The organism is Aliiroseovarius sp. CAU 1755 (genome assembly GCF_054482655.1).
Window position 1 is genome coordinate 512,503 of the sequence record NZ_JBTLRH010000002.1, and the last position, 56,518, is coordinate 569,020.

55 protein-coding genes and 1 pseudogene (2 of these 56 running past the window's edge) are annotated in these 56,518 nt (G+C 58.9%); 23 read left to right on the forward strand and 33 right to left on the reverse strand.

Features of this window, described 5'->3' with window-relative positions:
• Together ACXYMP_RS09590 and ACXYMP_RS09595 are read right to left on the reverse strand one after the other, a co-directional pair.
• Positions 1-235 carry the beginning of an ABC transporter permease gene (locus ACXYMP_RS09590; RefSeq protein WP_298565271.1) on the reverse strand. Its footprint begins 887 nt before the window's first position, so 235 of the gene's 1,122 nt are visible here — the first part of the coding sequence; it begins with the start codon at positions 233-235; its stop codon lies off the left edge, out of view.
• A 90-nt stretch (positions 236-325) separates the two neighbouring features.
• Positions 326-1,276: a sugar ABC transporter substrate-binding protein gene (locus ACXYMP_RS09595; RefSeq protein ID WP_298565269.1), complete on the reverse strand. Its 951-nt coding sequence runs from the start codon at positions 1,274-1,276 to the stop codon at positions 326-328.
• A gap of 186 nt (positions 1,277-1,462) precedes the next feature.
• Here ACXYMP_RS09595 and ACXYMP_RS09600 point away from each other — a divergent pair, with 186 nt between their 5' ends.
• A complete protein-coding gene (locus tag ACXYMP_RS09600) occupies positions 1,463-2,467 on the forward strand; it encodes a LacI family DNA-binding transcriptional regulator (RefSeq protein WP_458905909.1) in 1,005 nt (334 codons plus the stop codon).
• On the opposite strand, the gene ACXYMP_RS09605 is transcribed toward ACXYMP_RS09600, so the two are convergent.
• Genes ACXYMP_RS09605 through ACXYMP_RS09615 form a run of 3 tightly spaced genes read right to left on the reverse strand, consistent with a single transcriptional unit; the run spans position 2,464 to position 5,626 of the window.
• On the reverse strand, positions 2,464-3,597 hold the full coding sequence (locus ACXYMP_RS09605; RefSeq protein ID WP_298565264.1) for a Gfo/Idh/MocA family protein: 1,134 nt from the start codon (positions 3,595-3,597) through the stop codon (positions 2,464-2,466). The two genes, ACXYMP_RS09600 and ACXYMP_RS09605, sit on opposite strands and share 4 nt — an antisense overlap.
• 12 nt (positions 3,598-3,609) lie before the next feature.
• Positions 3,610-4,503 (reverse strand): TIM barrel protein, encoded by an 894-nt coding sequence (locus ACXYMP_RS09610; RefSeq protein ID WP_458905912.1) that lies wholly within the window; start codon positions 4,501-4,503, stop codon positions 3,610-3,612.
• 19 nt (positions 4,504-4,522) lie between these two features.
• Positions 4,523-5,626: a Gfo/Idh/MocA family protein gene (locus tag ACXYMP_RS09615; RefSeq protein WP_298565258.1), complete on the reverse strand. Its 1,104-nt coding sequence runs from the start codon at positions 5,624-5,626 to the stop codon at positions 4,523-4,525.
• A gap of 123 nt (positions 5,627-5,749) precedes the next feature.
• On the opposite strand from ACXYMP_RS09615, the gene iolD reads away from it, so the two are divergent.
• From iolD to ACXYMP_RS09650, 7 genes are all read left to right on the forward strand, one after another.
• Positions 5,750-7,618 carry a 3D-(3,5/4)-trihydroxycyclohexane-1,2-dione acylhydrolase (decyclizing) gene (gene iolD / locus ACXYMP_RS09620; protein ID WP_458905914.1) on the forward strand — a complete coding sequence of 623 codons (1,869 nt, stop codon included), beginning with the start codon at positions 5,750-5,752 and terminating at the stop codon, positions 7,616-7,618.
• Positions 7,618-8,457 carry a phytanoyl-CoA dioxygenase family protein gene (locus tag ACXYMP_RS09625; protein ID WP_298565252.1) on the forward strand — a complete coding sequence of 280 codons (840 nt, stop codon included), beginning with the start codon at positions 7,618-7,620 and terminating at the stop codon, positions 8,455-8,457. Before iolD ends, ACXYMP_RS09625 begins: the two co-directional genes overlap by 1 nt.
• Positions 8,454-9,431, forward strand: a complete 978-nt coding sequence (gene iolC, locus ACXYMP_RS09630; protein ID WP_458905916.1) for a 5-dehydro-2-deoxygluconokinase — start codon at positions 8,454-8,456, stop codon at positions 9,429-9,431. Before ACXYMP_RS09625 ends, iolC begins: the two co-directional genes overlap by 4 nt.
• 11 nt (positions 9,432-9,442) lie before the next feature.
• The gene (locus ACXYMP_RS09635; protein WP_298565246.1) at positions 9,443-10,285 is read left to right on the forward strand and encodes a 5-deoxy-glucuronate isomerase; all 843 of its coding nucleotides are present in this window, start codon (positions 9,443-9,445) and stop codon (positions 10,283-10,285) included.
• Positions 10,282-11,112, forward strand: a complete 831-nt coding sequence (locus ACXYMP_RS09640) for a class II fructose-bisphosphate aldolase (protein WP_458905919.1) — start codon at positions 10,282-10,284, stop codon at positions 11,110-11,112. The genes ACXYMP_RS09635 and ACXYMP_RS09640 overlap by 4 nt, the downstream gene beginning before the upstream one ends.
• A 1-nt stretch (position 11,113) precedes the next feature.
• A complete protein-coding gene (gene iolG / locus ACXYMP_RS09645; RefSeq protein WP_458905921.1) occupies positions 11,114-12,103 on the forward strand; it encodes an inositol 2-dehydrogenase in 990 nt (329 codons plus the stop codon).
• Positions 12,104-12,313: 210 nt separating this feature from the next.
• The gene (locus ACXYMP_RS09650; protein ID WP_458905923.1) at positions 12,314-14,311 is read left to right on the forward strand and encodes a CocE/NonD family hydrolase; all 1,998 of its coding nucleotides are present in this window, start codon (positions 12,314-12,316) and stop codon (positions 14,309-14,311) included.
• Between the two features lie 259 nt (positions 14,312-14,570).
• Here ACXYMP_RS09650 and ACXYMP_RS09655 read toward each other — a convergent pair whose 3' ends face one another.
• On the reverse strand, positions 14,571-14,795 hold the full coding sequence (locus tag ACXYMP_RS09655) for an alpha/beta-hydrolase family protein (protein ID WP_298565234.1): 225 nt from the start codon (positions 14,793-14,795) through the stop codon (positions 14,571-14,573).
• 315 nt (positions 14,796-15,110) lie between these two features.
• Here ACXYMP_RS09655 and ACXYMP_RS09660 point away from each other — a divergent pair, with 315 nt between their 5' ends.
• The 11 genes from ACXYMP_RS09660 to ACXYMP_RS09710 all read left to right on the forward strand — a co-directional run bounded on the left by ACXYMP_RS09660 (position 15,111) and on the right by ACXYMP_RS09710 (position 23,278).
• Positions 15,111-16,625, forward strand: a complete 1,515-nt coding sequence (locus tag ACXYMP_RS09660) for a sensor histidine kinase (RefSeq protein ID WP_458905926.1) — start codon at positions 15,111-15,113, stop codon at positions 16,623-16,625.
• Positions 16,622-17,230, forward strand: a complete 609-nt coding sequence (locus ACXYMP_RS09665) for a response regulator transcription factor (protein ID WP_298565230.1) — start codon at positions 16,622-16,624, stop codon at positions 17,228-17,230. The genes ACXYMP_RS09660 and ACXYMP_RS09665 overlap by 4 nt, the downstream gene beginning before the upstream one ends.
• Positions 17,231-17,321: 91 nt before the next feature.
• Positions 17,322-17,804: a GlcG/HbpS family heme-binding protein gene (locus ACXYMP_RS09670; RefSeq protein WP_298565227.1), complete on the forward strand. Its 483-nt coding sequence runs from the start codon at positions 17,322-17,324 to the stop codon at positions 17,802-17,804.
• A 57-nt stretch (positions 17,805-17,861) separates the two neighbouring features.
• Entirely contained in the window at positions 17,862-18,527 is a 666-nt protein-coding gene (locus ACXYMP_RS09675) for an ankyrin repeat domain-containing protein (protein ID WP_458905929.1), read from the forward strand.
• A 177-nt stretch (positions 18,528-18,704) separates the two neighbouring features.
• Entirely contained in the window at positions 18,705-19,592 is an 888-nt protein-coding gene (locus ACXYMP_RS09680) for a LysR family transcriptional regulator (protein WP_458905931.1), read from the forward strand.
• Positions 19,593-19,700: 108 nt separating this feature from the next.
• The gene (wrbA, locus tag ACXYMP_RS09685; protein WP_458905933.1) at positions 19,701-20,324 is read left to right on the forward strand and encodes an NAD(P)H:quinone oxidoreductase; all 624 of its coding nucleotides are present in this window, start codon (positions 19,701-19,703) and stop codon (positions 20,322-20,324) included.
• The gene (locus ACXYMP_RS09690; protein WP_458905935.1) at positions 20,324-20,962 is read left to right on the forward strand and encodes a DsbA family oxidoreductase; all 639 of its coding nucleotides are present in this window, start codon (positions 20,324-20,326) and stop codon (positions 20,960-20,962) included. The genes wrbA and ACXYMP_RS09690 overlap by 1 nt, the downstream gene beginning before the upstream one ends.
• A gap of 12 nt (positions 20,963-20,974) precedes the next feature.
• The gene (locus tag ACXYMP_RS09695) at positions 20,975-21,124 is read left to right on the forward strand and encodes a hypothetical protein (RefSeq protein ID WP_298565213.1); all 150 of its coding nucleotides are present in this window, start codon (positions 20,975-20,977) and stop codon (positions 21,122-21,124) included.
• A gap of 22 nt (positions 21,125-21,146) precedes the next feature.
• On the forward strand, positions 21,147-22,046 hold the full coding sequence (locus tag ACXYMP_RS09700; protein WP_458905938.1) for an EamA family transporter: 900 nt from the start codon (positions 21,147-21,149) through the stop codon (positions 22,044-22,046).
• 26 nt (positions 22,047-22,072) lie between these two features.
• The gene (locus ACXYMP_RS09705; protein WP_458905940.1) at positions 22,073-22,771 is read left to right on the forward strand and encodes a DUF4386 domain-containing protein; all 699 of its coding nucleotides are present in this window, start codon (positions 22,073-22,075) and stop codon (positions 22,769-22,771) included.
• A 66-nt stretch (positions 22,772-22,837) separates the two neighbouring features.
• Positions 22,838-23,278, forward strand: a complete 441-nt coding sequence (locus ACXYMP_RS09710; RefSeq protein WP_458905942.1) for a VOC family protein — start codon at positions 22,838-22,840, stop codon at positions 23,276-23,278.
• A 591-nt stretch (positions 23,279-23,869) separates the two neighbouring features.
• On the opposite strand, the gene ACXYMP_RS09715 is transcribed toward ACXYMP_RS09710, so the two are convergent.
• The 23 genes from ACXYMP_RS09715 to ACXYMP_RS09825 form a co-directional block, all read right to left on the reverse strand.
• Complete coding sequence (locus ACXYMP_RS09715; protein WP_458905944.1) at positions 23,870-24,313, reverse strand: GAF domain-containing protein; 444 nt, start codon at positions 24,311-24,313, stop codon at positions 23,870-23,872.
• Complete coding sequence (locus ACXYMP_RS09720) at positions 24,310-25,902, reverse strand: ABC transporter substrate-binding protein (RefSeq protein WP_458905946.1); 1,593 nt, start codon at positions 25,900-25,902, stop codon at positions 24,310-24,312. Before ACXYMP_RS09720 ends, ACXYMP_RS09715 begins: the two co-directional genes overlap by 4 nt.
• 661 nt (positions 25,903-26,563) lie before the next feature.
• Positions 26,564-27,250 (reverse strand): phosphate regulon transcriptional regulator PhoB, encoded by a 687-nt coding sequence (gene phoB, locus ACXYMP_RS09725; RefSeq protein WP_458905948.1) that lies wholly within the window; start codon positions 27,248-27,250, stop codon positions 26,564-26,566.
• Between the two features lie 3 nt (positions 27,251-27,253).
• Positions 27,254-27,961, reverse strand: coding sequence for a phosphate signaling complex protein PhoU (phoU, locus tag ACXYMP_RS09730; protein WP_458905950.1), 708 nt, complete (start codon positions 27,959-27,961; stop codon positions 27,254-27,256).
• Between the two features lie 3 nt (positions 27,962-27,964).
• Positions 27,965-28,762: a phosphate ABC transporter ATP-binding protein PstB gene (gene pstB / locus ACXYMP_RS09735; RefSeq protein WP_458905952.1), complete on the reverse strand. Its 798-nt coding sequence runs from the start codon at positions 28,760-28,762 to the stop codon at positions 27,965-27,967.
• Between the two features lie 12 nt (positions 28,763-28,774).
• The gene (gene pstA, locus ACXYMP_RS09740) at positions 28,775-30,103 is read right to left on the reverse strand and encodes a phosphate ABC transporter permease PstA (RefSeq protein WP_458905954.1); all 1,329 of its coding nucleotides are present in this window, start codon (positions 30,101-30,103) and stop codon (positions 28,775-28,777) included.
• Positions 30,100-31,326: a phosphate ABC transporter permease subunit PstC gene (gene pstC, locus ACXYMP_RS09745; protein ID WP_458905956.1), complete on the reverse strand. Its 1,227-nt coding sequence runs from the start codon at positions 31,324-31,326 to the stop codon at positions 30,100-30,102. Before pstC ends, pstA begins: the two co-directional genes overlap by 4 nt.
• 58 nt (positions 31,327-31,384) lie before the next feature.
• Positions 31,385-32,422, reverse strand: coding sequence for a substrate-binding domain-containing protein (locus ACXYMP_RS09750; RefSeq protein WP_458905958.1), 1,038 nt, complete (start codon positions 32,420-32,422; stop codon positions 31,385-31,387).
• 146 nt (positions 32,423-32,568) lie between these two features.
• Positions 32,569-33,627 carry a sensor histidine kinase gene (locus tag ACXYMP_RS09755; protein WP_458906504.1) on the reverse strand — a complete coding sequence of 353 codons (1,059 nt, stop codon included), beginning with the start codon at positions 33,625-33,627 and terminating at the stop codon, positions 32,569-32,571.
• A gap of 494 nt (positions 33,628-34,121) precedes the next feature.
• A complete protein-coding gene (locus ACXYMP_RS09760) occupies positions 34,122-34,817 on the reverse strand; it encodes an RraA family protein (RefSeq protein ID WP_298565178.1) in 696 nt (231 codons plus the stop codon).
• Entirely contained in the window at positions 34,818-35,510 is a 693-nt protein-coding gene (locus tag ACXYMP_RS09765; RefSeq protein WP_458905960.1) for an alpha/beta fold hydrolase, read from the reverse strand.
• Positions 35,507-36,631 (reverse strand): cobalamin-independent methionine synthase II family protein, encoded by a 1,125-nt coding sequence (locus ACXYMP_RS09770; RefSeq protein ID WP_458905961.1) that lies wholly within the window; start codon positions 36,629-36,631, stop codon positions 35,507-35,509. Before ACXYMP_RS09770 ends, ACXYMP_RS09765 begins: the two co-directional genes overlap by 4 nt.
• Before the next feature lie 20 nt (positions 36,632-36,651).
• Positions 36,652-37,614 carry a cupin domain-containing protein gene (locus ACXYMP_RS09775; protein ID WP_458905962.1) on the reverse strand — a complete coding sequence of 321 codons (963 nt, stop codon included), beginning with the start codon at positions 37,612-37,614 and terminating at the stop codon, positions 36,652-36,654.
• 150 nt (positions 37,615-37,764) lie between these two features.
• Positions 37,765-38,739, reverse strand: coding sequence for a nuclear transport factor 2 family protein (locus tag ACXYMP_RS09780; RefSeq protein ID WP_458905963.1), 975 nt, complete (start codon positions 38,737-38,739; stop codon positions 37,765-37,767).
• The gene (locus ACXYMP_RS09785) at positions 38,736-39,752 is read right to left on the reverse strand and encodes a LacI family DNA-binding transcriptional regulator (protein WP_458905964.1); all 1,017 of its coding nucleotides are present in this window, start codon (positions 39,750-39,752) and stop codon (positions 38,736-38,738) included. The genes ACXYMP_RS09780 and ACXYMP_RS09785 overlap by 4 nt, the downstream gene beginning before the upstream one ends.
• Positions 39,749-40,516 (reverse strand): SDR family NAD(P)-dependent oxidoreductase, encoded by a 768-nt coding sequence (locus tag ACXYMP_RS09790; RefSeq protein ID WP_458905965.1) that lies wholly within the window; start codon positions 40,514-40,516, stop codon positions 39,749-39,751. Before ACXYMP_RS09790 ends, ACXYMP_RS09785 begins: the two co-directional genes overlap by 4 nt.
• Complete coding sequence (locus tag ACXYMP_RS09795; protein WP_458905966.1) at positions 40,513-41,565, reverse strand: ester cyclase; 1,053 nt, start codon at positions 41,563-41,565, stop codon at positions 40,513-40,515. Before ACXYMP_RS09795 ends, ACXYMP_RS09790 begins: the two co-directional genes overlap by 4 nt.
• Before the next feature lie 6 nt (positions 41,566-41,571).
• The gene (hisD, locus tag ACXYMP_RS09800; RefSeq protein WP_458905967.1) at positions 41,572-42,903 is read right to left on the reverse strand and encodes a histidinol dehydrogenase; all 1,332 of its coding nucleotides are present in this window, start codon (positions 42,901-42,903) and stop codon (positions 41,572-41,574) included.
• Position 42,904: 1 nt separating this feature from the next.
• Entirely contained in the window at positions 42,905-43,444 is a 540-nt protein-coding gene (locus tag ACXYMP_RS09805; RefSeq protein WP_458905969.1) for an ester cyclase, read from the reverse strand.
• A complete protein-coding gene (locus ACXYMP_RS09810; protein WP_298565152.1) occupies positions 43,441-44,595 on the reverse strand; it encodes a carbohydrate ABC transporter permease in 1,155 nt (384 codons plus the stop codon). The genes ACXYMP_RS09805 and ACXYMP_RS09810 overlap by 4 nt, the downstream gene beginning before the upstream one ends.
• A gap of 1 nt (position 44,596) precedes the next feature.
• Entirely contained in the window at positions 44,597-45,619 is a 1,023-nt protein-coding gene (locus tag ACXYMP_RS09815; protein ID WP_298565149.1) for a carbohydrate ABC transporter permease, read from the reverse strand.
• 78 nt (positions 45,620-45,697) lie between these two features.
• Positions 45,698-46,903, reverse strand: coding sequence for an ABC transporter substrate-binding protein (locus ACXYMP_RS09820; protein ID WP_458905972.1), 1,206 nt, complete (start codon positions 46,901-46,903; stop codon positions 45,698-45,700).
• Between the two features lie 82 nt (positions 46,904-46,985).
• Positions 46,986-48,041, reverse strand: a complete 1,056-nt coding sequence (locus ACXYMP_RS09825) for an ABC transporter ATP-binding protein (RefSeq protein ID WP_298565143.1) — start codon at positions 48,039-48,041, stop codon at positions 46,986-46,988.
• A 125-nt stretch (positions 48,042-48,166) separates the two neighbouring features.
• Here ACXYMP_RS09825 and ACXYMP_RS09830 point away from each other — a divergent pair, with 125 nt between their 5' ends.
• Positions 48,167-49,165: a nuclear transport factor 2 family protein gene (locus ACXYMP_RS09830; protein WP_458905974.1), complete on the forward strand. Its 999-nt coding sequence runs from the start codon at positions 48,167-48,169 to the stop codon at positions 49,163-49,165.
• Positions 49,165-50,037 carry an amidohydrolase family protein gene (locus tag ACXYMP_RS09835; RefSeq protein WP_458905976.1) on the forward strand — a complete coding sequence of 291 codons (873 nt, stop codon included), beginning with the start codon at positions 49,165-49,167 and terminating at the stop codon, positions 50,035-50,037. The genes ACXYMP_RS09830 and ACXYMP_RS09835 overlap by 1 nt, the downstream gene beginning before the upstream one ends.
• 177 nt (positions 50,038-50,214) lie before the next feature.
• On the opposite strand, the gene ACXYMP_RS09840 is transcribed toward ACXYMP_RS09835, so the two are convergent.
• From ACXYMP_RS09840 to ACXYMP_RS09850, 3 genes are all read right to left on the reverse strand, one after another.
• On the reverse strand, positions 50,215-51,558 hold the full coding sequence (locus ACXYMP_RS09840) for a sensor histidine kinase (RefSeq protein ID WP_458905978.1): 1,344 nt from the start codon (positions 51,556-51,558) through the stop codon (positions 50,215-50,217).
• Positions 51,555-52,220 (reverse strand): response regulator transcription factor, encoded by a 666-nt coding sequence (locus ACXYMP_RS09845; protein WP_458905980.1) that lies wholly within the window; start codon positions 52,218-52,220, stop codon positions 51,555-51,557. Before ACXYMP_RS09845 ends, ACXYMP_RS09840 begins: the two co-directional genes overlap by 4 nt.
• Before the next feature lie 566 nt (positions 52,221-52,786).
• Positions 52,787-53,842: a PqqD family peptide modification chaperone gene (locus tag ACXYMP_RS09850; protein ID WP_458905982.1), complete on the reverse strand. Its 1,056-nt coding sequence runs from the start codon at positions 53,840-53,842 to the stop codon at positions 52,787-52,789.
• A gap of 352 nt (positions 53,843-54,194) precedes the next feature.
• On the opposite strand from ACXYMP_RS09850, the gene ACXYMP_RS09855 reads away from it, so the two are divergent.
• Both ACXYMP_RS09855 and ACXYMP_RS09860 read left to right on the forward strand, forming a co-directional pair.
• Positions 54,195-54,455 (forward strand): hypothetical protein, encoded by a 261-nt coding sequence (locus ACXYMP_RS09855; RefSeq protein ID WP_458905984.1) that lies wholly within the window; start codon positions 54,195-54,197, stop codon positions 54,453-54,455.
• Positions 54,456-55,275: 820 nt separating this feature from the next.
• Positions 55,276-55,563: pseudogene (locus tag ACXYMP_RS09860) on the forward strand (DNA methyltransferase); the annotation flags it as partial.
• 770 nt (positions 55,564-56,333) lie between these two features.
• Here ACXYMP_RS09860 and ACXYMP_RS09865 read toward each other — a convergent pair.
• Positions 56,334-56,518 carry the final stretch of a carbohydrate kinase family protein gene (locus ACXYMP_RS09865; protein WP_458905986.1) on the reverse strand. The gene runs 742 nt beyond the window's last position, so only the last 185 of its 927 coding nucleotides appear in the window; its start codon lies off the right edge, out of view; the stop codon is at positions 56,334-56,336.

The following is a 56,518-nucleotide window of genomic DNA, read 5'->3' on the forward strand; positions in this document are numbered from 1 at the left end:
TCATCAACAGGCACGCCCCCACGGCGATGATCATGAATTGCGCCGACACGATCGACCAGTTCATGATCCCTTGGCTGTTGAACATGCCACTATCGAAGGCGAACAGCAGAAAGAAGGTGAACACGGCAATTGTGCCGACGATGCCGCCCAGCTCGGGGCGGATCATGGCTTCGCGGAATCTGGAACGGGTCTTGATCCGTTCGTCGACAACCGATGGAATTGGTGCGTTGGACATGGTGGCCTCATACGTCCTTGGTCAGGACATGATGTTTCAAGAGACAAAAAGGGCGGCCAAAATGCTCTGGCCGCCCGTGTGGACAGAAGATTAGCGGTATTCGCCCGCGTATTCCTCGATCTTGGTCAGCCCGTCCGCGGTCACGAAACCGGGGCCCGAGTTGATGTTGTTGCCCGGCAGCACGCCATACCGGTGATAGTTGGTCATCACCACGACCGGCAGATAGGCCTGCAGGAAGGGCTGTTGGTCGATGCCCCATTGGATCACACCAGACTTGATGCCTTTGACAATTTCTCCGCCCAGATCGAACGTGCCGAAATAGATGTCACCGGCCATGCCGTTTTCTTCTAACGCCAGCAATGTCGGGTCCGCCGAGGTCGGTCCGAGCGTCAGCACCGCGTCAGTGTCCGGGTTGGCCGACAGATAGGCCAGCACACGGTTCTTGATCTCGGCGGGGTCTTGCCCGGCGTCGATCATCTGGTCGCCCAGTTCGATGCCCAGACCGTCAGCAAAGCCCTGACACCGTTCTTGCGACGACGGTTGCACGATGTAGTGGTTCACACACAGAAAGCTGCCCACACCGTCACCTTTTGCACGAACACCAGCCGCAAGACCTGCGTCGTATTCCGGCTGGCCGACATACATCAGGGCGCCGACTTCGCGGGCCTGATCAGGGGTGCCCGTGTTCATGATGATCACGTCCACGCCACTGTCGACAGCCGCTTTGATCGGGCCGCTGAGCACGTCGTAGTCGGCCAGAGTCGTAATAATCCCGTTCGGACCGGACGCTGCGGCCTGTTCGATGATCCGCGCCATATCGGCCAGATCACCTGTTGGCGGGTTACGGTATTCGACATCGACGCCCATTTGCTCACCAGCCAAGGCGATGCCGTTCTTGATCGTGTTCCACCAGCTGTCACTGTCCGGCGCGTGGCTGACCAGAATGTATTTCTCTCCGTCCGCGTAGGCGCTTGTGGCAGCCATCAGTGGCGCTGCGGCAACGGCAGAAGCCAGCACCAGTTTTTTCATCAGTGAAGTCATGTTTTCCTCCCAGAAGTTCACCGTCTTTAGGCGAAAGGGCGGTCCTCCCCGCCTCTCCGACTCAAGGTAAAGCACATCTGGCGCATTTTTGCAACCGGTTGCAAAAAGGGTTGGGGTATTTCATGCTGCACCTGTCTGGAAAACCAGATAAAAGGTTCGAAACAAGAATTTCCTGGGATGCAATGCATGGCCGTCACGTTGAAAGAGGTTGCAGAACGCGCCGGGGTTTCCCGCTCGGCGGTGTCACGCACCTTCACCAACGGGGCGTCGGTGTCCGACAAGATGCGGCGCAAGGTCGAAAAGGCCGCGCGCGAGCTGGGCTACAGCCCGAATGCGCTGGCGTCGTCGCTGACAACCGGGCGCACAAAGCTGATTGGCTTGGTGTCCAACAACTTTCACAACCCGATCTTTCTGCAGGTGTTCGACCTGTTCACACGGGGCCTGCAGGACCGCGGGCTGCGCCCCCTGCTGGTCAATCTGACCGACGAGGTCGACCCGGAACAATCGGTCCGCATGCTGCGCCAATACTCGGTCGATGGGGTGGTCGTTGCCTCGTCCACCCTTCCTCCGGGCTTCGCCAAGGCATTTCGTGATGCAGGCGTGCCGGTGGTGCATTCCTTTGGCAGGTATTCGTCCGCGCCGCAGGTGCATGTGGTTGGCATCGACAACTTCGAATGTGGTCGCATGGCGGCACGCTGCCTGGTCGACCGTGGCTATGATCACGTGGCCTTTCTGGGCGGGCCGGAAAGTGCGACATCGACGCAAGACCGGCTGTCCGGTTTCATGACGGAAATGTCGACCCATCCGGGTATCCGCACCAGCTTTTCCTATGCCGATGCCTATTCCTTTGACGCAGGTCGGCGCGAGATGTTGCGGCTTCTGAAAGACACGCCAGCACAGGCCTATTTCTGCGGTGACGATGTTTTGTCAATCGGGGCGCTGTCTGCCGTGATCGACAGCGGCCTGTCGGTCCCTGACGACATCGGCATCATCGGTCTGAACGACATGGAAATGGCCCAATGGGAGAACATCAACCTGACCACGATCCATCAACCGATCCGTCAGATTGTGACCTCCTCCATCGAACTGATGGTCGCGATGCTGGACGAACCCGACCGGTATCCCGAGGCGCGGATTTTCCCGTGTTCTGTGGTTGAACGGGGCACCCTGCGCCCCGTCCTCAAATCCTAGCGAAACATTGGTGGACGCGCGTCCAGCCACGCGCCGTCAGCCTTCGCCGAGGCCACAGCCGCATGCACGGCCGCCATTGACCGCACGCCGTCGGACGCATTGGGCAGCCCATCGCGGGTTTCGCCCCGGATCGCATCAGCCAGATCGCAATAGATGTTTGCCACAGCCAGCGGGAAGCCTTCGGGATGGGCGATTGCCACGCGCGACAGGCGTTGCGCCTCTTCATGCAATCCACCCTCGCCTTTTTCGATGATCTGAGTGCGGCCCCCGACAGGTGTATAAATCAACTGGTTGGGCTGCTCCGACGCCCAGCGCAGACCACCAGTTTCGCCAAACACCTGAATATCAAACCCATGCTGACGCCCGATCGCAACCGACGACGTCCACAGCCGCCCAACCGTGCCACCAGCCATGCGGAAATTGACCATCGCGTCATCTTCCAATTCGCGGCTGGCAATGGTCGAGGCGAAATCGGCCGACAGTCTTTCGACCTCATCGTCACAAATGAACCCGGCCATGTGCATTGCGTGGATGCCGCAATCGGCAAACTGCCCGGACACGCCCGCCATCGCCGGATCATAGCGCCAGCGCACCCTCGGATTGTCCGCGTCAGTCGCGTCGCCGTGATGACCGTGGCTGAAATTCGTAACGACCAGACGCACCTTGCCGAGCTCGCCTGCACGCACCATCGCGCGCGCTTGGCGGACCATCGGATAGGCGGAGTAGCAGTAGTTCACGGCGCAGATTTTCCCGGTCGCCTGGGCCACGCGGACGATCTCTTCGCCCTCGTCCACGCTCATGGTCATCGGCTTTTCGCACAGCACGTTGAACCCACCCTCAAGAAAGGCTTTTGTGATCTCGAAATGCGTCGCGTTGGGCGTTGCCACAGTGACCAGATCAACGCGGTCTTCGCGGTCTTTCTCACCCGCCAGCATTTCCTGCCAGTTGCCATATGCGCGGTCCGCAGCCACGCCCAGACGTTGCGCATAATCGCGCCCCACATCGGGGCGATGATCCAACGCACCGGCGGCAAGTTCAAACAGCCCATCCGCCTGCGCACCAAGGCGATGCGCCGGTCCAATCTGGCTGCCTTCACCGCCGCCAATCATGCCCCATTTCAGTTTTGCCATGAGATGATTTCCTCAACTAAAGCCAATAGATTCAAGGTATTCGCGATTGATCCGCGCATCACCCACCGGGTCGGGATCAAGCGTTGGGTCGCAGTCCTGTTCGACCGTGCACCAACCTTGGAACCCAGCATCCAGCAACACTTGCCGCACCGCTGGGAAGTCTACGTCGCCGTCGCCCAGATTGCAGAAAATCCCCTGCCCGCAGGCGTCATAGAACCCGGTGCGCTTCTCGATCACGTCGGCTTTCACATTTGGATCAATATCCTTGAAGTGCATATACGAGATGCGATCCATGTGGCGTTTCATGAACGCCACCGGGTCAAAACCGGCATAAGAATGGTGCCCTGTGTCGAAGCAGATCTTCAGGATCTTCTCATCCACTTCATCCAGCAGCCGTTCCAGCTCTGGTTCGAAATCCATGAAGCCTGCGGCATGGGCGTGGATGCCGACCGTCAGCCCATATTCCTCGGCCCCAATCCGCGCGCTTTCTGCGATGCGGTCGCGATAGGCTGTCCATTCAGCCTTGTCCATCTGTTCGGCCATGTCAGCGCGACCCGCCGTCGGCGCACGGCGTGGCGATATTGAATCGATCAGCACAAGATGCTCCGCCCCATGCGCCTTCAATGCGCGCGCGGTGCGGTGCGTTGCGTCTAGCACGTCTTCCCAAGCGTCAGGGTCGTGATAGGCGCGGAATACCACGCCGCCGATCAGCTCCAGTTCATGCTTCACCAACGCCTCGCCAAGCACGGCAGGGTCTTCGGGCATGAAGCCCACAGGCCCCAGTTCAATGCCCTTATAACCCGCTGCAGCGCAGTCCTTGAGGACCGATTGCCAGCTGGGATTGCGCGGGTCTTGCGCAAATTCTACGCCCCAGGAACAGGGCGCATTGCCAATTCTGATTGTCATCCAAGTGCCTTTCTGATGCTCAGAACGTTTCGATATCTTGCCAAGCCTCATCGCGGGACGAGGTCATGGCGGCCGCGATCACGCGGTTCACCTCCATCCCATCACGGAATGTTGGCCAAACGGGTTTTCCGGTTTCAATCGCGGCAAGAAAATCGCGTGCCTCGATGATGATCTGGTCTTGGTAACCAGTGCCATGTCCCGGCCCCTGACAGAACGGAAGGTAGTCTGGATGCGCCGGGCCGGCCAGGATCTTGGTAAAGCCGCGCGTGGCTTCAGGCCCCTCCATCCGATACAGCCAGATCGCATTCTGATCTTCCTGGTCAAAGCGGATCGCGCCCTTGGTGCCCGTGATTTCATAGGCATAACCCATCTTGCGCCCCGTCGCGATGCGGCTGAAATACATCTGACCCATCGCGCCGTTTTCAAACCGGCACATCATCTGGGCGTGGTCGTCATTCGTAACGTCCCCGCCGGGTCGGGTGGCATGCACCGTTTCGACGGTTGCCATCACGCGCGTGATCGGCCCCAACAAGGCGAGCGCCGCGTTGATCATGTGTGGGGCAAGGTCGCCCATTGTTCCGTTCGCCTCGCCCGTGGTGCGCCACGTCGCGGGCGCTTCGGGGTCGGCATAGAAATCTTCGGTGTGTTCGCCGCGAAACCAAGTGACGTCGCCAATCTCTCCGTCCGCAATCAGTTGGCGCGCGAACTGGCTGGCCGGGGTGCGAATATAGTTGAAACCAACCATATTGGCCGCACCCGACGCTTCGGCGGCAGCGACCATGGCACGGCTGTCATCCAACGAGGCGCCCAGAGGCTTTTCACAGAACACCGGCTTGCCCAGAGCAAAGGCGGCTTCCGCGACAGTGCGGTGGGTTTCTTGTGGTGTGGCAATCACGATCGCCTCGACATTCGGGTCATTGACCAGCGCGCGCCAATCATCGGTGGCGCGCGCGAAGCCATAGGCCGCGCGGTATCGTTCAGCGCTTTCAAGGGTCGAGGCGCAGACCATTTCCAGCCGAGGCCGCAGCCCGGTATCAAACACCGCGCCAACCGCGGACATGGCGACAGCGTGGGCTTTGCCCATATAGCCACCACCAAGGATGCCGATCCCGATCTGGGTCATGATGCTGCCTTCCATTTTGAAATACAGTTTGCAACCGGTTGCAAAACTTGTATCTTGGGAATCGAAATCTCGCAAGCTGCATTCGGCACAGGGTCGAATTTTCCCGGAAAGGTTCGCGTTGACATGACACCGACACAAGACACCATCCGCTTGACCACGGCGCAGGCGATTATCCGTTGGCTTTCCAACCAGTTCATCGAGGTTGACGGGCAGGAAATGCGTCTGTGTGGCGGCGGTTTCGGCATCTTCGGGCATGGCAATGTCACCTGCTTGGGCGAGGCGTTGCACGGGGTGCAAGACGACCTGCCGCTGTATCGTGGGCAAAATGAACAAAGCATGGGATTCGCCGCCGCCGGGTATGCAAAGCAATGGCTGCGCCAACGGTTCATGTTCTGCACGGCAAGTGCCGGGCCGGGCACGTCGAACCTATTGACCAGTGCGGCTTTGGCCCATGCGAACCGGTTGCCCATGCTGCTATTGTGCGGGGACACGTTCCTGACCCGCCTGCCCGACCCGGTCTTGCAGCAGATGGAGAACTTCAACGACCCGACCTTTGGCGTGAATGACGCCTTCAAACCTGTGGTGCGGTATTGGGACCGGATCACGCACCCGGCGCAGGTGGTCCAGTCGCTGCCAGCCGCGATTGCCACGATGCTGGACCCGGCCGATTGCGGCCCGGCCTTTTTGGGGCTGCCGCAGGATGTGCAGGGTTGGACTTATGATTACCCGACAGTGTTTTTTGAAAAGAAAGTCCACCGCATCCGCCGCCAATCCCCGGATGCGGATGAGGTCGCAGATGCGACCGCAACGCTCGCGGGTGCGAAACGCCCGATGATCATCGCCGGCGGAGGCGTGCAATATTCGCGTGCGGTGGCGGAATTGACCGCGTTTGCCGAAGCCCACCAAATCCCTGTCGTTGAAACCATCGCGGGCCGCGCGAACATGCTGGCGACCCACCCGTTGAACATTGGCCCAATCGGTGTCACCGGATCGGACAGCGCCAATGCGATTGCCGAAACGGCGGATGTGATCGTCGCTGTTGGCACGCGGCTTCAGGATTTCACCACCGGGTCGTGGACAGCCTTTGCTAAGGACGCGCAATTCATATCGGTGAATGCCGCCCGCCACGACGCGGCCAAGCATATGTCCCTGCCAGTGGTAGGCGACGCAAAACTGTCGCTGACCGCCTTGACCGATGCTTTGGACTACGCCGCCCCTACCGCTTGGGTCACTACTGCGCAGGACAAGCGGCGGGCGTGGGATGATTATGTGGCCGCCAATGTGTCCCACGGCAACCGCCCGAATTCTTATGCGCAGGCCATCGGTGTTGTGAACGATCTGTGCGATCCGCGCGACCGCGTGGTGGCCGCAGCGGGCGGATTGCCTGCCGAAGTTACCGCCAACTGGCGCACGCTGGACATCGGCACGGTGGATGTCGAATTCGGGTTTTCCTGCATGGGATACGAAATATCTGGCGCATGGGGCGCGCGCATCGCGCAATCAGAACAAGAGCCCGACAAGGACACGATCGTCTTCATCGGTGACGGGTCTTACTTGATGATGAACTCGGACATCTATTCGTCGGTCCTGAGCCGGAAAAAGCTGATCATCCTTGTGCTGGACAACGGTGGCTTTGCGGTGATCAACAAGCTGCAAAACAACACCGGCAACGAAAGCTTCAACAACCTGATCGCCGATTGCCCGACCATCCCTGCGCCTTTTGGCGTCGACTTCGAAGCACATGCAGCATCACAAGGGGCGATTGCCGAAACCGTGTCGAACCCCAGTGAGTTGGGCGAAGCTTTCAGTCGCGCGAAGGCGTCGGACCGCACCCATGTCATCGTCATGAAGGTCGATGCCTACGAAGGCTGGACCACCGAAGGTCACGCGTGGTGGGAGGTCGGCACGCCCCATATCACCGACAGCGACCGCGTTCGCGCCGCACATGAGGACTGGGAAAGCAGCCGCTCCAAACAGCGCAAGGGCGTGTGATGAAACGCTACACCGCTCAGACAGCCAACCCCGCCGAAATTGTTCAGGAACTGCTACATGGCGGCGGGGCCGTCGGTATTTCAGGCCTGTTCACGCCCGAAGAAATCGCCGAGGCGCGCGCCATTGTCATGGCCCACTCGGAAAGTGCCGCCGAGAAGGTAACGCATTTTCAGGGGGCCGCTGAAGACGCTGGCAAACTGGACCTGCAACGCCGGGTTTGGAACTTGTTGGCAAAGGGGGCGGTCTTTTCGCGCATGGCGTCGCATCCGGTCTTGATGGATGTCCTGCGCGCCTTTCTGGGCACTGAATTCATCATGGGATCGATCGCGGCCAACCGCATTTTGCCGGGTGGTCCCGGGCAGGAACCGCATGTGGATTACCCCTATTGGGACTTTCACAAACCCGAAACCCATCCGGTTGGCCTGAACGGGTCGTTTCCCATGAATGCGCAGGTTTCAGTTCTGCTTGATCCGTTCACCGAAGAAAGCGGCGCGACCGGCTATGTGCCCGGATCGCAACGGGAATTGCGATACCCAACCGCCGAAGATCGTTTCTACGACAAGTGTGAACGCATGACCGGACAGCCCGGCGACGTGGCGCTGTTTTACGGCGTCACTTGGCATTGCGCGATGCCGAACAAGGCGGATCACGACCGCAGCGCCATCCTGATCCAATACCTGCCGAAATGGGTAAAGCCGATGGAGGACATGCCCGCCGCGCTGCCGCAGGATTTCCTGGATCAGGCCAGCCCGGATATGCGCCAGCTTTTGGGATTGAACTATCCCTATCCCGAAGTGCTTGATGCCGCGCGCGCCGGAAATACGGAGGGGCGGTCGTGATCCTGAATGGCATCTCGAAACGCAATTTTCTGGTGATCGGGCGGGTCGGCATGGACCTTTCCCCCGACCCGCCCGGCACGCGCACGCGGAATGCACAAAACATGATGGTCGCGATGGGCGGCAGCAGCGCCAATATCGCGGCGGGGCTGGTGAAACTCGGCTGTCAGGCTGCTTTGGTCACCCGCGTGTCGGACGACGCTGTGGGTTGGTATTGCGAAGGGCAGTTGGACGCATACGGCGTCGACCGCACCCATGTCAGCCGCATCCAAGGCGAAGAGCGCACCTCGCTTGCCGTCTATGAAACCCGCGTCGAAGAGCATCAAAGCGTTATCTACCGCAACAATGCTGCCGATTTTCAAATGTCCATCGAGGATGTCGAGGCGGTCGATTATGCAAGCTTCGGCGCGTTGATTACCGCAGGCACCGTGTTTGCGGCAGAGCCGTCCCGCACGGCCACATTCCGGGCGTTCGAACTGGCCAAGGCCGCCGGTTTGCCGATCATCTTTGATGTGGATTACCGCCCCTATAGCTGGTCCTCACCGAGGGTTGCCGAAGAGGTTCTGTCACGCGCTGGCGCCCTATCAGACGTGATCGTTGGCAATGACGAAGAATTCGGCTTCATGGCCGGAGACATCGCGCACGGGTTAGACAAGGCGCGTGACCTGGCCGGGTCGTCTGCCACGATTGTCGTGTATAAAATGGGCGCTGAAGGTGCGATCACACTGGCTGATGGAGCAGAAATTCGCACCGGCATCTTTCCCACCAAGGCCGTGAAACCCACCGGTGCTGGCGACAGTTTCATGGCGGGCTTTCTGGCCGCTCTGGCGGACGGGCAAGCACTGCGCGACGCCATTCTGCGCGGGTCCGCCTGCGCCTCCATCGTCGTGGCCAAGCCCGGCTGCGCCCCCGCAATGCCCAATACAGCCGAGCTTGAGGCGTATCTCGCCTCGCATCCCGGCCCCACCGACTGCTGAAAGGATATCCAATGCATATCGCGCCCCATGACAATCAAAACAAGCCCATCGTCGATGTCGATCATGACCTTGTGCCGTTGAACTACTTCAACATCGTCAAGCTGAAGAAGGGCGAGGTCTTCGACTACGCCGTGCCGGGATATGAGACCTGCATCGTGCCTGCGACGGGCACCGTTGACGTAGATGTCGACGGCGCGGCCTATCCGGCACTGGGCAACCGGACGGTCGACGTTTGGGACGGCGAGCCTGAAGGCGTCTATGTTCCCACCGGGGCACATGCGCGCATCACCTGTGTCACCGACGCCACCGAGGTCTTCATCGCCGGGGCGAAATTCGACAAGGTGTTGGAGCCGTTCGACGTGCGGGGTGACGCGATTGATTTGGTGCAATACGGGTCTGACGACACCAAAACGCATCGTAAAATCAAACACATACTGGGTGCAAACCACCACGATCAAGTCGGTCGACTGCTGGTTAGCGAGCTGTACACAGTCGGCCAAGGCGGCTGGTCTGGCTTTCCGTCACACAAACATGACACCGATCGCCTGCCCGACGAAACCCGTCATGACGAAACCTATAACTTCCGGTTCCGCCCTGACTATGGCTCCGGCGTTCAGATGTTGCAGCGCGAAGATAACGAACCGGGCGATGCCTATCACATCATGAACCGCTCAACCGTTCTGATCGACAAGGGATACCACCCCTGCGCCGTTCTGCCGGGTTATGAGATGTATTATTTCACCATCCTTGGGGGGCTTTCGCAGCGGTCGTTGAAACAGTATTTCCAACCGACCCACGCCGCCCAATTGCACACGATCCCTGGCATCATGGACATGGTGGCAAAGTTCAAATGACCCTTGCGACCTTGTCAGACGTGATTCAGCCCGCGTTGAAGCACGGATATGCCGTGGCCGGGCTGGTCACGCTGGGCTGGGAAGATATGCGCGCCTTCGTTGCAGCCGCCGAGGCAGAGGAAGTGCCCGTGATCTTGCAAGCTGGACCATCGTGCCGCGAACACACACCGCTTCCCATACTCGGCCGTATGTTTCGCCACTTGGCAGAAAACGCGACCGTGCCAGTCGTGGCCCATCTGGACCATGGCTACACGGCTGAGGATTGCCGGATCGCGATCGACAGCGGTTTCACCTCGGTGATGTTTGACGGCTCGCGCAAACCGCTGACCGAGAACATCGGACAGACCGCTGCCATCGTCCAGATGGCCCATCAGGCTGGCGTATCCTGCGAGGGTGAGATCGGTTTTGTCGGCTACTCGGGCGGCGAAACCTCGGCCGGGACAGACCCGGAAGAGGCGGCGCAGTTCGCCCGTGACACCGGCGTGGATGCCATGGCGATTTCGGTCGGCAACGTGCATTTGCAGCAGGACAAAGAAGGCGGTCTGGACATGGATCGCATTCGCGCCATCGAGGCCGTCACCAGCGTCCCATTGGTGATCCATGGTGGGTCTGGCGTGCCGGTGGCGCAACGCACGGCGCTTGCCCGAACTTCCAGCATCTGTAAATTCAACATCGGCACAGAACTGCGCATGGTCTTTGGGCAAGCCCTTCGTCATGCTGTGAACGCCGATCCCACTCGTTTCGACCGGGTGCAGATCCTGAAAGAAACGCATGACCCGGTGGTGGCTGCCACGCGCCGGGTGCTACAAGCCTTCAAAGGAGCTTGAGATGCTGAAAGTTGGACTTTTGGGCTGCGGCCGCATCGGGCAAGTGCATGCGCGATCCATCGGCCAAATCGACGGCGTGCGCGTCTCGGCGGTGGCCGATGCTTTCGCCGAGCCTGCTCAATCGCTGGCCGCACAAACTGGCGCGCAGGTGTTGGACAGCCAAGCCCTGATCGACAGTGCCGAGGTTGACGCGGTCGTCATCGGCACCCCGACGGACACCCATTACGACCTGATCCACGCCGCCGCTCGGGCCGGCAAGGCCATTTTCTGCGAAAAGCCCGTCGATATGTCCGCCGATCGCATCCGTGATTGCATCAAGGTGGTCGAGACATCCGGCGTCCCCTTCATGACCGCTTTCAACCGTCGTTTTGACCCGAACTTCGCAAATGTTCAGACGCGCATTGCCGGAGGCGAAATCGGCGCGGTCGAGATCGTGACCATTCAGTCGCGCGACCCGTCGCCGCCCCCGATCAGCTATATCAAAAGCTCGGGCGGGCTGTTTCGTGACATGATGATCCACGACTTGGACATGGCGCGATTTTTGTTGGGCGAGGAACCCGTCAGCGTTTACGCGGTTGGGTCGGCCTTGGTTGATTCAGAAATCGGGCGGGCCGGGGATGTCGATACAGCCGCCGTGACGCTGACCACTGCCAGTGGCAAGATTTGCCAGATTACAAATTCGCGTCGCGCGACCTATGGCTATGACCAACGGATCGAGGTGCATGGGTCGAAGGGCATGATCCGCGCCGAAAACATATTGGAAAACACGGTCGAGATCGCGTCGGAGGCGGGCTTTCGCAAAGCGCCCGCGCAACATTTCTTCTTGGAACGCTACGAGGCGGCCTACCGCGCCGAGATGCTGCACTTCGTGCGCGGCGTTTTGGATAGCAAACCGCTTTTTCCAGGGATCATCGACGGCCTGCGGGCTCAATTGCTGGCGGACGCTGCGACAAGTTCGCTGGCGCAGGGAACGCCTCTGTCCGTGGCGTAATCCGCGCGTTTGTCGCAAATATCAGCTTCTATCCCAGAGGCGGACACCTCGGGCAACTCGGACTTGGCTGTCTTTTCAGTCTCTAGCTCTGTGGGCACGGCGCAAACTTCCCTGTGAGTGGAGCCGCGCCAACAATTCATCGGTCGACAACCTGCGCCACGCGGCACAGGATAGCCTTTGATGAAGCAGGCAAAGTGAAAGGTATTCGCAATGGCCACCGAAATACTCGAGCATGTTTGGATCACCCTGTCAGACGGCTGCCGTCTGGGCGCACGCATCTGGCTGCCCGAAGGCGCGCGCGATACACCCGTTCCAGCGGTTCTGGAATACATCCCCTATCGCAAACGCGACGGAACCCGCGTGCGGGACGAGCCGATGCACGGCTATTTTGCAGAACATGGTTATGCCTCGGTGCGGGTCGATATGCGCGGGTCGGGCGACTCCGATGGTCACATGGCAGACGAATATCTGCCGCAAGAACAGGACGACGCGCTGGAGGTTCTGTCCTGGATCGCCGCGCAGGAGTGGTGCAGCGGCAATATCGGCATGATGGGCAAAAGCTGGGGCGGCTTCAACTGCCTGCAAGTCGCCGCCCGCCGCCCACCGGAACTGAAGGCCGTGATCCCGGTCTATTTCACCGACGACCGGTTCCGCGACGACATTCACTTCATGGGCGGCTGCCTTTTGAACGACAACCAGTGGTGGGGGTCAATCATGCTGGCTTATCAGGCCCGCCCGCTGGACCCCGAGATTGTCGGCGATTGCTGGCGCGAAGATTGGCTGAAACGCATCGACGACCTGCCCTTCTTCCCCGTCCTTTGGGCCGAACATCAACGCTATGACGCCTATTGGAAACATGGCTCGGTGCAGGAAGATTACGCTGCCATCACCTGCCCCGTTCTGGCCTTCGGGGGTTGGGCTGACAGCTATACCAACTCGGTCCCGCGGATGTTGGAGAACCTCTCGGTCCCCTGTCGTGGCATCATCGGCCCATGGGGCCATGTCTATCCCCATGACGGCATCCCCGGCCCCGCGATGGGCTGGCTGCAAGAGGCCGTGCGCTGGTGGGATCACTGGCTCAAGGGCATCGACACCGGCGTGATGGATGAGCCCAAGCTGCGCGCCTATGTGAACGACGCCACCCTGCCCGATGGCAGCCGCCCCATGCAACCCGGCCGTTGGGTCGGTGAGGTGGAATGGCCCTCAAACGAGGTCACGCCAATGCCCCTGTGGCTGACCAAATCGGGGCTTGCGGGGAAACCCGGCGCGGGCGAGCTCTCGATCCGCTCGCCGCAAAGCCACGGCAAGGCAGCGGGCGAATGGATGGCCGCCGGTGTGCCCGGTGAAATGCCCACCGACCAACGGCTTGACGATGGCGGGTCGCTGAATTTCGACACCGAGATCCTGACAGACGAGGTCGAGGTTCTGGGCCGCCCCCATCTTGACCTGACGCTGACATCAGACAGCCCAGTTGCGCAAATCGCGGTGCGCCTGTGCGACATTCTGCCAACGGGCGAGGTCTTGCGCGTCAGCTATCAGGTCCTGAACCTGACCCATCGCGACGGGCACGACCACCCGCAACCGCTGGAGCCCGGCAAGCCCACCAAGGTCCGTGTCGCGCTGAATATGTGCGGCCACCGGTTCGCCAAGGGGCACAGGATCCGCGTCTCGGTCGGCACCGCCTATTGGCCCATCGTCTGGCCCGCGCCCTATGCCGCGACCCTGACCGTCGCGCTGGAAGATGCCTGCCTGTCCCTGCCCCGCCGCGCAGGTGGCGACGTGCACCAGATGACCTTCCCTGACCCCGCGCACGGGCCGCTTACACCTGTCACCCAGCTTGATCCCGGCTCCATCGCCCGCACCAGTCTGCAGGATCACATGACGGGCGAAACGGTCTATATCACCGATGGCGTCGGCGGCGTGTTCGGCGAAGGTGTTCTGCGCTTTGACGATATCGGCACCCATACCGCCCACTCCCTTCGGCGCGAGCTGCGCATCCGGGACGACGACCCGCTGTCAGCCCGCTCGGTCATCGAGCAGAGTTATGACACCGTCCGCGACGGCTGGAACATCCGCACCGAAACCCGGCTTGAACTGACCTCGACCAAGACTGAATTCCACCTCGACGGCACATTGCGCGTGCTGGAAAACGGCGACGAACTGCGCAATCGCACATGGCACAAGGTCATCCCCCGCGATCTGATCTGAGCATCTCAATCGGTGGCAGGGTGCGCAACGCCTCTGGCGCCGAACGCGCACGGGCAACGGCATGCCGTCGACAGCGAATATTGAGACCAGGCAGCAGAAATTGGACAAGGCAGATTGCGAAAGGGAGGGTTCAAGGTTTTCAAAGCAAAGGGCCGCATTCCCAAGCGCGACATACACGTCGAACCAGCAGCGCCAAACCCGACAGTGATCGGAAATTAGTCCCCACATCCTTGACGCAAACCGCCGTCACAATGAGCCGCTAATCTTGCACTGTCCGCTTCGCTCCAATTGTCCGGGTCTGTGACCGCGACCCGCGGTCGGACATAGTCAGGGCCAAAATAGGCGTGACCATGTCCATCGGGTGCAGAGTTTGCAGCGCCATTTCAACGGCAAGTTGGAACTGGGTGACGACGGGCATGAATTTCATACCGGGCGAGACATCAACCGCAGCAAGCTCTCTCATCCATTCCGGCGCGCGGAACATTGATGCTGGTTCTTAAAAGGCAATCTTCCACCTACCCAAAAAGCGGCGCAGGATTTGTCCGTTCGCACAGACGAGGCTGTCCGCTTCATCAACACCGTCTCTGCATTGGACGGACCATTGCAGATTAATTTCTGAAGTTGCGTTTCGTGAACCAGCGGCAATTCAGAAATGTTGATCGGGGTGTTTGCTCGCGCATACCTCGCGTCGGCCAGAGTGGCTTGCGGCACACGATCCTTGCTTGGCGAATCGGGTTGGCGTTGAGCAGACCGTAGAAATACGGATTGGTGATTGCGGCTTCACCTGCGAGAAGTAGGCATGACCGCTTCAAATTCACATAACATCTCACGTTACCTGTGGCTCTGGGCACTTGCCGTTGCCGTGGTGCTTGGTGGGTTGGCGTTTCTTGAACGGCAAAGTCTGGTTCGCGAACTGACTGTCAAAAGCGCGACGCTTCACCGCTTGGCCTCACAACGCGCAGATCAGCATGATGCCCATCTGACGTCGCTGTCAGCGATTTTTGTGGCAGGCGGGGTCGAGCGTCAGGACTTGTTCCTGGATGTGGCCGCAACAATCATGCGCTTTTATTCCCGCATCACATCGGTGAATGTGATCCCGTTTGATCCATCCGAGCCCGCGATGCAAACACAGCCCGGACTTACGACCGAGGATGCAGCGCAGGTCGTTCAACTGGCCCGCAACTCGACAGGTGCGTTGGGGATTGGGCAAGTGCCGACGATGCCCGGCAACTACATGGTTGTGAAGCGCACGCCCAACACAGATGCGGCTCGTTATGGATTGGCGCTGATCATCAATGCCCGCGCGCTGGTCGAGACTGACGACCCCTTTTGGCAACGCCCGTCCGTATCGCTTCGCCTTTTGACACCGGACGGGCAGAAGGCGCTTGTTGGTCAGGCTTCACCCGACTCGGTGGGGTTCACAAAGCCACTGGGAAGTGCGTCCCAACCTTTGATCCTTGAAACCGCCCTGACAATCGGTGTGGCAGACGTCTTGCCGCTGGGCAAAGCGCTGGCTGCCATCTCGCTCGCGACAGCTCTGTTTGTTCTTGCGGCATTTGGCGTCAGGCAACGGGCACGCAGAACGGATGCAGAAAGTCGCGCAAAGCTCAGCGCACAGGAGACGCGTCTGGCGCACGCGTCGCGGGTGAATGCGATGGGAGAGATGGCCAGCGGGATGGCGCATGAATTGGCACAACCGTTAACGGCCATTCTGAGCCAAGCCCAGGCCGGTCGCCATTTGGTCCGGCGGGGCGACGCTGAACGCCTGGGCTCGGTACTGGACGAAACAGTGACACAGGCGCAGCGCGCCGCCGACATTCTTGACCGGCTAAGGCGTTGGAGCAAACCCAACCGTGCAGCTTCAGAACCCTGCGCGCTTCAGGATGCCGTTCATAGTGTGCAGCGTCTTTTGGCATCGGACGCCACGGCCAAAGGGGCCACAATTACGCTGTCTCTGTCCGAAGCACCGCTTCTGATTGATGCCGATCCGGTCGAGTTGGAACAGGTTGTCTTCAATCTGGTTCGCAACGCACTTGATGCCTCGGATGCGGCGCACGTCACGATCAAAGCTGATATCGATGGTAGCACTGCGATATTGGACGTCATCGACAACGGGCCGGGCGTGCCCGAAGCGATAAGAACACGCATCTTTGAACCGTTTGTCACCGGAAAATCAGACGGAACGGGCCTTGGGCTGGCGCTGTGCCAACGCTTGGTCGAGGAAATGGGCGGCGAAATTGAACTGGTATCCGAAGCGGTCGAGACGACGTTTCGGTTGTCCCTGCCGCTTTCACCACAGAAAGCCTCGTCATGAAAAAGCACGTCTATCTGGTCGATGATGATGAGGCCATCCGCAAGGCGCTGACCCTTCTGCTTGAAACGGTCGGCTTGGACGTGCGCAGCTTTGCGTCGCCCGAAACGTTCTTGAACCAAGCGCCCGGGCTGACACCGGGATGCTTGATCCTTGACATCCGGATGCCCGCAATCTCGGGGTTGAAGCTGCAAGAGAAACTGACCGAACAAGGCATGACATGGCCCACTGTCGTGATCAGTGGTCACGGTGATATCAAAGCGTGCAGACGAGCGTTTCGTAATGGTGCGATAGACTTCCTCAGCAAGCCGGTTGACGAGCAGGACCTGATCGACGCCATCCAAAAGGGCCATGCAGAACTTGAAGCACGGCAGCAAGCCTTGGAAGAACATGCCGAAGCGATTGCGCTGATCACCCAGCTTTCTGTTCGTGAGCAAGAAGTCTTGGGCATGATTGCCAAAGGGCTGACGACAAAGCAGATCGCAGACGCGCTTGGCCTGTCGCCGCGCACGGTCGAAAGCCATCGTGCCGCGATTGCAGCCAAGGCAGGCACGTCCTCTGCGGCGGAACTCACGCGATTCTGGCTGGATGCGCAGGTAGACCCGTAGAACTACGGATATCCTTGGGGTGGCTACGAATATCGCGGTCGACCCGTTGTCCCTAGACAAGGTGCATCAGTCACACAAAGGGAGATATCCAATGATCCGTACACTTACACTTGCCGCCGCTCTTCTCACACCTGCTGCTGCGTTTGCGCAGGACTTGCCATCCGCACCCTACCTGCCGCTCAACATGGCCACCCAAGCGGCACAGGCTGCTGTCGATGCGTGTGCCGCCGAAGGTCACAACGTCAGCGTTGCGATTGTCGCCCGCAGCGGCGTGACCAAGGTCATTCTGCGTGCCGACAACGCAGGCCCCCACTCCGTCGGGTCAAGCACGGGCAAAGCATTTACGTCCGCCAGCATGGGCCGCGACACTGCCGGCTTGGCCGGTTTCATCGGTGGAAACCCTGAAAACGACGGCCTGCGCGATATGGACAGCCGTTTGGTCATTCAAGCCGGTGGTTTGCCGATCAAGATCGGTGGTGCCTTGGTGGGTGGCATCGGTGTCGGTGGCGCACCATCAGGCGCGATTGACGAGACTTGCGCGCGCGCAGGCCTTGATACCATTGGCGCCGAATAAACCAAACATGACCTGCCCCTGTTCGGGGCGGGTCACCGCATGTGAAAGGTCAATCAAATGCTTCGTTTCCTGATCATAGCCGCCACGTTTGCTTTCACTGGCGTGGCCCATGCACAGACAGCACCCTCAACCTCAGACATAGCGTCTTACACCGGGCTTCATCTAGCAGCCCACGAAGGGCACCTGGACGATGTCAACCGGTTGATCGCATCAGGTGCAGATGTAGATGCACGAGATCGCGCGGGCCGAACGCCCGCCCATGTCGCCGCCTTCGCCTCGCATGACGACGTTGTCGCTGCTCTCGCCAAGGGTGGTGCGGATATGAATGCGCTGGAAGACCGTGTCTACGATGTTCTGACCATTGCCGCTGTCGCGAACGATCCTGAACTGGTGTCGTTGGCCATGCAGGTTGGCAATCGGCCGGACCTCGTCACCAGCGTCTACGACGGAACGGCCTTGATAGCTGCGGCGCATCTGGGCCACCACGACGTCGTCGCCCGACTGGTCGCCGGCGGCGCACCGCTGGACCACGTCAACAATCTTGGGTGGACCGCGTTGATCGAGGCTGTGGTACTGGGGGATGGCGGACCAGATCACGTGCGGACGGTCGAAGTTCTAGTAGAGGCAGGCGCTGACAAATCCATTGGTGATCGCGACGGTGTAACGCCACTTCAGCACGCAACGGCGCGTGGTTATGCAGACATGGTCACGCTTCTAAGGTGACAGTTGATCCATTGCGAAAAATCTAACGAATTGACGCAAAACCAGATACATCGAGCGTGTTTTGCCACGCCAATGCCAAAAGGTCAGGCCGTTCGCATTGCCCGAAAAATTGTGCTATTTGATCAGATGCGCGGCTGATCTTGGGTCGCGGACAAACCTGACCGAGTATCCGCCGAGATGGACAAGCTTTCTGTCATGCACGCCTTTCGCCGCATCGTTGAACGCGGCAGTTTTGCGCGGGCGGCGGAAGATCTGGGCGTTTCTCCGGCCCTCTTGAGCCGAGAGATCAAGTTGCTCGAGGAAAGTCTGGGCAGCACGCTGCTGACGCGGACGACACGATCCATGTCGCTGACGGATGCTGGGCAGATCTACTACGACGAAGCGTCCGGCATCCTCGACAACGTGGCCCGGGTCGAAAACCGCATCCGCGACGGTGCCGGGGCGGTGCGCGGTCATCTTAAGGTGAACGCCTCCAGTTCCTTTGGCCAGACAGTTATCGCGCCTTTGCTACCGGGTTTTCTCGACGCCTATCCTGAGCTCAGGTTGACGCTTTCTCTGGATGATCGCGTGGTGGATATGGTCGAGGGTGGGTTCGACGTCTCGATCCGCATCCGGGCCACAATGCCGGATTCGGCACTGGTCGCGCGCAAGGTCGGCACCATGCGCCAGCGGATATTCGCAGCACCCGCGTATCTGGAAAAAGCCGGTGTTCCGAGCAAGCCAGAGGACATCGTGCATCATCGGGTGGTCGGTTTCTTGCTTGCAGATCACCTGACCACTTGGACCTTGCACGGACCTTCTGACACCATCACGCTTGATCTTGATCCACCTGTCCGCGTCGGCAACAGCCTTGTCTTGCGCGACCTGTTGATCGCGGGCCAAGGCCTCGGCACACTTCCGGATTTCGTCTCGAACGAGCCCGTGGCGCGCGGCGAACTTGTGCGCGTGTTGCCAGACTACGAACTTCCATCACCCGAGATTTTTGCTGTGACAGCGTCGCGGTTGGGGATGGACGCCAAGGTGACGGCCTTTCTTGACCATCTGCGCGCGGTCCTGCATGGCTGACATTCTTCAACCAGCGTAAAGAATGAAGTGAGAACCGGCCGGTTAATCCCGTCCACCCCATCCCCCATCCTCTTAGGCATCGAAACGCCAACACCCTGAGAGGATCCAATGACCCGCATTCTTGTTCTTTACTACTCCAGCTATGGCCATGTCCGCGCGCTTGCCGAAGCCGAAGCCGAAGGGGCGCGCAGCATCGCTGGCACCCATGTCGATCTGAAACGTGTGCCTGAAACGGTGCCTGAGACCGTGCGCCAGAACGCTGGATTTATCGACGACGACACCCAGATCGCGACGCCCGCTGATCTGGAAAGCTATGACGCCATCATCTTCGGCACGCCTACCCTGTTTGGGATGATGGCTGGTCAGATGAAGAGCTTTCTTGATCAGGCCGGTGGCCTTTGGGCACGCAACGCGCTGGTCGGCAAGGTGGCTGGTGTTTTCACCTCGACCGGCTCGCAGCATGGCGGGCATGAGGCGACGCTTCTGTCCACCCAGATCCCGCTTCAGCATTTCGGAATGCTGATTGCCGGGATGCCCTACACCTTCGCCGGTCAGACCACCGCCGATGGCATCGTGGGCGGCGCACCTTATGGGGCAGGCACCATTGCCGGGGCAGATGGATCGCGCACGCCCGCCGAGACCGACCTTGCAGGCGCGCGCTTCCAAGGTGCGCATGTGGCCCGGATTGCCACGCGCCTGGCTGGCGCAAATCTACATGAGGAGGCCGCGTGATGGCCTCGCTCACCATAGATTTTTTCCACGACGTTGTGTGCTGCTGGTGCTTCAATATCTCGTCGCGAATGCGCAGCTTGGCCGCCGAGTTTGACCTCGACATCCGGCATCGGACCTTTGTCCTGCAAGCAAGCCGCTCTGAAATGGCGTCGCGCTGGGGAAACCCGGAAGACGCACGCGAAACCATTCTTGGGCACTGGGTGAATTGCCGCCGGGTCAGTGACCAGCCTGAGTTGGTCGACATCGTCGCCATGCGGTCCGCCCCGTTCGACTACCCACACGGATTGACCGCTGCACTGGGGTGCAAGGCGGCGGAACGGCTCGGCGGGCAAGCTGCCCACTGGGACATGTTCGACCGGCTGCAACGTGCCCATCTGACCGAGGCACGTGATGTTGCCGACCCCCAGACCGTGTTGGCCGTGGCACGAGAGCTCGGCTTTGAAAATGCCGCATTCGCCGAGGCTTTTGACGACCCTGACACTGCGCGGGCAGTCCAAACCGACAGGCAACATGCCCGTCAACTTCAAGTCCGCTCTATCCCAACCCTCATCGTCCGTGAGACCGGCGCACGCCTTGTCAACGGACCGCGCGAGGATCTGGCCGCGCAACTGCGTGCCGCCCTTCGCCTAACCGCTTGAAAGGAGACCCTGATGAACCTGTTCTTCCGCCGCACGCAGGTCCGACACCGCCGCCACCTTCCACGTGGCGCAACCCGCGACCTGTCACCCCACATGATGCGCGACATTGGCCTTGAGACATGGCCGGAACACCCGCGCGACCATATTCGCCGCCTCTGGTGAGCTGCTAACCCGGAGATCAACCATGACCCGCACCACCGACATTTTTCTGACCGCGCTCGCCCCCGCGATTTGGGGCAGCACCTACCTTGTCACCACAGAGGCGCTGCCTGCGGGCTATCCGGTGACGCTCGCCGCGCTGCGCGCCCTGCCCGCCGGGCTGTTGCTTCTCGCCGTCACGCGCTGCTTTCCACCGCGCGCCTGGCTCGGACGGGTTTTCCTGCTTGGCAGCTTGAACTTTGCGCTGTTCTGGGTGCTGCTGTTTGTGGCCGCCTATCGGCTGCCGGGCGGGGTCGCGGCGACACTTGGTTCCGTGCAAGCCATGATCGTCATCGTGATGGCCCGCGGCTGGCTTGGAACACCAATCAGGGCCGGGGCGGTGGCCGCAGCTGCAACCGGTGTCATCGGAGTGGCCCAGTTGCTAATCGGACCAGAGGCGCGCCTTGATCCCATCGGCATCGCCGCCGGACTTGGCGGAGCTGCTTCAATGGCGGCGGGCACCGTGCTGAGCCGCAAATGGCAGCCGCCCGTTCCCGCGCTCAGCTTCACGGCGTGGCAGTTGACGGCGGGTGGGCTGATCCTGTTGCCGATCGCGCTTTTGATCGAGCCACCTTTGCCGCCGCTCACGACGACGAACCTTCTCGGCCTAAGCTGGCTTGGCCTCATTGGCGCAGCGGTGACTTATGCGATCTGGTTTCGCGGTGTGGCCCGACTTGAGCCGGGCGCTGTCTCGATGTTGGGTATGATGAGCCCCGTGACGGCGGTGATCCTTGGATGGGTCTGGTTGGAACAAGCGCTGTCACCGATGCAATTCGCCGGTGCGGTGATCGTGCTTGGGTCTGTCTGGGCGGGCCAGCGCGCGAACCGTCCACGTGCTGGCGATGCCTCGGTGCGCCCTGCCCCGACAAGGGCCAAAGCCGCCTGATTGCAACTCAAGAAAGGATCTTCAGAATGTTCAATCTTACCCTGACAAATGACGTCGCGCGGAAGGTTCGCCTGGCAGGACTGCTGTATCTCATCATCATTGTCACTGGCCTTGGCGCCGAGCTTGGGCTTCGTGGTCCGCTCGTCGACTTCGAAAACGCTGCTGGCACGGCCCGTTCCATCCTCGCTGCACCGGTTCAGTTCCGGCTGGCCATCGCCGCTGACCTTTTGATGGCGCTCAGCGATGCGGGGCTTGCCGTGCTGCTCTATCTGGTCTTCCGAACTGTCGCGCCGGGTCTTGCGCTCTCGGCCATGGTGTTTCGCCTGATCCAGACCGTGCTGATCGCCGCCAATCTCATGGCCTTGCAGGCTGCGTGGCTGTTTCTGGCCAGCACGGATGGTCTTGCGGATCACGCTGCCCTCGCGCTGCTGCTTCTCAACCTGCACGCTCACGGCTATGATCTGGGACTTGTCTTTTTCGGTGTGAACAGCCTGATCATGGGCGTGCTTGTCTGGCATTCAGGTCTGTTTCACCGCGCCTTTGGGGCCGGACTGGCAGTTGCCGGAGCGGTCTATCTGATCGGAAGTGGGCTGCGCTTCTTCGCCCCCGAGTTTCACGCAGGCTTCACCCCGATCTATGGCGTCACAATCCTTGCGGAAACGGCGTTTTGCGTCCGGTTGCTCCTCCAGCGGAACCCCAATTTACTGGAGCTGGATCAAAACTGAACGCCGTGTGGCGCAGATTTCAAAACCGTGCAATCTATCCTATCATCACCAGTCAGGAGAGGTCTTATGGCTGAACGAGGCTTTACTGTCCGCGCCCTTGGTGAAATCGCCATCCGGTGCATTGATCTTGACGCGATGGTCGCGTTCTATCGCGATGTGATCGGGCTTGAACCGCTCAACGACCCGGAAAACGGCAAAATCGTTTTCTTCCGTATCGCCAAGGGCTTTGGCGGCCATACCGCCGTGCTGGCACTGTTTCGCCACGACATCGAAGGCGCAGGCCGCACCCGGGCGGGTGAGTTGCCCCCCGCGACGGGTCCGGGCTCCTCGCTCCATCACATTGCGCTTAGCCTGCCTTGGGAAGAGCAAGATGCGGTCATCGCTTGGTATGAGAAATTTGGGCTGGAATACAACGTGGAAACATTTGATTGGGTCGGGTGCCGCGGGGTCTTCACATTCGATCCGGACGGCAACACCGTGGAACTCGTTGCGAAAGACCCACGCTGAATCACGCCTTTCGTAGCGGTGTCTAAGCTCGCTACCCGCTAGCCAAATTGACCCGTCGCATGCTGCTTCACCAGCGGGTGTCAGACGTGCTGAACGGCGGATGCGGTGGGTGCAACCAAGGCTAGGAATGGGTTTTGAACCGATTGCTCGATGCCTTGCAGTATTAACGCAATGATCTGCGAATTCTCCGGGCGCAGACGCGCCCAAAGCCGACTTTGCCGATGTCGTCAACCGCTGCGATGCAGCTAAGCCAGATCGGACATTCGCTGCGGTTGCATGATCTAGGAGCTCTTAAAGTGACAGTCGCGCGACGGAGCAGGCATTCACAGCGTTCGCACAAACCGCAGCTTTCGGCACACTGCGCCAATTGAGTTTGCATCTATTCAGCTATCAGAGCTTTGGTCTTGCCACGCTCTGGTGCGCATTGAATACATCGAAACGCACATTGTGGTTGCGAGCCAACCGACCAGTGACAGGTGAAATTATCTCGTCCACAAACGACATTTTCTGCATTGCAATGCTTGTTTTGTCGAAGGTTCTTCCTGCAACCGCGCCAAGCAGGTTGCGTCAAGTGCAGCAGGTTCTGCTGCCTCAGAGTGCGTATTGCTCCATCGCCCAAATTAAATCGTCACGATGCTGCTCGATGGCCGCGAGGCAGTGGTCCACATTCCGTGGCGAGAAGTAGTGCTCTTTGTCGAGAATGTTGACTGTCCCTATGACCTCTTCCAAGCAAATCGGCACATTTAACGCAGCGCCACATCCAAGGCTTTCAATCAAGGCATGGTCCGGGAAATAGATCGCGAACTCCGCAACGGTGTTCGCGACGAAAACCTCACCGCGTTCTACGACCTGTTCTGTCCAAGCCCCTTGCGACATCGATTTGGTCCCGGACACCGGATAAGCGTCGGCGTGAGATGTATAAACCCGCCGCGCAAGACCAGCGGCGCGGTCCAGCACCGTCACGGTGAACAACCGCCCCCCGGTTTGCGTGTGCAAGGCACGATAGATCGCCTCGGGGGACGGTTGTTGGGTCATTCCTTTTCGACCAGACGGTAGAAGACGTAGTCAGATGTGGCGCCGTTGACGAACCCTTTGATGTTGTCCCGCATCGCGACCTGCTTGATCGCCTGGAACATGATGACGTACGGCGCTTCGGCCTGGGTTTCTTTCTGAAGCTCCAGATACATGCCAAGCCGCTTGTCCGCATCCTGCTCGCCGAGGGCTGCCATGGTTTTGGCGTTCATCTCGGCCGGTGGCATCCATGCGTTGCGCCACGTCGTGGTCGAGGCGTATTTGTCATCGGAGTTATCCTTGTTGTACGCAAATGCCTTGGCGTTGGAATGCGGGTCCATGAAGTCAGGCCCCCAATACAGCAACATCGCCTCATGGGTGCGCGCGCGGTATTTGGTGATGACCTGCGCGCCTGTGCCTGCGATGATCTCGAGGTTGATCCCGCCTTCGGCGAAGGAGGCCTGTAACGCCTGTGCCATTTCCACGAAAGTTGGGGCCGATATGACATCCATCGTGACGTTGATGGGCGTCTCCACCCCGGCGTCCTTCAGGATCTGTTTGGCTTTTTCGGGGTCGTAACTAAACGGTGTGTCGGTCAACGCGCCCGGAAAACCATCCGGCCAAAATGCCTGATGCACCTTCATCTGACCCTTGAGCATGCCATTGGCCATGCCTTGATAATCCACCAGATAACGTGCAGCTTCCCATACTGCGGGATCGGTCAGACTGTCGGTTTTCTGATTGAACGACACCCAATGCACGGCGGCTTGCGGGTAGGTCTCTACACGCACACCATCAACCCCATCAAGGCCGGCGATCTGACCGGGATCAAGGTCCTTGGCCATGTCGATATCGCCCGCTTCAAGCTGCAATCGTTGGGTTGCACCTTCGGGGTTGTGTTGAATGACGATGCGGTCCATCGACGGGCGGCCCTGATAATAATCAGGGTTGGCATCGAGCGAGAGGATATCGGCAGGACGATAGGTGCCCAAGCTGAACGGCCCGGTGCCCGCAGAGTTCTTGTTCAACCACGCATGGCCCATGTCGCCGTCGACCTCGTTGGCCATGACGGTTTGCATGTCCACGACTGATGCCGGGCGTGCGGCGAGCACGTTCAAAACGAAAGATGGCGCAAAGTCGCCCTCGTAACGCACGATGACCGTATTGCCTTCTGCTGTGACCATTTCGGCGATGTTGTCAGCGGTCCAACCCAACTGAGTCAGGATGAAGGATGGTGCCTTATCAAGGGCGACGACACGGGTCCATGATCCGACCACATCCTCGGCTCGCACCGGATTGCCAGAGTGGAATTTAACCCCGTCGCGCAAGGTGAAAGTGACAGTCTTGGCGGTGGCGTCGACGGTCCACTCGGTGGCCAACGCAGGGGCCAACACAGTCGTGTCGGTCGCATCGTAGCGCACCAGCGTGTCATAGGTGTTGGCAACATATTCGCCCGAGCTGAATTCGTAAGCCGAGGCTGGATCAATCGTAACAATGTCGTCGATGTTTTGGGCCACCACAAGCATGTTATCTGGCGTTGCGGCTGCCACCGGCGAAAGCGCAAAGGCGCTTGCCAGAAGTCCAGCAATAAACGTTGTCTTTAGGTTTAGCATGTCGTCCCCCTAGTGAATGGTGCCCTCGGGCAGAGGTCTGCAGCAACTGCTGCGAATAAGGAAGTTTGGCCGAGAATTGTACGCTAGACCTCTACTTCTATGATTTCAACAATCTCGCCGTCCTTCGTGATCGCAAGCCTGTCGCTTATGCAGCCCGCGGCTGAGAGGTGTGCGACACGATCTGACAGGTGAGCCAGTGTTCCGCGCGCAGGACGGGGCCACTTGCTGCTGTAGGCCGCCAGCGTCGCGTGCGTGCAAGCGTGACAGACGGTACCGTATGTCACTGAAACGAGTTGAAGACTGGAAAGAGCTTTGTCTAGCTCAGGCGGACCCGCTGGAGGCAGTGAACCTGTATGACGCGGTTGATCGAAAAAACCTCTCGGCAGTCCTTGTCAGAACTGATGCTCCGGCGGACCATCGACCTTCGAGGTCGTGCGCCGCGGCTACTGCGCCCTGGCGTTCAGGTGGCAGTCCAAGTCGATTTCAAATGAGAAAATCTTTATGACGATGACGGCTTTGAACGGCCGAAGGGGAGTGAAGCTATCACTTGTCTCTCCGACTTCAATCTAAGAAAAGGTAAAAAATAGCGTTCATGCGTCCTGTTGAGGATTGCTGAACTCTCACGCCGCCTACAGCCAGCGCTCAATTTCACGTCAGGCCATCACCCAAGGGAATAACCCGCGCCCCGCACTGTTCGGATTGGATCGGTGCCGCCGTTGCGCGTTATGGACTTGCGCAGCCGTGCGACATGGACATCGACGGTTCTTGAATCCAAAAAAATATCACGACCCCAGACCAGATCGAGCAATTGCTCGCGACTGAAGACGCGGCCGGGCCGTTCCATGAACCTTGATAACAGTCGAAACTCGATAGGTCCCAAATTGAGGTCTTGGTTATCGCGGCTGACACGATGGCTTTCAGGATCAAGGACAATATCTTCGTAAGTTAAGGTCGCGACAGCCGCTGACTGGGTCCGGCGCAATTGTGTGCGGGCGCGAGCCATCAACTCTTTGACGGAATACGGTTTCGTCACATAGTCATCGGCGCCGGTATCCAGACCACGGACACTGTCAACTTCTTCGGAACGAGCCGACAACATGATAATGGGGATGTGTTTTGTGGCGTCACTGGTCTTGATCCGGCGACAAACTTCGATCCCGCTGAGCAAGGGCATCATCCAATCTAGGATAATTAGATCGGGCAGGTCTTCTCGTATCATTTGCATCGCTTCCTCGCCGTTGGTCGCGTGGCGCACTGCAAAGCCTTCTGCATTCAAATTGTAGGTCATGATCTCTGCCTGAGCAGGCTCATCTTCGACAAGCAGGACCTGCGCTTGAATTGGCGCCATCCCTTAGCCCCCCGTGACTGTGGATGTTGTATCCGCCTTCGGACGCGCCTCTTCTGGTTGCTTTCCGTCGGCCAAATATATGACTTGTTCCGCAATTGATGTCACATGGTCCCCCATGCGTTCCGTGTTTTTTGAAATGAAATGCAGATGCAAGCAGGCCGTAATATTGCGGGGATCCTCCATCATGAAGGTCAACAGTTCACGAAACAGCGCGTTATACATCTGATCCACCTCGACATCGCGGGCAATAACATCAGCGGCAAGCGCAGTATCGCGGTGGATATAGGCATCCAGCGCGTCTTTGAGCATTAACTCGACCGCACGCGTCATGCGGTGAAGGGTGCCGGTGCTGCCGCTGATCGGATCGGCATTCGACAAAACTTCGGTGCGTTTCGCCATGTTCTTAGCGTAGTCCCCGATCCTTTCAAGATTGCCGCTGATCTTGATCACGCTCAAAATCAATCGCAAATCAATGGCTGTCGGCGCACGCAAAGCAATAATCCGTGCCGCACTTTCATTGATAGCCTCTTCAAGCGCATCAATTGAAGAATCCGCTGTGCGCACCTGCTGTGCAAGGTCTTCATCGCGTGTTTCAAGCGACTCCATGCCCAGGCGGATGGCGTTTTCGACCAACCCTCCCATTTTCATGATCTGCGCTTGAACAGCTTCCAGGTCGGTATCGAACGCCGAAGAAATATGTGCGTTGGTCATGGGTTATCCAATCCTGCCGGTGATGTAGCTTTCGGTTCTGGGGTCACTTGGGGCCGTAAATACCTGATCTGTGTCGCCATATTCAACCAAACTGCCAAGGTGGAAAAACGCCGTTTTCTGGCTGATCCTTGCTGCCTGCTGCATGGAATGGGTGACGATCACGACGCAATAGTTTTCGCGCAAATCGTTGATCAATTCTTCGATCTGGGCCGTCGCGATCGGGTCAAGCGCAGAGCAAGGTTCATCCATCAACAGCACTTCGGGCGAGGTTGCAATCGCCCGCGCGATGCAAAGTCGCTGCTGCTGGCCGCCTGAAAGGCCAGTACCGGTCTTGTTCAAACGATCCTTGGCCTCATCCCAAAGCGCCGCTTTTCGAAGCGCGTTTTCGACAATGTTGTCCAGATCGGCCTTATTGCGGGCAAGGCCGTGAATTTTTGGGCCATAGGCCACGTTGTCAAAGATAGATTTGGGAAACGGGTTCGGCTTTTGAAAGACCATCCCAACCTTGGCGCGTAGTTGCACTGGATCGACTGAGCGGTGGTAGATATCTTCACCTTCGATCAGGATTTCACCGCTCACACGGCAAGTTTCAATCGTGTCGTTCATCCGGTTCAAGCAACGTAGGAACGTCGATTTTCCACACCCGGATGGGCCGATAAATGCGGTCACAGTGTTTGCGGAAATACCTACCGACACATCTTTGATGGCGACGCTGTCCCCATAAGAAACATGTACGTTTCTGGCAGTGATTTTTGGGACGGCCATATCCGGGTTAGGCTGGATCAATGTGTTCACTTTCATCCTATTTTCTTTCTACCACCGGCGTTCAAAGCGGCGGCGCAGCAGGACGGCGACTGTGTTCATCACTGCCAAAAACACCAATAGGGTTATGATCGCGCCGGACGCGCGTTCCACAAAACCGGGATCGGCACGCTGCGTCCAGTTGAAGACCTGCACGGGCAGCGCAGTTGCAGCTTCGCCAAACAGGCCCGCAGTCTCGCTGTAGGCCGCCGGATAATCGCGCACGAAGGCCACCATGCCAATCAGCAACAGCGGCGCGGTTTCGCCCAAGGCTTGTGCCAGCCCGATGATTGTTCCCGTCAAGATACCAGGTGCGGCAAGCGGTAAGACATGGTGAAACACCGACTGCATCTTTGTCGCGCCAAGCCCCAAGGCCGCGTCGCGGATCGACGGTGGCACCGCCTTAAGTGCGGCGCGGGTTGCGATGATGATCGTCGGCAAGGTCATCAGCGTAAGCACCAGCCCGCCAACCAAGGGCGAGGACTGCCGCAGTCCCAAAAAGTTGATGAAGATCGCTAACCCCAAAATTCCGTATACGATGGACGGCACAGCTGCCAGATTGCTGATGTTCACTTCGATCAGATCTGACACACGGTTTTTCGGCGCAAACTCTTCAAGGTAGATCGCAGCGGCGACCCCGATGGGCAATGCCAGAACCAAGACAACAAGCATCATATAGAGCGACCCTAGAATTGCGACGCCAAGTCCTGCTGCTTCGGGGCGCTGATCGCTCGCGTCAGGAGCGGTTAAAAACTGCCAATTGAAACGAGTTTCGAGCACGCCCACATCCGCAAGGAGTTGGGCAACACGCAAAGCCTCAGGCGAGGTGTTGCCGTCGCGCTCAGCACTTTCCATCGTGACACGGCCTTTGAAAAAACCGTCAATCCGACCGTTGGCCAGCACGTCCAACGCAATGACACCACCAACAAGGTCCGGGTTTGCAAGGACTTGATTGCGCAGAGACGCCGCGGCCTCTTTGCTGATCATGTCGCCTACATCTTTGTTGGACAGTGTTGTTTCGATGTTCAGCTTGGCGATGCTGGCCACAAGTGCATCGCGCAGCAACGGCGCGTAACCGAATGTAGATACGCTCGCCATGGCTGCGGGGTCGCGGTCACCGCCTTTGTCCAAGGTTTCGGCGGGCAGGGGAATCTCGAGCATGAGGTAGGTCTGGCGGAACGCACTTGCCCCGTTTGCCAGCACAGAGGCCAGCAAGACCACCAGCGCAAGAGCAGCCACACCGATTGCGCACAAGCCGTAAGAATGGAACCGCTTTTCAGCGGCATTGCGACGTTTGACACGTTCATCTTGCACGAACAGAGACTTGGTTGGGGAAGTCATTCGTATTGTTCCCGGTATTTGCGAACGACCAACAAGGCGACCGCGTTCAAGGCTAAGGTAAAGGCGAACAGTGTCAGCCCAAGCGCGAAAGCAACCAGCGTTTCGGGGCTGGCAAAATCCGTGTCGCCTGTAAGCTGGCTCACGATTTTGACTGTGATCGTTGTCATCGCCTCAAACGGGTTCAGCGACATTTGTGCGGCGGCACCCGCTCCGAGGACGACGATCATCGTTTCGCCAATAGCGCGGCTTGCAGCCAACAATACTGCACCCATGATACCGGGCAAGGCGGCCGGCAGAATGACCTTTCGGACGGTTTCCGACCGCGTAGCGCCAAGTGCATATGACCCATCGCGCATCGTTTGTGGCACGGCATTGATCGCATCATCTGATAGCGAGGAAACAAAGGGGATAAGCATGATGCCCATCACCACGCCTGCAGTCATGACCGAGGATGCACTGCCCCCCAACCCGAGCGGTTGTGCAAAATAGTCCCGAAGCAACGGTCCGACAGTGACAAGCGCAAAAAGCCCGTAAACAATTGTGGGAATCCCGGCAAGGATTTCGATCAGCGGTTTCGCAATGCCCCGCATCCAGGGTCCTGCATATTCGGACAAATAGATCGCCGCAAACAGGCCAACCGGTACGGCAAGCGCCAAGGCAATGAAGCTGACATAAAAGGTGCCCCAAAGCAGCGGTAGAAAACCAAGAGAGCTGTCGCCCCGAAAGTTAGGGGCCCAATCGGTGGAAAAGAAGAAATCTTGCCAAGCGTATTGCTGGAAGAAATGCATCGCCTCAAAAAGCATCGACAAGACGATGCCGACCGTGGTCAGAATCGCGACCACAGATGCTGCAATTAAGAGCGACTTAATCCAAACCTCAGAGGCTTGGCGGGCTCGAAAGTTGACAGTGGACCGCAGTATCGCAACAACGCATCCCAGAACCGCAACCGTCAGAACTGTCCAATAGACCACGTAGTCAGGTAGTGCCGCGGTATTCAGCCGAGGTCCGATTAACTTGACCAAAGATAGCCCGACAAAACAGATCGCCGCAGGGACAAGAACGCTGAGAACCGCGTTTATGCCGTGCGCACGAGGCAAAGCGGCCAGACTGCGCACATCGCCCTTGGCAGCGCGATGCACCCGAACTTGCGATCCGAGCAGCCCAAAAAGGGCGAGAACGGCCAGCAACCCCGGCAAAGACGAAAACAATTCAACAACCCACATCAGTGCAGATTTCCCCCATTAGAAACGGGGCCGGCAGGATTCCGGCCCCGTAACCTAGTTACATGACATCCAGCAAAGTGCGGTTGGCGACTGCGTCCTGAGTCTTAGAAAGCTCCGGGTCTGAGACGAGGCCGTATTCAGCCAATGGACCATCAGGGCCAGCAATCTCATCACTGACGAAGAAGCTGACAAACTCTTGAAGGCCGGGAATGACATCCAGATGCGCTGCCTTGACATAGAAATAAAGCGGGCGTGACACAGGATATTCACCGGATGCGATGCTCGCTGTATTCGGCACGACGTCTGACATAGGCGCGACTTGCAAGCGGTCTGTGTTGTTTTCATAGAACGCCAGACCAAACACCCCGATGCCGTTCGCATCCGCTTCGATCCGCGCCAAGGTTTCCGTGTAGTCGCCGTCAATATCGACAGACAGACCGTCGGTGCGCACGGCCATGCAGCTCTGTTCGGCCGCATCTTCGTCGCCACCATTCAGGTTCAAGATCGCGTCCATTGCACCGCTGTCGATGCAACCCTGCAGAAGAACCTTCTCTTCGAACACTTCGCGTGTGCCGTGCTTGGTGCCAGGGATGAATGCCTGAATTTGCTGATCTGGAAAATCGCTGTTGACCGCGTTCCAGTTGGAATTGGAATTCGCAACCATGGCGCCATCAACGGGCAGCTCAGCAGCCAGGGCCATATACCAATCAGACGGCGTGAAGGCGAAACCGTTGCCTGCGATGTCGCTGGCAAAAACAATCCCGTCGTAGCCGATGCGTATTTCTACGATATCGGTCACACCGTTTTCAGCGCAGACTTCAAGCTCGGAGGATTTGATAGCGCGGCTGGCATTGGCGATATCTACAGTGTTTTCACCGACCCCCTCGCAGAACCGTTTGAGGCCAGCGGAGGACCCGCCGGATTCTACCACAGGCGTAGGGAAATCGAAATTCTCACCAAACGCTTCGGCAACGATGGCCGCGTAAGGAAGCACGGTGGACGACCCTGCGACCTGAACATTGTCGCGGGCAGCGGCGGCAGTGACGGATGCGGCGACGATGGCCAGTGTGGATGCTGTAAGATTCAAGGGCGACATGAAAACTCCTGTCATATCCGGATCAAAGGCCACCCCCTTGATGGCCCTGCCGCGTTTGTCGACACGGCATGCTTCGGTTTTGCGACAGGTAAGTTACGGTTTTATGACAGATGGATATTTTGCTCTTGATGACCAAAATAGTTTGTTCAGCCCCAGGCCGGTGGCAGGATGACCGTGAATTGAGACCCTTGCTCCAATTGGCTGTCGATCTTTAATCGCCCCCGATGACGGTTCAGGATATGTTTAACGATCGACAATCCCAATCCGGTGCCACCGAGTTCTCGACTACGATGGCTGTCGGCGCGATAAAACCGCTCTGTCAGGCGGGGCAGGTGGATGGGGTCAATTCCGGGCCCATGATCATATACCGTGATTGCGATCGCAGGACCGCGCAGGACCGGATCATGTACTGATTTCGAAGCCGCAATCTCTACAGATTGATCCGCACCACCATATTTAATCGCGTTCTCAACCAGATTGGTGAAAACCTGTATCAACTGATCACTGTCACCGATTACAAGCAACGGGGTTTCGCCCAGATCGCACTGCAACCTCACACGCCTATCCTTCGCTAGTGGAGAGATGTTGCTCAGCATTGTTTGCAGCGTGTCTCTTAAATCAATCGTCGTCTTGGGGCGAACGCGCTCATCAGCCTCGACGCCGCTCAACGATTGCAAATCCCCGACAAGACGGTTCATCCTTTCTGCTTCACCCGCCATAATGGTCAAAAATCGGTCCCGCGCCTTGGAATCGTCTCGAGCAGGTCCCCGCAGGGTTTCAATAAACCCCATCAAAGATGTCAGAGGTGTTCGCAATTCGTGACTGACATTCGCAACGAAATCGCTGCGCATCTGTTCTGCCAGAACGACATCCGTTACATTTTGGAAGCTGAGGATCAGGAATGGGGTGCCGTCAACCGCGTGAACATGCGCTTCATAGAAAGCATCGCTGCCGTTTTCGACGACTTGATAAGAAACTTTGCGCGGCACCCGGTCCAGCAAACTACGTTCGACCGCGTCTACCAGCTTAGGGTGACGCAAACTCGTCGTGAAATGCCGACCCAAGACCTTCTTGCCAAACAGCGCTTCTGCCGCTGCGTTCATGCAGGCGAGTGACCCGGTGACGCCAATGACCAGCGTGGGGAGCGGAAACGCCTCGATCAGAACTTCAATTGCCGGGGTGTCGGTCAGGTCGCTCTGAAGCATGGCTGTATCTCCAGGTTGCTGCGTCAATTCAAAGGTAGGCAGATTATGACTCAATCAACAGCGCAGCGACCCACCAATTTCTTCGACCGCACTGCAAGTGATAATACCCTCCGCTCGTGCACGCGACAACTGACTCTTCGGCTTTCCGCCCTTCGGTGTTGAATCTGATTGCTTGAAGACTCAAACCTCCGGCGCACTTCATAGAATGCAGCGACCAGACGCCCTAAACCACTCGCCAGGTTTTAAAAGCGTTGCCTATGCTGAAAGTCGCCATCTTCCCCGACAGAAGTTGCGTTTCTGGCACACGGAGAGCCAGAGCATCTAAAAGCCAAGTGATCTTTTCTGGAACGCCATTGCCAACAATTTTCCGTCAGGAGGAACGGCAATGGCGGACCCGCCCAGACAAGGGCGCAAAGCAAATCCGCGGTCCAGTTTCAGCTCGGCAATCTCGCCAGGAAGGACCCCATGCGCAGCGCGCCTCTTGATCCGGGCTGCTATGTCCGTGCCGCCTCAAAGGCAGACCACGCGGCTTCGAAAGCGTCAAAGTCGAACCCCTCCTGACGTGCTGGGTCCAGCACGAGTTTCTCGGTGTCCAACAGGCGCCGGATTGCGGCGTCCAGATCAGGCAGGACCTCAGGCGGAATAACCAGCGCACCGTGGCGGTCAGCATGGATCAGATCGCCATCGGCGACACGCAATCCGAAGACCGACACCGGCTGGCCAATATCCTTCACATGCACGAAGCCATGGCTGGGACCGATGGAGCCTGCAATCACCGGAAACCCCTCCGGCAGATCGCCAAGGTCACGCATCACCCCATTGGTCAGGGCACCCGACAGGCCGAACCCCTTGTGCACCGTCGTGTTGATCTCGCCCCAATAGGCCCCGATGCACTGGGGGAAATCCACGTCTTCAATCACCGCAAGCGCGGGGCGCGGACCTTCGGACATATGGCGGTAATACTCCATGCGCCGCGCCTTGATAACTTCGGGCGCCTCAGTCGGCGGGGTGACAGCGGCAATGCGTGCGGTGCGGGCATAGCCCACAATGGCCGGGGCATCCGGGTGCGAGGCCAGCATCGTGCCACGGGTAAACGCATCAAATCCGCGCTTGCCCTGCGCCACTTCGATGGCGTTGCACACTGTGGGTGTATCGACCTGCTTCAGCAGGGTCAGAAGCGAGTTATCCATTCAATCCTCCAGCCAGCGGGCCAGCGCCGCGTTGGTTTTTTCGGGTTGCTCCAGCGTGGGCAAATGCCCGGCCCCGTCGATGATCTCCAGACCCGCGCCGGGGATCAGGTCGGCCATCAGTTCATGGCGGGAAACGGGACACAGCGTGTCATCCCGCCCGCACAGAACCAGCGCGGGAAGCTGCGCCGCCCGCAAGGTTTCAGCCTGATCGGGCCGGTCCATCAAAGCCCGCGACTGTGTCAAAAACACATGCGGACCAAGGTCCAGCGCCATCTGCATGCACAGATCGAGGATTTCCTGCCGGCGCGGGCCGTCGCTTAGGTAATTTGGCTTCATTTCGTCGCGCATGACATGCGCCAGTTGGCCCTCGCGCACCTTTTGCATTTGCGGAAAACGGCGGTCTTTGACGGCATCGGTTTCAGCCATCGGGTTGGTGTCCAGAAGGGCCATCCGGTCCACCCGGTCCGGGGCCTGACGCAACACCTCCATCGCGACGATGCCGCCCATCGAAAGACCGGCCAAGGCAAAGCGCGGCGGGGCGTCCGACAGCACCGCCTGCGCCAACCCTTTGACACTGTCATATTCAGTGATGGGGGCGCTGACCACCATCCGTCGCCCTGAAAAAGCGGCGAATTGCGGCGCAAACAGTCGCGCGTCGCACATCATTCCGGGAAGCAGCACAAGGGGCGTCATTTGATCAGCGCGGCCCCTTCAGCCAAGGCCGACAGCTTGGCATAAGCAATGTCAGGGTCCACCGCACCAAAGCCCGCAAACGTGCCGAAGCCACAGTCAGACCCTGCGATCACCCGATCCACGCCGACAATGTCGGTGAACCGCTGGATGCGTTGGGCGACAAGCTCAGGATGCTCGACGAAATTGGTGGTGGTATCGACCACGCCCGGCACCAGAACCTTGTCGTCGGGAATATCGCCCTTGCGGTCACGGAACGTTGTCCATTCATGCCCGTGGCGCGGGTTCGAGGTTTCAAACAGCACATAGCGCGATTTCGTGGCCATCAACGTGTCGAACATCTTGGCCATCGGGATATCGCAGCAATGCGGCCCCTCGTAGTTGCCCCAGCAGATATGCACCCGCACCTTGTCGGCAGGCACATCCGCCAGCGCGTGGTTCAACGCCTCAACATGCAGGTTCGCAACCTTGATGAATTCGTCATCACTGAGGTCGGTGAACAGCATATGGCGCGACAGGGCAAGGTCGGGGCAATCCAGTTGCAGGTCCAGCCCCGAGGCCACAATGGTCTCGTATTCCGCCTTCATCGCGTCGGCCAGCGCGGCCAGATACGCCTCGCGCGATGTGTAGTAGTCATTCTGAAGGAACAGCGAGATCACACCGGGGCTGGCGGCATTCATGAAGCCGCGTTCCGCCCCGCGCTCTGCCATTGCGGCCTTCAGGTTCGCGATGTCTTTTTCAAGCTCACCCTGCCCTTTTGATCGCACCTCGCCCACACACATTGGTCGCGCATATTGCGGTGTGCCCCCATCATCCGCCAACCGCTTCAGAAAGCCCGGAAACATTTTCAGATCGGCCGGCGCATTGCGCGGGCTGTCGCCGTCAAACCCGGTATAGCGGTCCTTCACATAGGTGGCATAGGATATCTTGGACGTCTCACCGTCCGAGACGATGTCTATCCCCGCCTCCACCTGTTTGCGCACAGTGTCGGACACCGCCTGTGTCATGCAGGCGTCAAACTCTGCCGGGTCGTATGGTTTCTCATTTTCGCGGGCGAAAATGAAATCCACCACCGCCTGACTGCGCGGCAAGGAGCCCACATGGGTTGTTTTGATACGTGTCATAATAGGCTCCTTGCAGTTGGTTATGTGCCGGACCAGGTCAGGCCAGCGGGATCGTCCGTCGTGCGGACACGATAAAGGCTTGTCTCGCCCGTCATCGACGGCGCAAGCGCGTGGGTCTCGCCTGGATTGATCAGGCAGGTATCGCCGGGGTTCAGCACCGTCTCGCCGCCGTCATAGCGCAGCTTCCAATGGCCGCGCATGGGCATCAGGACGGTCGGCTTGTCATGGCTGTGCATCTCGTCGGGGATCGAGCCGCGGGTCAGGAAATCAACTTCGAACCCCGGCTTGTCGCGCAGCAAACCATCCTCGCCGATGACTTTCGCGGGTTTCTTGCCCGCCAGCGCCATCAAGTCCCAATACCGGGCGACATAGTCGCGCACGACATTTTCGACCGGCACTTCGGGAAAGGCTTTCAGCTGCTCTTCGGTCAACAGCGGCATGGGGTTCACACCATCGGGCAGGCTTTGACCCTTTTTGCTGTCGTAAAGCGCGCCATTGTCCCCCAGCACAAGACCGTGGTCCTTGGCGTCCTCGATCACCTGTGGGGCCCATGTCACGCCGCCACCCGCATCATCGCCGCCCAACACGGCCATGATCATGCCGTAGTCGGTGCCGATATTTTCAAACCCGCGGAAAATGCCCGTGGGGATGTTGAAAATATCGCCTTCCTCGGCGACGAATTCGCCGGCCGTGCCATAGCGGCCCCAGAAGAACCGCCAACGGCCCTTGAGGACGAAAAACACCTCGGCGGTGGTGTGCGAATGCAGCGAGTTGCGGCATTTCGGCGGTTGCCCCGCCGCGCCGATGTTGAAGCCGATCTGGTCGGTGATGTGCACGTGCTGGTCGGGGCTTTCGCTGACGCCCCCGCCGATGATGGTGAAGTTTTCCTTCTGGTCCGATCCCGGCGTATGGGCGTCGATGAAGGCCGTTTTGCAGGGTTGCAGCTCGCCATAGCGGACGATGCGGTCTTGGATGGTGCTCATTGGTCTGTCTCCTATTGGTCTGGGTCTGAGTGGTTCAAACCCAAACGCCGGGCGGGCGATTGTTCAGCCGCCGCGCCCGTCGCGACGCGCAGAAGGCATGGAACCTTCGCGTCGCCTGACTGGCATCCAGATATCGGGCGCTGGTGGACATCAGACCGCGCCCGTCTGAAGCAGAATTTGCTTCCAGATCGAGGTTTCGTCGAACAGAGTGAACTCCCTCCGCAGCCCCCACGGCCCGAACTCGGCATGGCTTGCGCCCAGCACATAGACCTCGGCCCCGGTGGGCACGCCAAAGACGCCCCAACCGTCATGCTTGCCCTGCAGCGTCCAGCGTAGTGCTGCACGCGGTGGCATCAACGGATCATCGCGACCGATCTGGTGGTGAATGGTGAACTTGGCATTCGGAAAGGATGCGCGCAGCCCCATCCAGAACCGATCCACCGGCCCCCAACTGTGGCCCGTCGCCCCACCGGGATATTCAGACTGCACCGCGCGGTCATACTCAGATTCGATCGCCGTCATGTCGGCATTCATCATCCGGGTCAGGATGTCAGCGTATTTCTGGCCCCATTCATTGTCATTTCCGGTGCCCTTGTAAGGGCCGGGTTTGTCATTGGCCGGGGTGAACGGCTGCACGCAATTCTCGGGCCCGCCTTCACGGGCGATCAGGTCGCGGGCATAGTCCTTTGGCTCCCATCCCATCTGGCGCACAATGGCGCCCTGGTCGCGGATCAGCCATTCATCGCTGATCTGGTTGTTGATCGCGTGGCAGTCCGCGATGATGCGATAGGCCAGCTTGTTGCCCGTCGCCTTGCCATAAACCCCGTCGCCCAGATGGGTCGCGGTCGAAAACAGCCGGTGCGAGGACAACATCCCTTCCTCGGGCGTGCCTGACCAGATCACGTCTTCGCCCAACAACGTGCGGTCGGGAAACTCGGCCAGTGTGGCCATGGTGGCGCCGATCACATCGGTGTTGCCGACAACCACAGAAGCGGGCGAGCGCACTACGATATCGGGGGCATAGTAATCATGCAGCGTGGCAATGCCGCGGTCTTCCCAGATCTCTTTGGTGATGCCGATGATATAGTCAGGGAAATCCTTGAACTTGCTGTCAAAACCCTTCATTCGCTCCATCCTTCCGGTTTGCGGGCCGAGCCGCGCACGACTAGCGGGCCGTCAATTTCAATCTTCTGCGGGCCGCGCCCGGTGCCGTCGATTTCCGCCAGAAGCAGGTCGACGGTTTCGGCCACCATACGGTTGGCGGGTTGGCGCACGGTGGTCAGGTCATAAGCGGGCCAGCCGGCAATCGGCACATCGTCGTAGCCGACGACCGACACGTCGCCGGGCACCGACAGGCCAAGATCTGTCCGCAATACATCCATCACGGCAAATGCCATGTGATCATTGCAGACAAACACCGCGTCGGGCCGATCATCGCCGGAAAACATCTGCCGTGCGGCCTCGGCGGCGCGGTCAGAACGGAAATCCCCCACGGCGCGGCTGTGAAGCGAAACACCGGCCTCAGTTAGTCCGGCCCGGAACCCAGCCTCGCGGTCGCGCTGGGTCGACGCCCCTTCCCACCCCGCGATATAGCCGATCCGCTTGTGGCCACCCCCGATTAGGAACTCGGCAACCTTGCGCCCACCCGCGACGTTGTTCGATGCGACCGAGGACAGGTCCGGCCCGTCCTGAGACCGGTTGAACATGACAATCGGCACACCGGCCTTACGGCAGCGGTCGGTCAGCTCGGACGACATGCCGACCGAGGCTGTGATGATCCCATCCACTTGATAATCCAGAATTTCATCGACAACCCCTTCAATGTCAGCTGAGGTGCTGGAGGCCATGAAAATCAAGATGTGATAGCCCTGTTCCTGCAAGGCATTGGACAGTTTTTCCAAGGCTTCGGGATAGAAGTGATTTTCCAGATAGGCCACGACCAAGCCGATCATCCGGCTTTTCCCCGACACCATTGCCCGCGCCAGCGAATTGGGGCGATAGCCCAGCTCATCCGCCGCTTTCCTGACCTTTTCGACCGTGCGCTTGGACGCAGAGGCCCCCGGCGTGAACACCCGACTGACCGCCGATTGGCTGACGCCCGCGCGCTGTGCAACTTGGGCTGAGGTCACTTTGCTCATTCCGCAGTCCATCCCCCGTCGATCATCAGGGCGGTGCCGGTGACAAGGCTGGACGCGTCCGAGGCCAGGAATTGCACCGCGCCCATGATATCCTCGACCTCGCCCACGCGGCCCAGCTTGATCTTGTCTTCGATCCAGGCGCGCTTGTCGGGCTGGTCAAAGGTGGACCGGGTCAGGTCGGTCAGGATGAAGGTCGGACAGATCGTGTTGACGCGGATGCCCGCCTTGCCCCATTCGATCGCCATCGACTTGGTGAAGCCTTCGACCGCGTGTTTGGTGGCACAGTATACGGCACGATCCAGCCCGCCCACATGCGCCATTTGCGACGAAATGTTGATCAAACTGCCGGGCTTGCCCGCCGCCACCAGACCCTTGGCAACGGCCTGGGTCAGGAAATAGGCCCCCTTGACGTTCAGGTCGGACACCGCGTCGAAATCCGCTTCCGTCGTCTCGGTCGCTGGGCTGTGGCGCGCCAGACCGGCGGAGTTCACAAGCACATCAAACGGCCCGTGTTCCGCAATTGCCGCCTGTGTGCCAGCAATGTCGGCCACGTCCAGCGGCAGCGCACGGGCGGACATGCCCGCTGCTGTCATTTCGCTGACCAGCGCCTCCAACGCATCCGCGCGCCGGGCGGCCAGAGTCACTTCAGCCCCCGCCTCGCCCAAAGCTGCCGCACAGGCCAGACCGATGCCGGAACTGGCCCCGGCCACAAGCGCGCGTTTGCCATCCAGTCGAAACGAAGGGGTTTTGGGCAGTTGGCTCATCCGCTCATCCCATCCGGTATGTTCAGGCGGCCCATATGACGCACCTTGTTGAACTCTCGCAAGCGGGCAAACACATCCACGCCCAATTGGTCATAGGCGTCCAGCAGATCGACCAGCACCCAGTTTTCCCGGATCTTGCCGTTTTCAATGCGCCAGAAATCAAGGCTGCGCATGGAGATCTTCTTGCCCGACGGCGCAATGCCCAGCCAACCGCCATGGGTGACGGTCTGGATCATGTCGGGCCAGCCAGTGACGGCCGCATAATCGCCATCGCCAAAGAAGTGATAATCGATCTCGTCCACATATTGCCCGCGATCCGGCATGCCCGACAGAAACGGGATCTGGTGCCAGTTGCGGAACCCCCGGATACCGCGCCCGGTGCCGATCCCCGATGGGCCATACCAGCTCATCTTCTCGTGCCAGAACTTGTCCATCTCCATCACGTCCGGGCCGCCCTGACTGGGGTGGCGCTTCATATGCTCCAGCATGTCGATGATGTGCTGACGGGACCCGGTGCCCTTGTCCATGTCATAGGGGCCGGGCACGATCCCGTCACAGGTTGACGGACCCGGCACATGCCATTCGCGCCCAAGGGACGGGGCCAGCGGCCAGGCATTGGCCTGCAACATGACCTCGGGAATGTCCCACAGGCCCTGAAATTCGACAATCTTGCCGTCTTCGATGCGGAAGAACTCGTGAAACCGCATATGGACCTGATGGCCGGTCGGGGGGATGTCCAGCCACGGCGCTTCGAACGTGCCGGTGTAATAACCACCACAGCCGACCCATTCCGCGCCGTCTTCGTCCGGTCCGGCCATGACGATATAGTCGCGCCGCTCCAGATCCGGCCAAGCGTCCAGCAGATCGCGATAGGCTGTGTTGTAAAACGCGTCGGCCCCGATGCTGTCGCCAATGGGGAAACACAGGTGAAACACCGCATCCGGTGCCGTCACCTTTGCGAGCACCCTGCGCACCGACGCCTCGTCAAAATCATACATCGCCGCTCGCACAGGGGCGATCAACGCTTTGTTTTTGCTCTGAACGTCCATCACTATCTACTCAGCCGCCTCGCGGTATGGCGCGCCTTCGCCATAGGGAACGTTCACACCGCCATAGCGGCGCACGCGGATGTTGCATTGCTCGGCGTGGCCGACAAAACCTTCCAGCATGCACAGGCGCGATCCGTATTCGCCGATCCGGGCGGCGGCCTCGTCCGTGGTGATCTTCTGGTAGCTATGCGTTTTCAAATACTTACCAACCCAAAGTCCGCCGGTATAACGCCCTGCCTTCTTGGTCGGCAGCGTGTGGTTGGTGCCGATCACCTTGTCGCCATTGGCCACGTTGGTGCGCGGCCCAAGGAACAACGCGCCATAGCAGGTCATGTTCTCAAGGAACCAGTCATCGCGGTCCGTCATCACCTGCACATGCTCGGAGGCAATGTCGTCGGCGACCGCCAGCATCTCGTCATAGCTGTCGCACAAGATGACCTCGCCGTAATCCTCCCAGCTCACGCGGGCGGTGCCGGCGGTGGGCAGGATTTGCAGAATGCGGTCGATTTCGACCAGTGTATCCTCGGCCAGCTTGCGCGAGTTTGTCACCAGAACGGCGGGCGAATTATAACCGTGTTCGGCTTGCCCCAGCAGGTCGGTGGCACACAATTCGGCATCGGCGGCGGTGTCATCGGCGATCACCATGGTCTCGGTCGGACCTGCGAACAGGTCGATGCCCACGCGCCCAAAAAGCTGTCGCTTGGCCTCGGCCACGAAGGCATTGCCGGGGCCGACCAGCAGATGCACGGGGTCGATGGTTTCCGTGCCGAGCGCCATCGCGCCCACGGCCTGAATGCCACCCAGCACGTAAATCTCGTGTGCGCCGCCCAGATGCATCGCGGCGATGACGGCCGGGTTGGGTTCGCCGTTGAAGGGCGGGGTGCAGGCGATGATGCGCGGCACGCCCGCAACCTTCGCGGTGGCGACGGACATGTGGGCTGATGCCACCATCGGGAACTTCCCTCCGGGCACGTAGCAGCCAACTGATTGCACCGGGATGTTCTTGTGACCAAGGATGACGCCCGGCAGGGTCTCGACCTCAATGTCCAGCATACTGTCGCGCTGCGCCTGGGCGAAGTTGACCACCTGTTCCTGCGCAAACTTGATGTCTTCCAGATCGCGCGGGCTGACCTTGGCGATCAGCGCGTCGATCTCGTCTTGCGTCAGGCGATAGCTGTCGCGGTCATAGCCGTCGAACTTCACAGCCAGCTCGCGCACGGCAGCGTCACCGCGGGTCTCGATGCCTTTCAGGGTCGCGGTCACGACGGCGGCAGTCTTGGCATCATCATCGGCGCGATCGGAATCTGGTTTGCCGCGTTTCAGGTATTCGATTGTCATGTCACATCCTCGCTTGTTCGGGCCGGGGGGGCTGGCGCTCGCCCCGGTCAAATGCTTCCCAGCCTTCGCCGCCAAACAGGTCCACTCCCAGCTGCGCGGCCACATGGGCGAAATCGACATTCACCCAGTTGTCGGTGATCTTGCCGTCGACGACTTTCCAGAAATCCATATAGCGGATCTCGACACGTTTTCCCGTGGGCGCAATGCCAAGGAATTCGCCGGAATGGGTGGCTTCCTGTCGGCCAAAGGCAGCAGCCCATTCCCCCATGTAAAGACGCGCCTCGTCGATGCAGGTCTTGTCCGAAAACGCCGCTTGAAACGGGCGCTGCCAGTTGTCCTGAAACTCCTTCAGACCGGTTTTCGTGCCGCAGCCCTGATTGCCCATCCAGCGAAACCCATCGGCGAAGAACTCACCAATATCACTGATGCGATGGTCGTTCAGGCCGTCAACCATGGCCTCGATCACCCGGCGGGTATCGTCTGTTTTCGACATATCTGTGTCGCGGGTCAGAACCGCTTGTTCTGGGCGGGAACCTTTCATCCTTTGACGGCTCCTGCGGTCAGACCGCTGACAATCTGGCGTTGGAACACCATGACAAGGAAGAACAAAGGCGCCGTGATCGACACCGCAGCGGCCACCGCGACAACCTGATCGGTGGTGGTGGTCTCGCGGCTGAACATCCCAGCGATGGCTGGCACCATGGTCTGGTTCTGTGCATCCAGCAAAAGCGATGTGACAAGAAAGTCGTTATACCCCAACAGGAAGGAAAACAGCCCGGTCGTGATCACCCCCGGCCACATCACCGGCATGATGACACGGCGGAAGGCCTGGAAATGGTTGCAGCCATCCACCCGCGCGGCTTCGTCCAGCTCGGCGGGGATACTTTGGAAGAAGGACCGCAGCATCCAGATCGTGAAGGGTTGGTTGATGGCAACCAGAACCGCGATGACCGCGAAGGGTTTGCCATAAAGCGTGGGGGCGTTTTCCCCAAGGATCGGGGCCAGCCATTCGGACGACGAGATGAATACCGGCAGATAGCCCGCCACCAGCACCGAATGCGGCAACGCCCGGAACACCAACGCGATGATCAGGATGGCAAAGGCAAGCCCGGATCCTGAGCGCGCAAGCCCATAACCCGCAAGCGTGCCCACGGTCAGCGATATGGTCACGACGCCGGTGGTCACGATCATCGAGTTCTTGAAGTTGTTGGAAAACCCGCGATCAACCCAAACCGTTTTGTAATGCTCGGTGGTCAGGCCGATGATGTCCCGCCCCAGCGGCCCGAACCATGGATTCAGCACATCCAAAATGGCGGGCAGGATCGCGAAGAACGTGACCAGAAACCCGATGGCCACGACCAGCACACCGATCACCCATCCGGCCCATTTTTGTCCGCCCGGCGCATAAGACGCGATCATTCCCGGAAGGGTCTTGGTCATGATCCGTGCCGTGATCCAGATCACCGCTATCCCCAGCAGAATATCGAGGATCGAAATGCCGTGGCCTGTGTCCCGCGTATGCGGGCCAAACACGACATTCAGCGCATTGGACGAAAAGGCATCGACCGGAGATTTGAAGCTCATCACCGTGATCCAGAAGATCGGGAAGGCGGCGACGATGCACCAAAGCGCCAGAAACGAGGCCGAGGTGAGTTTCAGCCCCAAGGGCTGACGCAGGGCACGAGACGACATCTTAGTGATCTCCTTTATGGTCTTGCCAGGTGCGGCGCAGAAGCGGAACCAGAAGAGCGGCAATCCCGATCATGGTCAGCATCGCCGAGGCCGAGGCGCGGCTGATCGACCGGTTGCCCGCCTGATCCGGCACAAGGAAGTCATAGGTCAGCCATTGCAAGCTGATGACATAGCCTTGGCTTGAGAAACCGACGATTTCTTCGAAGACGCGATAGGCGTCCATCAGGTGGATCATCGAAATGAAGATGATCAGCGGGGTCAGATGCGGGATGACCACATATTTCATCCGTTGCCAGCGGCTTGCCCCGTCGATGACGGCGCTTTCCAACGCGTCGCTGTTGACGGTTTGCAGCCCGGCATAGAACACGATCGCCGCAAACGGGGCCACGTGCCACACGCGATACAGCATGATCAGAACCTCGATGGTCCAGGCCTGCGCAAACATCGACACGTCGCGCTGTAGATACCATTCGATAAGGGCGGTCAGAATACCGTCGCCACGAAACAGCCAATTGATGCTGAGCGCGCCGATCACCGGTGTGATAATGAACGGCAAAAGTGAGATGAAGATCACCGGCCCCTTGATGGCGAGGGAGGCATTGTTGATCATCAATGCGATGCCAAGCCCAAAGCCCAGCACCAGTGGCAAGGTGATCAAAGTGAAGGTCAGGGTGAACCGTAGCGCCTTCCAGAAATCAATCGACTGAAGGGCCATCAGACCGTCGGTTTTGACGGCGTTCCATGCCCGTTCCAGCTCCAGCACGTTGCGATAGCTTTGCAAGCCAACGAAGGTCGTGATCTCGACGATCTTGCCGTCCTCATCCAGTTGCGGCACCGATTTCTGTTCGGTCACGCAGATCTGGTCGGGAAACCCCGGCGAGCATGTCTCGACCTCGACCGTGTCATAGATCGGCTGGGTGACATAGAAGCTCTGCTTCAACACGCTTGCCAGCGGAAACGCGATGAACAACAGCATCATGAAGACAGACGGCCCGACAAAAGCTGCGAAGGTCTTGAAGTTCATGGCTCTGCCTTTCTGATGATCCGGGGATGGCGGTGGTGGGTGGGGGAAGGGCCTGGCCCCTCCCCGCTTGGCGGTGGGTTACTGCACCAAACCCGATTCCTTGGCGGCGGTGATATAAGCCGCTTCGATGTCAGCCAGCGTCGTAGCCGCATCTTTGGCACCGTTTAGGTAATCGGAAATCCCGTTGCCCAGAACGGTGTGCATGATGCCCATCGGACCCGATCCGGGATAAGGTGCCGTGCCTTTCTGCGCGGTCTCATAGGCCCCTTTGGCCAGCGGCCCGGCATTGAACCCGTCGATCAGCCAGACGGCAGCGTCATTGTTGGCTTTGACCATCTCAGTATCCATGCCTTCCATGGCGACTTGGAAGGCCGCTTCGGCCTCTTCATCGGTCATGTTGGTGGCAAAGACGACGCCATCCCACCACAGCGACGATGCCGGACGCTCGGACCCCATCGGGGCGGCGGCCATCACGACCTTGCCCACAACCTGGCTTTCGGCTTCGTCATTCATCGCGGCGGCGCGGCTGGCCCACAGGTTCGCCATGGCGATCTTGCCCTGCTGAAACTGCTGCTGAACATAGGTCGAATCCGAGACCAGGTATTCCGGGTCCATAAATTCGGTCAGCGCCTTCATCACTTCCAGCGCGGCCACACCTTTTTCATTGTTGATATTGGGCATGTTGCCCTCGGCAAAGAACTCGCCGCCTTCACCCAGATAGTTGTTGATGAATTCTTCACCCAGGTTCCAGCCGGTCTTGAAGGTGGCACCGATGGGATATTCCACAACACCCGCCTCATTGATCTTCGCGGCCGCGTCCAGCATCTCGGCATAGGTCGTGGGCACCGCGATGCCGAGGTCATTCAGGATGTCCTCGCGATACATCAGGTGCTGAAGGTTCACCATCATCGCAATCGCATAGGTCTTGCCATCCACCTTGATCAGCTGGTTGGGCTTCAGATGCTGGCCGTATTTCGCAACCAGGTCATCCAGCGGACGGATGGTGCCCGCATTCAACAGCGGCACCATGGTTGAGTTTGCAACGCCACCAATTTGATACAGAGCGGGTTTTGCCGCGAAGGCTTCCGGCTGCTTCTCGCGGAAGTCCTGATCCAGCGAGGCCTGGAAATTTCCGCATTCCGCCATCGCATCCGTCACCGCCTTCCAGGCTTCGAACCCGGCGGACAGCGATTTCAAAGGTGTTGTGTTTTCATAGGCACATTCGGCCCATGCTCCGGTTGCCATCACCGACAAAGCGCCGGCCAATGCAAGTTTCTTGAACATCAGAAATGTCTCCCTGTTTTATCAGGTCCGCCGTCGACACACGGACCATAGTTGTGCCGCAAGCGCGGCAAGTGTCTGAGGGTCAGCCCTCGATACGTTTGCCATCTTCGGTGGCTTCGAAAGTGTGGCAAATCTCTTTCGGAACCGAGATCGAGACCATGTCCCCAATCTCTGCCCGGAAGGTCTTGTCGGATTTCACCGACACCAGCGCGCCGTTGATGCGCACGGAAATCATCGTCGCGTCGCCCAGCAGCTCAAGCGTATAGATCGGCGCGTTGATCTGCCCCTGCCCGGTCTCGGCCAAGGCGGCATCTTCGGCGCGAAAGCCAAGCGTGACGGGGCCGTCGGGAGCGTTCAGGCCGGGGATTTCGGTGTGTTGTGCCCGGAACGTGCCGCCCTTTACCTCTCCATCCATCAGGTTCATGGCAGGTGAGCCGATAAAGCTGGCGACAAACGTGTTGGCCGGGGTGTCATAGATCTCGGTCGGGCTGCCCACCTGCTGCACCACACCTTTTTTCATCACGACGACCCGATCCGCCAAGGTCATCGCCTCGATCTGGTCATGGGTCACGTAAATGGTGGTGGCAGCCAGATCGTGGCTCAGGTTCTTGATCTGCGCGCGGGTCGAGACCCGCAGCTTGGCATCCAGATTGGACAGGGGTTCGTCCATCAAGAACACTTTGGGCTTGCGGACGATGGCCCGCGCCAGCGCCACGCGTTGCCGTTGCCCCCCCGACAGGGCGGCCGGTTTTCGGTCCAGAAAGTCCAGAAGCTCGACCCGTTCGGCAGCCTGCATCACGCGCTCGTGGTGGGTGGACGGGTCATTGCCGCGCACTTTCAGCGGAAAGCGGATGTTCTCATAGACATTCATGTTCGGATAAAGTGCGTAGCTTTGGAACACCATCGCCACGTCGCGGTCCTTGGGTTCTTTGTCGTTCACCCGCTCTCCGTCAACGATAATGTCGCCTTCGCTGGCATCCTCCAACCCGGCGATCATCCGCATCGTGGTGGTCTTGCCGCACCCGGACGGGCCCAGCAGGACCAGAAATTCCTTGTCTGCGATGGTCAGGTCAAAATTATCGACACCGACAAAGGCGCCCCAGCGTTTGCTGATGTTGCGCAGTTCGATTTCTGCCATAAGGCCAACCTCCCACCGGGTTTTGCATACGAATGCAAAAAGGTTAGACTTTGCTGCGACAATTTGGCAAGCTAATTTTGCATTCGTATGCAATGCCAGGCGCAACCCGCTGTAAAGAGAGAGAAATGCAAGACCTTCAAGCCGCCAAGGACATCGTCCGTCGCCATCACGCCGATCTGATCGCACCGGGAATCACCGCCGAAGACGCGCTCGCCGCGCATACTGGTCCCGACTACCTCTGGCGTGGGTTCCACCCGTTCGGCGCGCTTCGATCGGCGCAGCAGGTCGCCCGTCAGTTCTGGACGCCGCTGAAGAGCAGCCTGACCGCGATGCAACGGCGCGAAGATGTCTTTTTCGCCGGGCGCAACCAGATGGATGGGTTCAACGGCATATGGGTGGTTTCGATGGGGCATCTGATGGGGTTGTTTGACGAACCGTTCCTAAACATCCCGCCAACCCACAAGATCACAATGCTGCGCCATTGCGAATTCAACCGGGTCGCGGATGGCAAGATCGTCGAAACGGCGATGTATTTCGACCTGCCCCACCTGATGGTGCAAGCCGGTTTTGACCCCTTCCCCGGACAGACCGCCGCGCAACTGGTGCAACCGGGTCCGCAAACCCATGATGGACTACTTCTCGCGCCGCAGCCCGCCGACGAGGGCGCGGCAACGCTTGCCGTTATCAACCGCATGATCGGTGATCTGGGGCAATGGAACAGCGGGTTGAGCCTGGAAGACGAACTGCGTCAGACCTGGGCCGAGGACATGCTGTGGTGGGGACCCACCGGCATCGGCGCGACCTATACGATCCCGCGCTATGCGCGGCAGCATTCAGGGCCGTTCCGCGCGGCCTTCTCGGATCGTTCAAAAACCACCCACATCGCTCGGTTGGCCGAAGGTCATTATGGCGGCTTCTTCGGCTGGCCCAATTTCACTGCCCGTCTGACCGGCGATTTCATGGGCCATGCCCCCACCGGCGAAACCGGCGAGTTCCGCGTGATCGACATTTACCGTCGCGACGGCGACAAGCTGGCCGAAAACTGGATCTTCATCGACCTTCTGCATTTCTGGAAAGGCCAAGGTGATGACGTGCTGCAACGACTGGCTGACGGAGATCTGTGATGATCGACGCCCACCATCATCTTTGGGACCTGTCTGCGGTACATTACCCGTGGTTGATGGCCAAAGGAACGCCACGTTTTTTCGGCGATCCCGCCCCCATCCAGCGCAACTATCTGTTGGAGGAGTTTCGCCGCGATGCCGCCGCGCAAGGGGTCACTGGGTCCGTCCATATTCAGGTCGGTGCCGAAGATGGCTGGGCCGAGGCGCAATGGGTGCAGTCCGTGGCAGATGCCAATCCAGACTGGCCGATGGCGCAGGTCGTCTTTTGCGATCTGACCGCGCCTGACCTTGGACATCAGCTTGACCGGTTCCAAACCCTCTCAACCCTGCGCGGCGCCCGCCAGATCGTCGGTCGCGCGCCGGGCGAAGACGCCATGACCGGCACCAACACACTGCTGGACGACCCCCGGTTCGCAGACGGCCTGCGCGAATTGGGACGGCGTGGGCTGAGCTTCGATCTGCAATTGATCCCGGAACTGATGGAAAACACCGCCCGCGTGCTGGAAACCGCCCCCGACACGCAGATTGCCCTGTGTCATGCAGGCAGCCCGCATGATCGCTCAGTGATAGGGCTCGCCGACTGGGCACAGGCATTGCGCCACCTGTCCGCCCTGCCCCATATCACCTGCAAACTGTCCGGGCTTGGAATGTTCAAACATGACTGGAGACCCGCGGATTTCCGGCCCATCATCGAGGTTTGCCTTGACCAATTCGGCCCGGATCGCTGCATGTTCGGCTCTAACTTCCCGGTCGACAGCCTGTATTCCGATTACGAAACCCTGTTGCGCGCGCATGCGTTTCTGGTGCCCAAAGCGCATCACGAACAGGTCTTTGAAACCGTCGCGCGTCGGTTCTATCGGCTGGACGGCTGAAGGCTTGGGAATCGCGCACAGTGTTTGCGATGTTGCGCGTGCAACAAGGTTTTTGGCTGATTGATTTCCATGAATCGGCCAATAATTCAGTACGCAGCATTTCGAATTTTCAACACCTGCAGTGCGGACACACCTTCTGTTCGATCTGGGCTGCAGAACGCAAACTGTAGACATTGTTTACGCGCGGCTCACCGACCACGTTATGCGCGCGCTCAACCCCCCTAGTGATGAGCGTTGGAGCGACAGAACGCAGCCGTGCGCTTGGGCCATATCGTTTACAATGGTCAAACCCAGACCCGCCCCCGGTTGCTTTGCGTCCAATCTACCGCCACGTTTCAGAACGGAAGATATCTCAGCGTCCGGAATGCCGGAGCCGTCGTCATCGACGGACAGGAACGCGTGCGAGCCATCCTGCCCAGCCCGCACGCAGATACGACTTTCCGACCATTTCATCGCGTTATCAAGCAAGTTGCCCAGAAGCTCGGTCAAATCAAACTCATCAAAGGGTGCATACAAGGTCTCAGGCACTTCGATATCCCATTGAATGTGCTCGGCCCCGGGTTGGCGGCTCAGGGCGCGATGCAGACGGGTGGCAATCGGGTGAATAGCACAGCGCCGCCGTCTCTGATGGCTGTCGCGGCTCTGCGCCAGCTCACGCTCGACCGTGTGTTGAATGCTGGTGATTTCCGACATCAATTCGTCGGCGAGCGCGTCGTTCCCGCCACGGCGCAACTTGCGTTCGACTCCGTGCATGATCGTCAGCGGTGTTTTCAAACCATGCGCCAGATTCCCGGCGCGCGATCGGGCGCGTTCAAGCGCCTCTGCATTTGCATCCAGAAGTTGGTTCACTTCTTCAACAAGCGGCAGAACCTCGGACGGATAATCCGATGACAACCGCACTTTGGGCGATTTGCTGACACCGCCAATTTCTGAACGAATTTTTTTCAGTGGGTTCAGCCCAAGTTTGACCTGAACCCAACCCGCCGCGAACAGAAACAGGCCCAATATGGCCAGCCAAATAACAGAGTTGGTAAAAAATCCTGAAACCGACAGATCCAGGTCTTCGCGGTCAATGGCAATCGCCAGAAAGACCTCTCGCTGGGTGGCGCCCTCTCCGATCGTGACCACCCAACTCGCGACGGCGACCGCATCGCCAGTCCCGGTGTTGACGTTGGCATACGAGATGACCCCCGGCGCATCCGGGCGATCCAACGCCAAAGGCGCCGCCCAGAACGAAGGCGACAGAACGGGGTCTTTGTCATCAACTTGGATTTGCCAGTAATAACCAGACAAGGCCTGATTGAACCGGGGGTCCGATATGGGCGTCACTTCAACTTCACCGTCGGCGCTTACGCCAATGTTGCCGGTCAAAAGCAGGAGGTAAGTCTCCAACTCATCGCGCGCCCGGTCTTCGAAATACAGCCGGAACAAGAAGTTGAACACGATAACCGTCGCCACCAGCGCCAGAGTGGTCGTGATGGCAGCCGCCAGTAACAGACGCAGGCTTAATGACATTCTCATTGAGGATCTTCAGCGATCATATAGCCAAACCCGCGTCGTGTTTCGATCACATCGCTCCCAATTTTGCGGCGCAAACGCCCTACCAGGACTTCAATTGCATTGCTGTCGGGCTCCTGATCTCGGAAGTAGATGTTTTCGGCAAGCTCCTCTTGCGCAACCACCTGACCACGATTGTGCATGAGGTAATTGAGAAGCCGGTACTCCAAAGGTGTGACCTTCAACGGGCGCCCGTCGATGGACACGCGCATCTGCCTGAGGTCAATGCGCAGCGGTCCGGCTTCCAATGTCGTTGTTTTCTGCCCGCTTGAACGCCGCAGCAACGCGCGAAGGCGTGCGATGAGTTCTTCCATCTGAAAGGGCTTTCCCAGATAGTCGTCCGCGCCTGCATCAATGCCTTCGACCCGTTCGTTCCAGTTTGCCCGAGCGGTCAGCAAAATAACCGGCATATCCTGGCCTTCATCACGCCAGCTACGCAGAACCGAAAGCCCATCCCGTTTGGGCAGACCAATATCAAGGATCGCCGCAGCATAGCTTTCGGTGCTGCCGAGAAACCAGCCTTCTTCCCCGTCCCGGGCGATCTCGGGGACAAGGCCTTCGCCTTTCAGAACATCGGCAATCAGTTCCGCAATCTTTTGTTCATCTTCGACGATCAGAATACGCATTCAGCACTTCCGCATGCTTGTGACTCGGCCGGATTTGGCGTCAACGGTCACCGAAATCACGGCGCCAGACGACCCAACAATCAACACGTTGAAGGTCGGTCTGGTCCCGTTCTCGGAAAACCCTACATGTAAAACTTTCCCGGGGTGTTTGGCGCGAACGTTGCTTAGCACTTCGCGCAACGGTCGCGCGTCACCACGCGAAATGGCGCGTTGTGCACGTTGGTAATCCCGGCGCGATATCTGGGCGTCCCCTGAAATCGCAGATCGTTTGCATTTGCCGGGTCCGCTAGGGCCACTCGGCTGCGACCCACCGCTGCCATTTGGACCAGTTGGACCGCTTGGACGGCTTGGACCTGAAGGGGCGCTCGCTCTGCTCACTGGGCTAGGGCGGGAAGCCGGTGACGCCGGACTTGGGGGTGTTGCCCTACTGGCAGGCGACGGTGGCGATGAACTTGAAGCCGCTCTGGCCATGCTTAATCCAGCTAAGCTAGGGGCGATATAGGCGCCGGCCGCGCCCAAACCCAGACGCTTCAAAGCCTCGCGGCGTGATATGCGATTGTTGCGTTTCATTGCGCCGCAACCTTTGAAGCGACCGGCAGGATCAGACGCGCCTCGGCCAAACCACGCATCAACTGCTCGCAATCGGTGGTGATCTGATCTGCGGGGACATCGGGAAAGGCTGCTGCCAGAAGGGACACGACTTCGTCGAGATCGGTCGGCTCTCCCAGCAGTCGCCAGATCGCAGTCGAGACCGGGTTCAATCGAAATATGGCCAAACCTGTGCCATCTGCAAGAAAACTGTCGTTGCCCGCCTGCGTCTCGGTCACGTTCGTTGCCTGAACATACTGCCGAACCGCCGCGAATTCGGGGGTGGATTGGCCAATCTGGTTTAACGGCGCTTGGCGATCATCCTGTGCAAGTTCTGCAAACCGGGTCGCCGGGAGCGATTTCAAATCGGAGTGACCCGAGAGGTATTCTGCCGCAGCCTCACCACTGTGATAGCTCAACCGATAGATCGGAAGGTGTCGCGTGATCACGTCGATCGATTTCAGGATCGCGCCAGCATGTCGTGTGCGGGCAAAGTTCTGAGAGATCAGGCTTTCCAGCGCATCCTCGCGCGCCATGGGGGCGAGGACTGGTTCGACCGGATCATCCTGCCGATCAAGCACCACCATTGCGCCAAGCGGCAATGTTTCTCCATGTGGCGCTATCTGAGCGTCCAAAAGATACTTGTATTGTCGATTTGACGGGCCACGATCCTGACCCACCCACGCGTGAAAAGCATCGCTGAAGTCTTTCGGAACGGGAAGGCGAATACGTGGCGGTGCCCCATTCGCAATACCAAGACAAGTCTGATTGCTTGCATCAATTCGCACGGGCAAGAAGTCGTCCGTGTAAAGCTGCCGACCAAGCCGCGCCAGCGCAATGGCAAGCGTGCTCTTGCCCGCGCGCCGCGCATTGGGGAAGACAACCAACCGTCCATCGAAATTGACAGCCGCGGCGTGTAGGCAAAGCAATTCAGGCTCGGACCGCAGACGTTCCCAAGCCGTTTCCGCCACGAGATCACAGACGGTATTGACTGAGTCCCAAATCCGAACGTCGGATGGCGCGTCTTCGGTCATCAACGACCACCGACCGTCATCCGCTGGCCTGATTGTCACAAATGGTGGGTTTTGGGGCTGTGTCGCGGAAATCTGATGAGGCCACGCGGACAATACCTCCGATACCATCGTCTCTAAAGGCGCCGCGTTTTCAAGCGCGACGGAGTGATTCAAACCTTCAAAATTCAGATATCGCGTATTTGCCACGTTTCAATCCTGAGCTGGTTCCGCTCATCCTACTCAATTTCCAACGTGCCCTAAAGCAGTCCGGTCTGCCAGCAAATGAATTGCAAGCAGACCCGGTGTTTCGAATGAGATATTTCCGACTTAGCTTCGGCTACAAACCGAAACTCCATCATCGCGCGTAACGACTGTGCCGCCGGAGTCTCTGCACTCGCTTGGCGTCATCGACTTGCTGGGACTGCTTGGGCCGCTTGGGGATGTCGGAGACGACGTTGAGCTTGGTGAAGAGGAGCTTGACGAGCTCGAAGGTCGGCTGGTGGCCGAGGCACGGCTTACTTTCGAGGCCGGGCTTGATTTCGAGGCCGGGCTCGCCGCCGAAGCTGGGCTGGCGGATGAAGACGAACTGGCAGCATGTGCCGCAGAAAGTGTGGTCAATGTGGGCGCCACATAGGCGGCCACAGCCAGGCCACCGATGGCAGTGAATGCCTTGCGGCGGGAAAGTACTTTGTCATTTTGCTTGGTCATTTGTTCTATCCTTCAGTCTCGGTTCTGGCACATTTGGGTTCGCACCTCGAAACCAGACTAGCGAATGCACGCCTTCAACTGGCTGAACTGGATTGTCAGTGTTTTGTCATGTTCAAAACGAGAAGGGCTGGCATGCATCTGCTGCTCATTTCGGGGTCCAAACCGACGCTTTCGATGCCTCTTCGAATATGCTTCCGTATTGGTCAGACCACGTTTGGGCGGTTCGGCTATTGCTGGGTTATACAACGATGGACAGCACTGTTCGGTCACTTGGTGTCGCGTTAGTGGTCGCCTTAGCGATCGCGGAGGCCATTCAGCTTTTACGCCAGAGGGTCGTCTTCATGGGCGGTCCATCTATTTGAACTGGCTGCTGTGCGTCGCGGTTTCTGACCACCGCCGAAATCTATACTTCTTGCTGATATTTGCATCTGAACCAGGGCGTCTATTGATAACCGGTTGGAAGATACCTCGAAGGCGCAGCAAGCGCCAAATCACTTGATTTGGTACGAAATTGGGTTTCTTCCCGGCAATAGTCCCAAATTTTGCAGGCCAAAAACGATCCAGATAGGACGGCACGTTTGTGGAAGTCTGCTGGGGTGGTAGTCTTGAGCTAGCCAGTCTCGGTCTGATTTTCCTGTTTTTTAGAACAGGGAAATTTCACCTCATGTTCAGGAAAAACGCGACCCCGAGCAGCGAAGGATCGTGACGGGTTTTATGGGTCAGGTGAAACTGACAACGCCCATGTCTGGCAATACCGAGGGGTCAACAGCCGCCACGGCAACCGCATGCAAGAATTGGCGCTTCACCCGACGGTCAAGCCGGTGCAGAGGATTGCCGATGCTATCCGGGATGTGTCAGGCCGGGGCGATGTCGTCCTCGACGTCTTTGGCGGATCTGGCTCAACGCTGGTCGCAGCGGAAAAACCCGGCCGGAGAGCTTATCTTTGCGTAATTGATTGCATCTATTGTGATCACATTCTGGCGCGGTCGGAGGCCTATGCAAATGACGACGCCGAACCGGTGCTCTGCGGGTGACCACAAGCAGAGCAGGTTCAGGCGGCTGCACAACGACAAAAGACAAAACACCTCTTCCCTGCGTCAAGAGAACTACGGATTATGAGGTCGGCAATGGCAAGCCACCGGCAGATGAGTGGGTTCAGACAGCAATATTGACTTCAAAACAGGCGAAGCACGGATACAAGGGCCAATGATGAGGAGGATGTGGTCGAGCTTGAAAAATGGCAAACGCAAGGGGCCAAGTGGGCGCAGGAGCTTGTCGAAATCGACAGGGATTTGGAAACTGAAGAAGTTGAAAGTACGCGCGCAATCCTTCTCGACGATAATACGCACGCCCAAAAAATGCTGTGCTCGCTTGATCCGTTGCTAGAGGCAATCGGGTACTGGCAGGGGCGCCGACGATTAACCCGTTGCGGTGGCCGCATACCTGCCAGCGGGTTGGAAGATTCATTCCCTGCGGAATGCGTAGATGACAGGTGTGCGAACAATTTTGGGCTTTCGCGGCGACGTACCAAAGGCGGCTGTGTTCTGCATGGCTGCTCTTAACGATAGCTGCGGCGAAGGGCTGAAACGAGCCCAAAGATGAAGCCTCAGGTTCTCGCTGCGTGCGATCACAGCACGAAGAATGCTGCACTTTACCAAACAGGTCTTTTGCGGTGGGGCGGAAATTGCGGACACTCGTGAAGTTTCAGCAAATCTGAGTCCACGAATGAGCAGTCGTATTTTCGCGGATGGTTCGCCTGCTTTGAGCGCTTAGAAAGCTTGTTTCGCTCATTTTTTCCGCTTCATCAAAGTTCATCACGCCAAGGTGGATTTGCACCAGCTCGGCCGACATTGATTGCAGCGACTTGCGCCCCGAAACCAATTGCTTTTGCGACGTCATTTTCTGACACCGTCTGAATTGCGGTTTTGGTAAGCAGACCTGCTTCAGACAGGCTTGCAAGGACACCAGCATTGAACGTGTCACCGGCTC

What these genes read in the sequence shown, in the direction of transcription:
- ACXYMP_RS09640 (WP_458905919.1), top strand. Translation starts at nt 10,282, where the DNA reads ATGACCCTTGCGACCTTGTCAGACGTGATTCAGCCCGCGTTGAAGCAC.
- ACXYMP_RS09830 (WP_458905974.1), top strand. Translation starts at nt 48,167, where the DNA reads ATGCAAGACCTTCAAGCCGCCAAGGACATCGTCCGTCGCCATCACGCC.
- ACXYMP_RS09840 (WP_458905978.1), bottom strand. Translation starts at nt 51,558, where the DNA reads ATGAGAATGTCATTAAGCCTGCGTCTGTTACTGGCGGCTGCCATCACG.
- pstA (WP_458905954.1), bottom strand. Translation starts at nt 30,103, where the DNA reads ATGACTTCCCCAACCAAGTCTCTGTTCGTGCAAGATGAACGTGTCAAA.
- ACXYMP_RS09780 (WP_458905963.1), bottom strand. Translation starts at nt 38,739, where the DNA reads ATGAAGGGTTTTGACAGCAAGTTCAAGGATTTCCCTGACTATATCATC.
- ACXYMP_RS09795 (WP_458905966.1), bottom strand. Translation starts at nt 41,565, where the DNA reads ATGGACGTTCAGAGCAAAAACAAAGCGTTGATCGCCCCTGTGCGAGCG.
- ACXYMP_RS09755 (WP_458906504.1), bottom strand. Translation starts at nt 33,627, where the DNA reads ATGCTTCAGAGCGACCTGACCGACACCCCGGCAATTGAAGTTCTGATC.
- wrbA (WP_458905933.1), top strand. Translation starts at nt 19,701, where the DNA reads ATGACCCGCATTCTTGTTCTTTACTACTCCAGCTATGGCCATGTCCGC.
- ACXYMP_RS09715 (WP_458905944.1), bottom strand. Translation starts at nt 24,313, where the DNA reads ATGACCCAACAACCGTCCCCCGAGGCGATCTATCGTGCCTTGCACACG.
- pstB (WP_458905952.1), bottom strand. Translation starts at nt 28,762, where the DNA reads ATGAAAGTGAACACATTGATCCAGCCTAACCCGGATATGGCCGTCCCA.
- ACXYMP_RS09710 (WP_458905942.1), top strand. Translation starts at nt 22,838, where the DNA reads ATGGCTGAACGAGGCTTTACTGTCCGCGCCCTTGGTGAAATCGCCATC.
- ACXYMP_RS09695 (WP_298565213.1), top strand. Translation starts at nt 20,975, where the DNA reads ATGAACCTGTTCTTCCGCCGCACGCAGGTCCGACACCGCCGCCACCTT.
- ACXYMP_RS09805 (WP_458905969.1), bottom strand. Translation starts at nt 43,444, where the DNA reads ATGAAAGGTTCCCGCCCAGAACAAGCGGTTCTGACCCGCGACACAGAT.
- ACXYMP_RS09720 (WP_458905946.1), bottom strand. Translation starts at nt 25,902, where the DNA reads ATGCTAAACCTAAAGACAACGTTTATTGCTGGACTTCTGGCAAGCGCC.
- ACXYMP_RS09660 (WP_458905926.1), top strand. Translation starts at nt 15,111, where the DNA reads ATGACCGCTTCAAATTCACATAACATCTCACGTTACCTGTGGCTCTGG.
- ACXYMP_RS09655 (WP_298565234.1), bottom strand. Translation starts at nt 14,795, where the DNA reads ATGTTCCGCGCGCCGGAATGGATGAGAGAGCTTGCTGCGGTTGATGTC.
- ACXYMP_RS09825 (WP_298565143.1), bottom strand. Translation starts at nt 48,041, where the DNA reads ATGGCAGAAATCGAACTGCGCAACATCAGCAAACGCTGGGGCGCCTTT.
- ACXYMP_RS09810 (WP_298565152.1), bottom strand. Translation starts at nt 44,595, where the DNA reads ATGTCGTCTCGTGCCCTGCGTCAGCCCTTGGGGCTGAAACTCACCTCG.
- ACXYMP_RS09790 (WP_458905965.1), bottom strand. Translation starts at nt 40,516, where the DNA reads ATGAGCCAACTGCCCAAAACCCCTTCGTTTCGACTGGATGGCAAACGC.
- ACXYMP_RS09785 (WP_458905964.1), bottom strand. Translation starts at nt 39,752, where the DNA reads ATGAGCAAAGTGACCTCAGCCCAAGTTGCACAGCGCGCGGGCGTCAGC.
- ACXYMP_RS09820 (WP_458905972.1), bottom strand. Translation starts at nt 46,903, where the DNA reads ATGTTCAAGAAACTTGCATTGGCCGGCGCTTTGTCGGTGATGGCAACC.
- ACXYMP_RS09750 (WP_458905958.1), bottom strand. Translation starts at nt 32,422, where the DNA reads ATGTCGCCCTTGAATCTTACAGCATCCACACTGGCCATCGTCGCCGCA.
- ACXYMP_RS09845 (WP_458905980.1), bottom strand. Translation starts at nt 52,220, where the DNA reads ATGCGTATTCTGATCGTCGAAGATGAACAAAAGATTGCGGAACTGATT.
- ACXYMP_RS09610 (WP_458905912.1), bottom strand. Translation starts at nt 4,503, where the DNA reads ATGACAATCAGAATTGGCAATGCGCCCTGTTCCTGGGGCGTAGAATTT.
- pstC (WP_458905956.1), bottom strand. Translation starts at nt 31,326, where the DNA reads ATGTGGGTTGTTGAATTGTTTTCGTCTTTGCCGGGGTTGCTGGCCGTT.
- iolD (WP_458905914.1), top strand. Translation starts at nt 5,750, where the DNA reads ATGACACCGACACAAGACACCATCCGCTTGACCACGGCGCAGGCGATT.
- ACXYMP_RS09665 (WP_298565230.1), top strand. Translation starts at nt 16,622, where the DNA reads ATGAAAAAGCACGTCTATCTGGTCGATGATGATGAGGCCATCCGCAAG.
- ACXYMP_RS09835 (WP_458905976.1), top strand. Translation starts at nt 49,165, where the DNA reads ATGATCGACGCCCACCATCATCTTTGGGACCTGTCTGCGGTACATTAC.
- ACXYMP_RS09700 (WP_458905938.1), top strand. Translation starts at nt 21,147, where the DNA reads ATGACCCGCACCACCGACATTTTTCTGACCGCGCTCGCCCCCGCGATT.
- ACXYMP_RS09770 (WP_458905961.1), bottom strand. Translation starts at nt 36,631, where the DNA reads ATGACACGTATCAAAACAACCCATGTGGGCTCCTTGCCGCGCAGTCAG.
- ACXYMP_RS09635 (WP_298565246.1), top strand. Translation starts at nt 9,443, where the DNA reads ATGCATATCGCGCCCCATGACAATCAAAACAAGCCCATCGTCGATGTC.
- ACXYMP_RS09650 (WP_458905923.1), top strand. Translation starts at nt 12,314, where the DNA reads ATGGCCACCGAAATACTCGAGCATGTTTGGATCACCCTGTCAGACGGC.
- ACXYMP_RS09680 (WP_458905931.1), top strand. Translation starts at nt 18,705, where the DNA reads ATGGACAAGCTTTCTGTCATGCACGCCTTTCGCCGCATCGTTGAACGC.
- ACXYMP_RS09605 (WP_298565264.1), bottom strand. Translation starts at nt 3,597, where the DNA reads ATGGCAAAACTGAAATGGGGCATGATTGGCGGCGGTGAAGGCAGCCAG.
- ACXYMP_RS09775 (WP_458905962.1), bottom strand. Translation starts at nt 37,614, where the DNA reads ATGAGCACCATCCAAGACCGCATCGTCCGCTATGGCGAGCTGCAACCC.
- ACXYMP_RS09760 (WP_298565178.1), bottom strand. Translation starts at nt 34,817, where the DNA reads ATGGATAACTCGCTTCTGACCCTGCTGAAGCAGGTCGATACACCCACA.
- ACXYMP_RS09690 (WP_458905935.1), top strand. Translation starts at nt 20,324, where the DNA reads ATGGCCTCGCTCACCATAGATTTTTTCCACGACGTTGTGTGCTGCTGG.
- ACXYMP_RS09765 (WP_458905960.1), bottom strand. Translation starts at nt 35,510, where the DNA reads ATGACGCCCCTTGTGCTGCTTCCCGGAATGATGTGCGACGCGCGACTG.
- ACXYMP_RS09675 (WP_458905929.1), top strand. Translation starts at nt 17,862, where the DNA reads ATGCTTCGTTTCCTGATCATAGCCGCCACGTTTGCTTTCACTGGCGTG.
- iolG (WP_458905921.1), top strand. Translation starts at nt 11,114, where the DNA reads ATGCTGAAAGTTGGACTTTTGGGCTGCGGCCGCATCGGGCAAGTGCAT.
- hisD (WP_458905967.1), bottom strand. Translation starts at nt 42,903, where the DNA reads ATGACAATCGAATACCTGAAACGCGGCAAACCAGATTCCGATCGCGCC.
- ACXYMP_RS09595 (WP_298565269.1), bottom strand. Translation starts at nt 1,276, where the DNA reads ATGACTTCACTGATGAAAAAACTGGTGCTGGCTTCTGCCGTTGCCGCA.
- ACXYMP_RS09600 (WP_458905909.1), top strand. Translation starts at nt 1,463, where the DNA reads ATGGCCGTCACGTTGAAAGAGGTTGCAGAACGCGCCGGGGTTTCCCGC.
- ACXYMP_RS09815 (WP_298565149.1), bottom strand. Translation starts at nt 45,619, where the DNA reads ATGAACTTCAAGACCTTCGCAGCTTTTGTCGGGCCGTCTGTCTTCATG.
- ACXYMP_RS09670 (WP_298565227.1), top strand. Translation starts at nt 17,322, where the DNA reads ATGATCCGTACACTTACACTTGCCGCCGCTCTTCTCACACCTGCTGCT.
- ACXYMP_RS09625 (WP_298565252.1), top strand. Translation starts at nt 7,618, where the DNA reads ATGAAACGCTACACCGCTCAGACAGCCAACCCCGCCGAAATTGTTCAG.
- ACXYMP_RS09615 (WP_298565258.1), bottom strand. Translation starts at nt 5,626, where the DNA reads ATGACCCAGATCGGGATCGGCATCCTTGGTGGTGGCTATATGGGCAAA.
- ACXYMP_RS09705 (WP_458905940.1), top strand. Translation starts at nt 22,073, where the DNA reads ATGTTCAATCTTACCCTGACAAATGACGTCGCGCGGAAGGTTCGCCTG.
- phoU (WP_458905950.1), bottom strand. Translation starts at nt 27,961, where the DNA reads ATGACCAACGCACATATTTCTTCGGCGTTCGATACCGACCTGGAAGCT.
- ACXYMP_RS09850 (WP_458905982.1), bottom strand. Translation starts at nt 53,842, where the DNA reads ATGACCGAAGACGCGCCATCCGACGTTCGGATTTGGGACTCAGTCAAT.
- phoB (WP_458905948.1), bottom strand. Translation starts at nt 27,250, where the DNA reads ATGGCGCCAATTCAAGCGCAGGTCCTGCTTGTCGAAGATGAGCCTGCT.